The sequence below is a fragment of the Pseudomonas sp. 31-12 genome (assembly GCF_003151075.1).
Taxonomy (GTDB): domain Bacteria; phylum Pseudomonadota; class Gammaproteobacteria; order Pseudomonadales; family Pseudomonadaceae; genus Aquipseudomonas.
Map to the genome: position 1 here is coordinate 4,686,476 of NZ_CP029482.1, position 57,671 is coordinate 4,744,146.

The following is a 57,671-nucleotide window of genomic DNA, read 5'->3' on the forward strand; positions in this document are numbered from 1 at the left end:
CCCCCAACGCAAAGGCCCGGCCAAAGTCGTCGAGCATGATGAACACCCGCGTGGCGACACCACCCTTGAGCAATTGCAGAAACTCGGCACGCCGTTTCGCGAAGGCGGCAGCGTCACCGCCGGCAATGCGTCCGGGGTCAATGACGGGGCTTGCGCACTCTTGCTCGCCAGCCCGGAAGTTGCCAAACGCCACGGCCTGAAAGCGCGCGGCAGGGTCGTGGCGATGGCCACCGCCGGGGTCGAACCACGGATCATGGGCATCGGCCCGGTGCCGGCAACGCGCAAGGTGCTGGAACTGGCCAACCTGAGCCTCGCCGACATGGACGTGATCGAACTCAACGAAGCCTTTGCCGCACAAGGTCTGGCCGTGCTGCGTGAGCTGGGCCTGGGCGACAGCGATCCGCGGGTCAACCCGAACGGCGGCGCGATTGCCCTCGGCCATCCGCTGGGCATGAGTGGCGCACGACTGGTGACCACCGCCCTGCATGAACTGGAAGAACGTCACGGCCGCTACGCCTTGTGCACCATGTGCATCGGCGTCGGCCAGGGCATCGCGCTGATCATCGAGCGCCTGTCCGTCTAAAGAACCGCGATTCCCAAGGAGCTGAGAGGTATCCTTGGGGCATGCACTCAAAGCCCTTGTGTAGAAGGGCCGAAACACAAAAATAATTCGAGTGAAGTCATGAACATGCCAATTGCCAAAGCCGTGCTTGATCCTGTGCTGGACCCGATCGAAACCGCCAGCATCGACGAACTGCGTCAACACCAGCTGGATCGCCTGCGCTGGAGCCTGAACCACGCCTACAACAATGTGCCGCTGTATCGCCAACGCTTCGATGCGCTGGGCGTACACCCGGACGACATCAAGTGCCTGGAAGACCTGGCGAAGTTTCCGTTCACCACCAAGACTGACCTGCGCGACAACTATCCGTACGGCATGTTCGCCGTGCCGATGCATGACATCGTGCGCCTGCACGCCTCCAGCGGCACCACCGGCAAACCGACGGTCGTGGGATACACGCAGAACGACATCGACACCTGGGCCAACGTCGTCGCGCGCTCAATCCGCGCGGCGGGCGGCCGGCGTGGCGACAAGGTGCATATTTCCTACGGCTACGGCCTGTTCACCGGTGGCCTCGGCGCGCATTACGGCGCCGAACGCCTAGGCTGCACGGTGATTCCGATGTCGGGCGGGCAGACCGAGAAACAGGTGCAGCTGATCAAGGATTTCCAGCCGGACATCATCATGGTCACGCCGTCGTACATGCTCAACATCGCCGATGAAATCGAGCGCCAGGGCATCGACCCGCACAAACTGGCCCTGCGCCTGGGCATCTTCGGCGCCGAGCCGTGGACTGCCGAACTGCGCAGCGCCATCGAGAACCGTTTGGGCATTACTGCGCTGGATATTTATGGGCTCTCGGAAATCATGGGGCCGGGCGTGGCGATGGAATGCGCGGAAACCAAGGACGGGCCGACGATCTGGGAGGACCACTTCTATCCGGAAATCATTGACCCGGTCACCGGTGAAGTGCTGCCAGATGGGCAGATGGGCGAGTTGGTGTTTACCTCGCTGAGCAAGGAAGCGCTGCCGATGATCCGTTATCGCACCCGCGACTTGACGCGTTTACTGCCGGGGACTGCGCGGCCGATGCGGCGGATCGACAAGATCACCGGGCGCAGTGATGACATGTTGATCATTCGCGGGGTTAACGTGTTTCCGACGCAGATAGAGGAGCAGGTGCTGAAGATCAAACAGCTGTCGGAGTGTTATGAGATTCATCTGTACCGCAACGGGAATCTGGACAGTGTGGATGTGCATGTCGAGCTCAAGGCTGAGCATCGGCATTTGGGGGATGACCAGCAGAAGGCGGTTTGTGCCGAGTTGAGTCGGCATATCAAGACGTATATCGGGATCAGTTCGCGGATTGTTTTGCAGCCGATGCATTCGATCAAGCGGTCTGAGGGCAAGGCTTGTCATGTGATGGACAAGCGCCCTAAAGGATGACTGCTGCACCCTTTGAGCCCCGCTTTTGCGGGGCTTTTTTTTGACTGCCGCGCCCCCCTTCCTTGTGGGAGCGAGCCTGCTCGCGAAGGGCCGTGTCAGTCGCTATCAATGGCGGATGCAACTCCGCTTTCGTCGAAACAACGCCCGGAACGCTCCGCGCTCCGCTGTCGATGCAAGGCTTGATTCCGTGTTGGAACAATCAAGCCTGGCAGGTCGTTCAGAGATTGCGCGATAGCGCCCTGCGCACACTGTCCCTATTCAGTTCAGGGGTTTCAGTCTCGGCAGGGGTTTGCGCGGGTGCAGGACTTTCGAGCTGAAAAGAGAGTTCAACCTGGACGGGGCTTTCAACTTGAACAGGGCTGGGCGCCTTAACATGACTGGCGACCAGAGTGTCCAGCTTCTCGATGTAGGCGTTCAGGTCGCTGACCAGCAGCTTCTTGCGCTGGCCCCCTTGATACAACGCGTAACAAAGATAACCCCCCGCCGCCAGGAGGCCGAGCCCGGCGGTGGCAATACCGGCGACACACAATCCCGACACGACCAGCACGGTCTTCCAGTTGAAGGGCGTCAGCTCCAGCTCGGTATTGAGCACGCTGGCGTCACGCAGGATCCAGCGCTTGGACGCCGCGTGGTTCAGCAGGATGGTGTGCAGGGGCGAACCGTCCTTTTTCAAGGCACTGATGAGCGAGATTTGCTGGCCCGTGCGCAACGGAATGTCCACGCCGCGCAGCTTCACATCGTGCTCGACGCCGTCCGGGGTCTTGACCCAGAACTCATGATTGATGATCGACACCGAACTGACCCGCACCGGCGTGAGATCCCCATCCTTGCCGTTCACATGAACGCCGCCCGTGGTGGTCACGCGGGTCTCGCTGAGTTTTTCACTGCCCACCACTTCACCGTTCAAGACAGTGAACACAACGGTTTTATCGGCATGGTTGAACGTGAGCATTTCGATTCCTTTTTAGGCCCACGTCGATCGACGTTCAGGAGAAAGATCCGTGTGCCGCGGATGCTACTAAGTAGCCATTACGCTGTCCAGAATTCGCACCGCGTGTGACGCGGAGCGTGGGAACGATCAACGGCAACGGCAACGGCAACGGCAACGGCAACGGCAACGGCAAGATCAACATCTTCGCGAGCAGCCCCCCCCACAAAAAGCAGATCGACGCACAACTTTGCTCCTCACCACTCATCAGGCCGAGCGTTAGCTCGCCTTCCGCTTTTGATCTTGATCCACCGCCCCCTCGAGAGGCCGAGCGCAGGTTCTGCGCAGTGGGCAACCCGGCATGGATGCCGGGTTAGCCGCCCCCGGCCATGGATGGCCGATGGCGGCGGGCCCACGGAGCAGGACCGGAGCGAGGGCATGCCGAGCCACAGCGAGGCACCGAACGTCAGGGGCAAAAGCGCTTGGTTACTTGGCGCTTTTCCAAGTGACCCGCCGTAAGGGCGGAACCACAAGCCGCCGTTACCGAGCAAACGGATATACACCCAAACCCACCACTCATCCCAAAGCGATACAAAAACACATACGACACGTTATTTTATGTTTGATAATAATTTCTGTATCGCTTATAAAGTTCTCCATGCCTTCGAACAGATTCATGGCGGGAGACGAAAAATGTACGCACAGCTAGTAGAAACAGGCGTAAAGCGCATAAAAGATCTGTCGGAAATGTCCGAACAGGAACGCGCCTTCCAGGAAAAAATCGATTCAGAAATCAAGATCGAAGCAAAGAACTGGATGCCTGATGCCTATCGCCAGACGCTCATCCGGCAGATCTCCCAGCACGCCCACTCCGAAATTGTCGGCATGCTGCCCGAAGGCAACTGGGTCACCCGCGCGCCCTCGCTCAAACGCAAACTGCAATTGATGGCGAAAATCCAGGACGAAGCCGGCCACGGCCTGTACCTCTACAGCGCCATGGAAACCCTCGGCGCCGACCGCGATGAAGAAATCGCCAAGCTGCACAGCGGCAAAGCCAAATACTCAAGCATCTTCAATTACCCGACGCTGAACTGGGCCGACATGGGCGCAGTGGGCTGGCTGGTGGACGGCGCCGCAATCGTCAATCAGGTGGTGTTGCAGCGCACCTCTTATGGCCCCTACTCCCGGGCCATGGTGCGGATCTGCAAGGAAGAAAGTTTCCACCAGCGCCAGGGCTACGAAATCCTCCTGACCATGATGCGCCACGGCAATCAGGCGCAAAAAGACATGGTCCAGGACGCGATCAACCGCCTGTGGTGGCCGTCGTTGATGATGTTCGGCCCAAGCGACGAACACTCCCCCAACAGCGCCCAATCCATGGCCTGGAAAATCAAGCGTCAAAGCAACGACGAACTGCGCCAGCGCTTCATCGACCAGACCATCCCGCAGCTGGAACTGTTGGGCTGCACCTGCCCCGATCCGGACCTGAAGTGGAACGCCGAACGCGGCCACTACGACTTCGGCGACATCCAGTGGAGCGAGTTCTACGAAGTGCTCAAGGGAAACGGCCCGTGCAACCAGGAACGCGTCGCCACCCGCCGCAAAGCCATTGAAGACGGCGCCTGGGTCCGCGAAGCCGCGGTTGCCCACGCGCGTAAAAAACAGAACAAGAACGCCGCCTGATCGGCCACCTGATGTGGAGTCACTGAAATGTCTGAATGGACCCTTTTTGAAGTTTTCGTGCGCAGCAAGCACGGCCTCAACCACAAGCATGTCGGCAGTGTGCATGCCGCCGACACCACCATGGCCATCGAAAACGCACGCGAGCTCTACACCCGTCGCAGTGAAGGCGTGAGCCTGTGGGTGGTGCCCTCGGCGCTGATTACCGCCTCGTCGCCGGATGAAAAAGACCCGCTGTTCGACCCGGCGGACGACAAGGTCTATCGCCACGCCAGCTTTTACGAGTTGCCGGCCGAAGTCGGGCACATGTGAGGTCGACCATGAACAACCAGACTGATCTGATCGAATACCTGCTGCGCCTCGGCGACAGCGCCCTGATCCAGGGCCAGCGCCTGTGCCAATGGTGCGGCAAAGCCCCGGCGCTGGAAGAAGAACTGGCGTTGATGAACGTCGGCCTCGACCTGGTGGGCCAGGCGCGCAACTGGCTGGAATACGCCGCCGAACTGCTGAACGACGGTCGCGACGCCGATCACCTGGCGTTCCGCCGTGATGAGCGCGCCTACCGCAATCTGCTGCTGGTGGAACAACCCAATGGCGATTACGCGGTGACGATCCTCAAGCAATTCCTCTACGACGCCTGGCACCTGCAAGTGCTCAGCGGCCTGAGCCAGTCCAGCGACGAACGCATCGCCGGGATCGCCGCCAAAGCGGTCAAGGAAGTGACCTATCACCTGCGCCGCTCCGGCGAATGGGTCGAGCGCCTGGGTGACGGCACCGAGGAAAGCCATCAGCGCATGCTCGCGGCCATCCCCGAGGTCTGGCGTTTCACGGTCGAACTGACCAGTGCCGATGACAGCGAACAACGCCTGTGCACCGCTGGCATCGCCCCGGACGCCGCGCAAGTCGCTGCGGCGTGGCAAGCCAAGGTCAACGAAATCTTTGTCAGCGCGACCCTGCCCGTGCCTGCCGCGCCGAGCTTTTTCTACCTTAATGCACGCAAAGGCCTGCACACCGAACACCTCGGCATTCTGCTGGCCGAGATGCAATTCCTGCCACGAGCCTATCCCGATGCAACCTGGTGAGCTGATCGCCAGCGACCAGGGCGCGCGGCCGGCTCAGCCGACCGACCTGGCTGCCGCGTGGGCAACTCTGGCGCAGGTCATGGACCCGGAAGTGCCGGTGGTCAGCGTGGTCGACCTCGGCATCGTGCGCGATCTCGATTGGCAGTCCGGGCACTTGCACGTGGTGGTCACGCCGACCTACTCCGGCTGCCCCGCTACGGAAGTGATCGAGAGCGACATTCGCGAGGCGCTGGAACTCGCCGGGTTCAAGGCACCGCAACTGGAGCGCAAATTGACCCCGGCCTGGACCACCGACTGGATCACCGACAGCGGTCGCGAACGCCTGCGCGCCTACGGCATTGCGCCGCCCGAGGGCAGCACCAGCAAACGCAGCCTGCTCGGCGAAAGCCCGGTGATTGCCTGCCCGCAATGCGGCAGCGCGCACACCGAAGTGCTCAGCGAGTTCGGTTCCACTGCGTGCAAGGCGTTGTACCGCTGCGTCGATTGTCGGGAACCGTTCGACTATTTCAAGTGCATCTGAGCGGCAATCGGCCGTCCCAGCAGGAGAACAATAATGAGCAAATTTCACAGCCTGATCATCAAGGATGTGCGCGCCGAGACCCGTGACGCGGTTTCCATCGCCTTCGAGATTCCGCAACACCTGCAAGACAGTTTTCACTTCACCCAGGGCCAGCACCTGGTGATGCGCACCCAGATGGATGGCGAAGAAGTGCGCCGCTCCTATTCGATCTGCACCGGGGTCAACGACGGTGAACTGCGCGTCGCCATCAAGCGCGTGGCCGGTGGCCGTTTCTCGGCATTTGCCAACGAACAGTTGCAGGCCGGGCACAGCCTTGAAGTGATGCCGCCTGCCGGGCACTTCCATGTCGAACTCGACCCGACTCGCCATGGCAACTATCTGGCAGTCGCGGCGGGCAGCGGCATCACGCCGATCCTTTCGATCATCAAGACCACTCTGCAAACCGAGCCCCACAGCCGCGTCACCCTGCTGTATGGCAACCGCTCAAGCTCCGGTGCATTGTTTCGCGAACAACTCGAAGACCTGAAGAACCGCTACTTGCAGCGCTTGAACCTGATCTTCGTCTTCAGCCGCGAACAGCAGGATGTCGACCTGTACAACGGTCGGATCAATGCCGAGAAATGCGAGCAACTATTCTCCCGCTGGCTCGACGTCAAAGCCCTCGACGCCGCCTTCATCTGCGGTCCACAGGAGATGACCGAGACTGTGCGCGACAGCCTGAAAGCCAAAGGCATGGCGCCTGAGCGTATCCATTTCGAACTGTTCGCAGCCGTCGGTAGCCAGCAGAAGCGCGAGGCCCGCGAGGCGGCCCGGCAAGTGGATGCCGCCGTCAGCCAGATCACCGTCATCAGCGACGGCCGCGCCCTGGCCTTCGACCTGCCACGCAACAGCCAAAGCATCCTCGACGCCGGCAACGCTCAGGGGGCCGAACTGCCCTACTCGTGCAAGGCCGGGGTGTGCTCGACCTGCAAATGCAAAGTCATCGAAGGCGAAGTGGAAATGGACAGCAACCACGCCCTGGAAGATTACGAAGTGGCGGCCGGTTATGTGCTGTCGTGCCAGGCCTTCCCGGTGAGCGACAAAGTGGTACTCGACTTCGATCAGCTCTGATTCAACGCTATCCCTGTGGGAGCGGACTTGCTCGCGAAGAGGCCGCGTCAGTCGACATTTGTGCCGAATGACACACCGTATGCGCGAGCAAGCCCGCTCCCACAGGGGATTGAGGAATGCCCGAGACCTGCTTCACCCCACAACAAAAACAACAACACGAGAGAGCGCGCCATGACACCCAAAGACGTAGAACTCATCCGCCGGCACCCCGACTTCATCCAGTTGGTACGCCGCAAACAGAACCTGTACTGGTCGCTGTCGCTGATCATGCTGGTGATCTATTTCGGCTTCGTTTTGCTGGTGGCGTTCTCCCCCTCCACCCTCGGCCAATCCCTGAGCGGTGGCGTGACCACCGTGGGCATGCTGGTCGGCGTGGTGATCGTGCTAATGGCCTTTGCGCTGACCGGTTTCTACGTCTATCGCGCCAACAACGTGATCGACCCGTTGAATGAAAAGCTGAAACAGGAGTGCGCCCGATGAACCGTCTTCTCGCGTTATTCCTGCTGCCGCTGGCAGTGGTCACCGACATGGCAATGGCCGCCGATGGCGCGTCTCGACCACTGAACTGGAACGCCATCGGCATGTTCCTGGTGTTCGTGCTGTTCACCCTCGGCGTCACCCGCTGGGCCGCCCTGCGCACTCGCTCCGCCAGCGATTTCTACACTGCGGGCGGCGGCATGACCGGTTTCCAGAACGGTCTGGCGATTGCCGGCGACATGATCTCCGCGGCGTCCTTCCTCGGGATCTCCGCCATGATGTTCCTCAATGGTTACGACGGTTTGCTGTATGCGCTGGGCGTGTTGGCCGGCTGGCCGATCATTCTGTTTTTGATCGCCGAGCGCCTGCGCAATCTCGGCAAATACACCTTCGCCGACGTGGTCTCCTATCGCTTGGAACAAACCCCAGTGCGCCTGACTTCGGCCTTCGGCACCCTCACCGTGGCGCTGATGTACCTGGTGGCGCAGATGGTCGGCGCCGGCAAGTTGATCGAATTGCTGTTCGGCATCGACTACCTCTACGCCGTCATGCTGGTCGGCGTGTTGATGGTGTTCTACGTGACTTTCGGCGGCATGCTCGCGACCACTTGGGTGCAAATCATCAAGGCTGTGATGCTGTTGTTCGGCACCACATTCATGGCGTTCATGGTGCTCAAGCATTTTGGTTTCAGTACCGAAGCGATGTTCGCCGGCGCCACCGCCGTGCATGCCAAAGGCAACGCCATCATGGCGCCCGGCGGTTTGCTGTCGAACCCGATCGATGCGATCTCGCTGGGGCTGGGCATGATGTTCGGCACCGCCGGCCTGCCGCATATCCTGATGCGCTTCTTCACCGTCAGCGACGCCAAGGAAGCGCGTAAAAGCGTGTTCTACGCCACTGGCTTTATCGGCTACTTCTACCTGCTGCTGATCATCGTCGGCTTCGGCGCGATCGTCATGGTCGGCACCGATCCGGCGTTCCGCGATGCCAGCGGCGCGATCATCGGCGGCGGCAACATGATCGCCGTGCACCTGGCCCAGGCCGTGGGCGGCAACCTGTTCCTCGGCTTCATCTCGGCGGTCGCGTTCGCCACCATTCTCGCCGTGGTGGCCGGGCTGGCATTGTCCGGCGCCTCGGCGGTGTCCCATGACTTGTATGCCTGCGTGATGCGCAAGGGCCAGGCTACCGAACAGCAGGAAATCCGCGTGTCGCGAATCGCAACACTGTGCATCGGCGTCCTGGCGATCATCCTCGGTTTGCTGTTCGAGTCGCAGAATATCGCGTTCCTCTCCGGCCTGGTGCTGGCCATTGCCGCCTCGGTGAATTTCCCGGTGCTGTTCCTTTCGATGTACTGGAAAGGCCTGACCACCCGTGGCGCGGTCACCGGCAGCCTGACGGGATTGATCTCGGCGATTGTCCTGCTGGTGCTGAGCCCGGCGGTGTGGGTCAACGTGCTGCATTACGACAAGGCCCTGTTCCCCTACTCCAACCCGGCGCTGTTCTCCATGAGTCTGGCCTTTTTAAGCGCCTGGGTGTTTTCGGTCACCGACTCATCACCCCGTGCAGCCCTTGAGCGTGGCCGTTACCTGGCGCAGTTCATCCGCTCGATGACCGGCATCGGTGCCTCCGGCGCCAGCAAGCACTAACAACGACCGACTGATGGCAGGGAATAAAAATAATGAAACCCGCACGTACCACCCCCTACGAATCACTGATTTCGTTAGCCGCTGCATTGAGTCTGCCCATGGTCGCACCCAGCGCCATGGCCGACTTTGTCAGCGACAGCAAGGCCCGTATTGAGATGCGCAACCACTACATCAATCGCGATTTCCGTCAGGACAACGCCCCACAATCGAAGGCTGAAGAATGGGCGCAGGGCTTTACTGCGCGCATCGAGTCCGGGTTCACCGATGGCACGTTCGGCTTCGGCCTCGATGCGTTGGGGGAACTGGGATTGAAGCTCGACTCCAGCGCGAATCGTCGAGGCACCGGGCTGCTACCGTTTGGCCCGAACAGCCATGAACCGGCAGACGAGTTCAGCCAACTGGGACTGACTGGCAAGCTGCGCGTATCCAAAAGCGTGTTGAAGCTCGGCACCCTGCAACCGTTGCTGCCGGTGGCGACCTACAACGACACCCGCCTGCTGGGTTCGACCTTTGAGGGTGGCTTGCTCACCAGTCAGGAAATCAGTGGCCTGACGGTCAATACCGGGCGCCTGACCAAGGCCAACCTGCGTGACTCCTCCAGCAACGATGACATCGGCTACGGCGCCGCCCGCAGCGATCACTTCGACTTTGCCGGCGGCAGCTACGCCTTCAGCCCGCAACTGAACCTGAGCTACTACTACGGCAAGCTCGATCAGATTTATCGCCAGCAATTCGTCGGGCTGGTGCATACCCAGCCTCTGGGCAACGGGTTCAACCTGCGCAGCGACCTGCGTTATTTCGACAGCCGCGGCGACGGTGCCGAACGCGCCGGGCGCATCGACAACCGCAATTTCAACAGCATGTTCACCGTGTCCCATGGCGCACACAAAGTCAGTGCCACGTACCAGCAGTTATCCGGCGACAGCGCCTTCCCGTTCCTCAACGGTGGCGATCCGTATGTGGTCAACCTGGTGACCTACAACACCTACACCCGCGCCGACGAGGATTCCTGGCAGTTGCGTTACGACTATGACTTCGCGGCGCAAGGCATCCCCGGCCTGACCTTCATGACGCGCTACACCGACGGCCGCCATGTCAAGGCGGGCAGCGTCGATAACGGCCGCGAATGGGAGCGCGACACCGACATCAGTTACGTCATCCAGAGCGGCGTGTTCAAGGACGTCAGCCTGCGCTGGCGCAATGTGACCTTCCGTTCCGGCAGTGGCTTGAATACCGCCATCGATGAGAACCGGCTGATCGTCGGCTACACCGTGGCGCTTTGGTAATCCCGAATGGCGCGGTCGCGGCCGCGCCAACACTTTTCATCACCAGGAGCAATCGTGATGTCCTCTTCACCTACACTGCACGCCCCTACCCTGCAAAGTTTCATCGCCGGTCGCTGGATCGGCCAGCACGGTGCCCAGGTGCTGCGCAGTGCCATCGAAGGCCATGAAATTGCGCGCACCCACGAAGAGCGCCCGGATTTCGCCGAAGCTGTCGAACACGGTCGCCGTCAGGGCGTCAGTGGCTTGATGGCGCTGGACTTCCAGCAACGGGCTCAACGTCTCAAGGCCCTGGCTTTGTACCTGAGCGAACGCAAGGAGCAGCTCTACGCCATTTCGCACCACAGCGGCGCGACCCGCGCCGACAGCTGGATCGACATCGAAGGTGGCAACAGCACGCTGTTCACCTACGCCAGCCTCGGCTCGCGGGAATTGCCATCGGGCAACATCGTCCACGAAGGCCCGGCGATGCAGCTGAGCAAACTCGGCACCTTCGCCGGCACGCATATCCTGGTGCCCCGTGGCGGTCTCGCAGTGCACATCAACGCCTTCAACTTTCCGATCTGGGGCATGCTGGAAAAATTCGCCCCGAGCTTTCTCGCCGGCATGCCGTGCATCGTCAAACCGGCCAGTGCCACCAGCTACCTGACTGAAGCCGTGGTTCGGCTGATGGACGAATCCGGTTTGCTGCCGGCGGGTAGCCTGCAATTGATCATCGGCAGCACCGGTGATTTGCTGGATCGCCTGCAAGGCCAGGACGTCGTGACCTTCACCGGCTCGGCCGACACCGCGGCCAAGTTGCGGGTCAACCCGAACCTGATCCGCAACTCGGTGCCGTTCAATGCTGAAGCCGACTCGCTCAACTGCGCGATCCTCGCCCCAGACGTCACTCCGGACGACGAAGAATTCGAACTGTTCATCAAGGAAGTCGCCCGGGAAATGACCACCAAGGCCGGGCAGAAATGCACCGCCATTCGCCGCGCCATCGTTCCGGCCAGACACATCGATGCCGTCGCCACCCGCCTGCGCGACCGACTGAAGAAAGTCGTGGTCGGCGACCCGTCGGTAGAAGGCGTGCGCATGGGTGCGCTGGCCTCTCACGATCAGCAGAAAGACGTCGCCGAACGCCTGGAAAGCCTGTTGCAAAGCAGCGACATGCTGTTCGGCGCCCGCGACGGTTTCGAACCTCGCGGTGAAAACGTCAGCCAGGGTGCGTTCTTTGCGCCGACGTTGCTGCAATCTCGCGATCCACATGCTGAGGGCGGTGCTCACGACATCGAAGCGTTCGGCCCGGTCAGCACCCTGATGGCCTATGACGACCTGGACGAAGCCCTCGCTCTGGCGGCGCGCGGTAAAGGCAGTCTGGTGGCCAGTCTGATCACCAAGGACCCGCAGATCGCGGCCAAAGCAATCCCGGTCGCCGCTGCCTGGCACGGCCGTTTGCTGGTGCTCGACCGCGAGTCGGCCGCCGAATCCACCGGCCACGGTTCGCCTCTGCCACAACTCAAACACGGCGGCCCGGGGCGTGCCGGCGGCGGTGAAGAACTCGGCGGTTTGCGTGCGGTGAAACACTACCTGCAACGCGCGGCGGTGCAAGGCTCGCCGACCATGCTGGCGGCAGTCACCGGCGAATACGTGCGCGGCGCCAAGGTCATCGAAACCGAAGTCCATCCGTTCCGCCGGTTCTTCCAGGACCTGCAGATCGGCGAATCGCTGCTGACCCACCGTCGCACCGTTACCGAGGCCGACCTGGTGAACTTCGGCTGCCTGTCCGGCGATCATTTCTACATGCACTTCGACGACATCGCCGCCAAGGAATCGCAGTTTGGCAAACGCATCGCCCACGGCTACTTCGTGCTGTCAGCGGCGGCCGGTCTGTTTGTGTCCCCCGCGCCGGGGCCGGTGCTGGCCAACTATGGCCTGGACACGTTGCGCTTCATCAACCCGGTGGGGATCGGCGACACGATTCAGGCGCGGTTGACCTGCAAGCGCAAGATTGATCAGGGGAAAAAGAGCCCGCAGGGGATCCCGCAAGGTGTGGTGGCGTGGGATGTAGAAGTCACCAACCAACTGGGAGAGCTGGTTGCCAGTTATGACATTTTGACGCTGGTAGTGAAACGCGAAGACTGATCAGGATTTTTGGTTGATCACAAAGGGTGTGGTCAACCTGAATCCCATGTGGGAGCTAGCCTGCTAGCGATGGACGCTCAGACACCGCGTTCATTCAGACAGCACGCGTTATCGTTGACGTTCATCGCTAGCAGGCTAGCTCCCACAGGATTTCGGGGTTGGCAAAAAATCACGGTTCAATGCTTGCGCAGCCACTCGATAAACAGTGCAAACAACTCCGACTGTGAACCGATCTCCAACTTCAGATAAAGATTCTTGCGGTGCATGCGCACCGTCTCCGGCGAGATGCTCATCTGGCTGGCCGTGGATTTCACGGAATGCCCCCGCAGCACCATGTGCGCCACTTCCCGCTCGCGTTCGGTGAGCAAGTCGCAGCCAAAGTTTTCGAAGGCCGACTGCACGCGTTGCTTGAGATCGTCACGCACGCCCTCATTGACGGCGCTGTGCTGCAAGCCCCGGCGTCCAAATTCGCTGATGAATTCGCGCACCAGCGGCTCGACCGCCCGCAATAGATTCAGTTGCTCAACCCGCAGCCCTTCCCCGCCAAAGCCTTGAAACAGGCTCACCGACACCTGGGTGTCATGGCCGGTATCGACAATGTAAAAACTGTCTTCCGAACTCCCGGCCTTCAAGTAGTAAGTCTTGTAGTACTCACTGTCGAAGAAGTTGTCCGGGGCTATGTCCTCCAGGTGATAAAACCCTTCGGCCAGCCCCTGCTCCACCGCCAGGCAAAAAGGGTCGAGCAGGTAGCCCCCGGAAAAATAGCGGTCGATGATCGACTCCCGGTATTTTTCCGGAATGCCGCGCTGATACAACAGCTGCGGCGGGCGGTCCTTGTGTTCCAGGCTGATCATCACCGATTCGATGGCCACCAGATGCCCGAAGGCCGACGCCAGAAAGCGCAGCGCGTCGGGCTCATCGATATGGGCGAATGCTTGGCGCAGGTCGCCGTGCCATTTATGCAAGGCACCGAAAGGCAATGCGATCAACGTGTCGTCGTTTGGTTTGCTCATGCCCCGCAGTCTAGCGGGTGAGCCGACACCTGGTAACCGCGGAGTCGACGAACTCATTGGCCGAAATACTGGCCGTTCTGCTCAAGCTCACCCGCCACTTCAAGAATGCACACCCGCAGGATCTCGACGATTTCATCCACCTGTGCGCACGACAGGACCAGCGGCGGCGACATGACGTTGAGGTGCATGATCGGCCGCACCAGCAGCCCTCGGGCCTGCGCCCGGGAATGAATCATTTCGCCGATGTTGATCTCGTCGGCAAACAACGCCTTGGTGCGTTTGTCGGCGACGAACTCCACGCAGGCCATGAACTTCTGGCAGCGCACATCGCCCACCAGCGGCAAGTCGCTGAGTGTCGCCAGGCGCTGTTCCAGGTAGGCGCCGACCACGTCGACATGCTCCAGCAGGTTTTCCCGCTCGATGATTTCAATGTTCTTCAACGCCGCCGTGCAGCAGACCGGGTGGCCGCTGTAAGTGAAGCCATGAGTGAAGCAGCGACCCTTGCCAGGCTCGGCGATGACTTTCCAGATACGCTCGGAAAAAATGCAGGCGCCCAACGGCAGATAAGCCGACGTCAGACCCTTGGCCGTGGTGATGATGTCCGGCTGAACATCGAACAGATCATGCGAGGCGAAGAACTTGCCGAGACGCCCGAACGAGGTCACCACTTCATCGGCGACAAACAGAATGTCGTAGCGTTGGCAGACTTCCCACATGCGTTTCAGATAGCCCTTGGGCGGAATGATCACGCCGCCGGAGCCCATGATCGGCTCGGCAAAAAAACCCGCGACCTTGTCCGCGCCGATGGACAGAATCTTGTCTTCAAACTCCTTTATCAGAAATTCGAGAAACTGCGCTTCGTCCATGCCCTCCGGCGCCCGGTAGGGATTGGGGTTGGAGACGTGGTGAATCTTGTCGTTGGCGTAGTCGAATTCCGGCACACGGTCGGCGGTTTTGTTGCCGATCGACATCGTCAGGGTGGTGGAGCCGTGATACGCGTTGAAACGGGCGATGACGTGCTTCTTTTCCGGTTTGCCGCGGCAGTTCTGATAGTACTGAATCAACCGGTACGCGGTGTCCACGGCGGTAGAGCCGCCGGTGGTCAGGAATACGTGATCGAGATCGCCGGGAGCGAGGCTGGCGAGTTTCTCGCACAACTGGATGGCGACGTTGTTGGACATGTCGGAAAACGGGTTCGAGTACGCCAATTGACGGACCTGATCGGCAATCGCCAGTGCCATTTCTTCACGGCCCAGACCGATGTTCGTACACCACATGCCGCCGACCGCATCGAGAAAGCGGTTGCCCTGGGCGTCGTAAATATAGGCTCCGTCACCGGCCACAATGTTCAGCGCGCCCTGTTCGGCGTGTTCGTCGAACATGTGATAGCCGTGCATGTAGTGCGCTTTGTCGGCTTTGACCAGTTTCGCGTTATCAATGTCAGACACAATTTTCTTGATTGGAGTCGCCATACAAAAACCTCAAACCGAACAATTAATCGATCAAATTCCGCTCTTCACCGTGCTCCAGACGCGGGTCATGGCGCGCATCTCTTTTGCGTCCTGCGTCTTTTGCGGAAACAACCGCTGGCGCGTTTCGTCATCGGGATAAATCGCCGGGTTGTTGCGCACATCGGCGTGCACCAACGGCGTGGCCGCCGCGTTGCTGTTGGCGTAATGAATGAAGTCCGTCACGTCGGCCATGACTTGTGGCTGCATCAAGTAATCGAGGAACTTGTGCGCGTTGGCCACATGGGGGGCATCGGCGGGGATGTACAGGTTGTCGAACCAGATCAGCGAGCCTTCCTTGGGAATGAAATAGGCCAGCTTGATCTTCAACTTGGCCTCTTCGGCGCGGGCCATGGCAGTTGCGTAGTCGCCCGACCAGGTCATGGCCATGCACACATCGCCATTGGGCAGGCTGGTCAGGTAATTGACCGAGTCGAACTTGCGGATGTAAGGCCTGATGGACAACAGCAACGCTTGCGCCGCTTCCAGATCGGCCGGCGCGGCGCTTCTCGGGTCGCGTCCCAGGTACTTCAGCGCCAGCGGAATGACTTCAGTGGGCGCATCGACCAGGGTCACGCCGCAATCGGCGAAGCGCGAGACGATTTTCGGATCGAAGATCATCGCCAGCGAACCAATTGGCGCGTCGGGCATACGCTCCTTGATCTTGTCGACGTTATAAGTAATGCCGTTACTGCCCCAAGTGTAAGGCGCCGAGTACAGCGTGCCGGCATCAAAGCCCTGCAAGTCCTGCAAGACTTTCGGGTCAAGGTTGGTCCAGCCCGGCAACAACTTTTTATCGAGCGGCTGGAACACTTTGGCCTTGATCAGCGGCGGTGCAAGAGAAGCGTTCAACACCACCAGGTCATAGCCGGAGTGACCGGTGAGCAACTTGGCCTGCACCGTTTCATAGGCATCAAACGTGTCGTAAATCACGCGGATGCCGGTGGCTTTCTGAAAGTCGGCAATGGTTTTTTCGCCGATGTAATCCGCCCAGTTGTACAGCCGCAACGTGTTGTTATCGTCCACTTCGGCGCCGTGGACGGCTACCGACAGCGGCACAAGTAACGCACCAAGCATCACCAAGAAGGCCTTGCGCATAGCAAATTCACCTTATCAAGCGAGTTCCGATCTGGATGAGCGGATGAATCCACTATTGGTCGATTCAGCCAACCGCGCCATACCCCGAATGGGTGTGTGAGCCTTGCGATGACCCGACATGGCAAAAAGCAGCAGTTTCGTTGACCTGTTTTGTCATAGATCCAGCGCCGGTCCCGCGCTTAGAGTGCCCTGCATAGAGATCACCCAGGGCACGTACATGAACGACCTGATCAAACAAGAACGACACGAAGGCGTCCTGACGCTGACCTTTGAACGTCCCGACAAACTCAACGCGCTGAACAACAGCATGTACACGCAGTTGGGCGACCTGTTGCTGGCCGCGGATGAAGACGCCGACGTCGGCGTGATCATCCTCACGGGTGGCGCCGCCTGCTTTACCAGCGGCAACGACCTGGCGGATTTTCTCCAGCATCCGCCGACCGATCTGGACAGCCCGGCGTTTCGCCTGATGCGCGTGGTGATCAACCTGCAAAAACCGTTGATCGCCGCCGTGTGCGGAGCAGCCATCGGGATCGGCACCACCCTGCTGCTGCATTGCGATCAGGTGCTGGTCACGCGCAATACCCGGTTGCGCACACCGTTCGTGAACCTGGGCCTGTGCCCGGAGTTCGGCGCAAGCCTGCTGTTGCCGCGCCTGCTCGGCCATGCCCGGGCGGCACGCTTGCTGTTGTGGGGTGACAGCCTGGACGGTGAAGCCGCCGTCGCGTGCGGATTGGCCAACGAACTGTTCGACGACGGGGCACAGTGTCTGGCAGCCGCCGAGCACATGGCTCGTCGACTGCTGGCGCTGCCCCAGGAATCCCTGCGTCAGTCCCGGCAATTACTCAAACAGACCTCGATGCCGGAACTGCAAGCCACCATTCGCCAAGAGAACTTGCTGTTCATCAAGCGCCTGCAAACCCCGGAAGCGCAGGCGGCGTTGAACGCACTCCTTAATCGCACCATTGAAAAGAACCCATCGACAGGAACGCCTTCATGAACACCCCAGACGTATTCGTTGTCAGCGCCGCACGCACAGCCATCGGCTCCTTTGGCGGCTCGCTCAAAGATGTCCCGCTGGCCGATCTGGCGACCACGGCCGTCAAGGCCGCCCTGGAACGCTCCGGCGTTGACCCGGCGCAAATCGGCCATCTGGTGATGGGCAACGTGATCCCGACCGAAACCCGCGATGCGTACATCTCCCGGGTCGCCGCGATGAACGCAGGCATCCCGAAGGAAACCCCCGCCTACAACGTCAACCGCCTGTGCGGTTCCGGCCTGCAAGCCATTATCAGCGCGGCCCAGACCTTGATGCTGGGCGACGCCGAGATTGCGATCGGCGCCGGTGCCGAGTCCATGAGCCGCGGCCCGTACCTGATGCCGTCCGCCCGTTGGGGTGCACGCATGGGCAATGTCCAGGCCATCGACTACATGCTGGGTATCCTGCATGACCCGTTCCACGGCATCCACATGGGCATCACCGCCGAGAACATCGCCCAGCGCAATGGCATCACCCGCGACATGCAAGACGCCCTCGCCCTGGAAGATCAAAAGCGTGCCGCGTTCGCCATCGCTAATGGCTACTTCAGTGAGCAGATCGCGGCGGTGGAAATCCGTGGTCGCAAGGAAACGACGCTGTTCAGCATCGACGAACACCCGCGTTCCACCTCCCTGGAACAACTCGCGCAGATGAAGCCAGCGTTCAAGAGCGACGGTTCGGTCACGGCCGGTAACGCCTCGGGCCTGAACGACGGCGCCGCTGCATTGGTCATGGCAACAGGCAACGCGGTCCAGGCCAACAACCTGCGTCCACTTGCCCGCCTGGTCAGCTACGCCCATGCCGGTGTCGAGCCGGAACTGATGGGCCTGGGCCCGATTCCCGCCACGCGCCTGGCGCTCAAACGCGCAGGTCTGACGACCGCGGATATGGACGTGATCGAAGCCAACATCGCCTTCGCCGCCCAGGCCTGTGCAGTCAGTCAGGAACTGGATCTCGACCCGGCCAAGGTCAACCCGAATGGCTCGGGCATTTCCCTCGGTCACCCGGTGGGCGCTACCGGGGCGATGATTGCCACCAAAGCCATCCACGAACTGCAGCGCATCAACGGGCGATATGCGTTGGTGACCATGTGCATTGGTGGTGGTCAGGGGATTGCGGCGATTTTTGAGCGGGTTTAAACGTCAGTGCGACGGTGATTGAACGTCGCAGACTCCAGGTTGCAGGGCAACCCTGCAACCTCAGGCCGGATGGTATGCACTCTGATTTTTTATCAGGGCAAATGCGTCTGTTCGGTGCTGCTGTAGGTGTTGCTCGCATTGCTTAAAAAATTGGTGTCCTTGCGGTTACCGCCGACCATCTGACGACCGGATGCACAAATCATTTGCCACTAAATATTACCTACGTCATATTACATGCGTAATAAAGACTCGATTCCCATAGGTATTCATTCAAATGACCAGCATGCCCAGCCTCGAATCCGACGTTGCTGTCCCGGTGAGCACACCCAAGCCTCCCCTGCTCAAACGGTTGATCCTGCTGACGGCGGCCATTGCTGCTCTGGTGTTTGCCGGGTTGTACGCGACGCACTGGTGGACAGCCGGCCGTTTTATCGAAGAAACCGACGATGCCTATATCGGCGGTGACGTGACGGTGATCGGGCCGAAAGTCGCGGGGTACATCGAAGAAGTGCTGGTCACCGACAACCAGAAGGTCAAGGCCGGCGATGTGCTGATCCGCCTCGACTCGCGTGACTACCGCGCCAACCTGGCCAAGGCCGAAGGTGCGGTGGCTGCCGAAGAAGCCTTGCTCGCCAACCTCGACGCCACCGAACAACTGCAACACGCGGTGATCGGCCAGGCCCGCGCCGGCATCGATGCCGCCGGCGCCGAAACCGCGCGCTCGCGGGACGACAATGCGCGCTACAAAAAACTGGTCGGCAGCAATGCTGTTTCGGTGGAAAGCGCCCAACGTGCCGACGCTACGTTCAAAACGGCTCAGGCGCTCAGTTCGCGGGCCCAGGCCGAGCTGCTGGCGGCGCAACGTCAGCTGAACGTGATCGCCACGCAAAAACAGCAAGCCCGCGCCGCGCTGATGCAGGCCCACGCCGAACGTGATCTGGCGCAATTGAACGTCAGTTACACCGAACTGAAGGCGCCGGTGGACGGTGTGATCGGCAATCGCCGGGCACGAACCGGAGCCTACGCACAGGCCGGTTCGCAACTGCTGTCGGTGGTGCCTTCCAGTGGATTATGGGTCGATGCCAACTTCAAGGAAGATCAACTGGCGCGCATGATTCCGGGTCAACGGGTGGTCATTCATGCCGACGTGCTGTCCGGGCAGGAATTCCACGGGCATCTGGGCAGCCTCGCCCCGGCCAGTGGCTCGCAGTTCAGCGTGCTGCCACCGGAAAACGCCACCGGCAACTTCACTAAAATCGTTCAGCGTGTGCCGGTGAGAATCATCCTTGATCCCGCCGATGGCGTACTCGGTCACTTGCGTCCGGGCCTGTCGGTGACCGCCGAAGTGGACACCCGCAAAGACCCCGAATCCCCGGCCGTGGCCAGCGCGCCATGAGTCGCGCCCTCGCCGCCCCTGCGCAACCGTTCAATGCTGCCAGCATGGCGACGGCGACCAAAGTCTTCGCCTTCGCCACCATGTGCATCGGCATGTTCATTGCGCTGCTGGACATCCAGATCGTCTCCGCCTCGTTGCGTGACATCGGCGGTGGACTCTCGGCCGGCACCGATGAAACGGCATGGGTGCAAACCAGTTACCTGATCGCCGAGATCATCGTGATCCCGTTATCCGGCTGGTTGTCGCGGGTGTTCTCGACGCGCTGGCTGTTTTGCGCTTCCGCGGTGGGCTTCACCTTGGCCAGCCTGCTCTGCGGTGCGGCCTGGAACATCCAGAGCATGATCGCCTTCCGTGCCCTGCAAGGCTTTCTCGGTGGTTCGATGATCCCGCTGGTGTTCACCACCGCGTTCTTTTTCTTCACCGGCAAACAACGGGTGATCGCGGCGGCAACCATCGGCGCGGTGGCTTCGCTGGCTCCGACTCTGGGGCCGGTGATTGGTGGCTGGATCACCGACATTTCGTCCTGGCACTGGCTGTTCTACATCAACCTGGTGCCGGGGATTTTCGTCGCCGTGGCGGTGCCGATGCTGGTGAAAATCGACCAGCCGGAACTGTTGCTGCTCAAAGGCGCCGACTACTTGAGCATGGTGTTCATGGCGCTGTTTCTCGGCTGCCTGGAATACACCCTCGAAGAAGGCCCGCGCTGGAACTGGTTCAGCGACAGCACGATTCTGACCACGGCGTGGATCAGCGGCCTCGCCGGCCTGGCCTTCATCGGCCGAACCTTGCACGTGGCCAACCCGATCGTCGATTTGCGCGCCTTGAAGGATCGCAACTTCGCCCTCGGCTGTTTCTTTTCATTCGTCACCGGGATTGGCCTGTTCGCCACGATTTACCTGACGCCGCTGTTCCTCGGCCGGGTGCGCGGCTACAGCGCACTGGACATTGGTCTGGCGGTTTTCTCCACCGGGGTGTTCCAGATCATGGCGATTCCGCTGTACGCCTTTCTGGCCAATCGCATCGACTTGCGCTGGATCATGATGACCGGCCTTGGGCTGTTCGCGCTGTCGATGTGGGATTTCAGCCCGATCACCCATGACTGGGGGGCTAAAGAATTGATGCTGCCGCAAGCCTTGCGCGGGATTGCCCAGCAACTGGCGGTGCCGCCAGCGGTGACATTGACCCTCGGCGGACTGGCGCCGGCGCGGCTCAAACATGCTTCGGGATTGTTCAACCTGATGCGGAACCTGGGAGGCGCCATCGGCATCGCCGCGTGTGCGACCATTCTCAACGACCGCACCAACCTGCACTTCACTCGGTTGGCAGAACACCTGAACAGCACCAACGAAGCGCTGAACCAATGGCTGTCCCAGGTCGGCAACAACTTCGCGACCCTCGGCCAGAGCGGTGACGCCGGCGTCACCGCCAGCCTGCATCAACTGTGGCTGCTGACCTACCGCGAAGCCCAGACCCAGACCTACGGTGACGCGTTTCTGATGATCATGGTCTGCTTCATCATTGCCACGGCAATGGTGCCCTTGATGCGCAAGGTGCAACCACCGGCCGCGCCGTCAGCGGATGCTCACTGATCAGGCTTGAGGCATTTTGCGGAACCCCACCGCCAGACGATTCCAGGCGTTGATCGTGGTAATGGCCACGGTCAGGTCGACCAGTTCCTTCGGGCTGAATTCGGACGCTGCCAGTTCGTAGTCCTCATCCGGGGCGTGGGTCTGGCTCAGCAGGGTCAAGGATTCAGTCCACGCCAGCGCCGCACGTTCACGTGGGGTGAAGAACGGCGTTTCACGCCACGCCGACAGCGTGTACAGACGGCGCTGGTCTTCACCGCCCTTGCGGGCATCGGCGCTGTGCATATCCAGGCAGAAGGCGCAGCCGTTGATTTGCGAGGTGCGCAGCTTGACCAGTTCGATCAGGGTCTTTTCCAGCGGCAGCTTCGAAACAGCGCCTTCCAGCGCGATCATGGCTTTGAGGGCGTCTGGGGAAGCGGTGTAGAAATCGAGACGAGGTTTCATGGTGGACTCCAATAGCAAATGGGGGGGGGTGGAGCTACGTTATTCCTGACGACGCCGCCGACAAATAGCCAATATTTCAGAAGTCGAGGAGGCCATTGACAGGGCCGATCAAAAAGACAATTGCCAGCGCTCGTTGAGCGCCGCCAGAATGCGATCAATTCTTAGTTGCACCCAGATCAGGAAGCCCGCAACAACGGCAACCGCGCGGTCGGCGTGCCGCGCTTTCAGCTCAACGTCGGGGCGGATTGGGACGTGCCGGGGATCGAAGGCGCAGCGTTCAGTGCGCGGATGTTGCGCACGGGTGGGCAGTATTTGAATGCCGCCAACACCCAAAGCATTCCGGCGTGGAATCGTTTTGATGTGGGTTCGCGGTATGCCTTTACGCTCGATGACAAGGACATCGCCTTGCGCGCCAATCTGGAGAACGTGGCGAACAAGGCTTATTGGGCGTCGGCCAATGGTGGGTGTTTGACCCAAGGGACGCCGCGGACGTTGAAGGTGTCGGCGACTCTGGATTTCTGATCTGAATGCTTTGTTGACTCTGCAATCGCTATCGCGGGCAAGCCCGCTCCCACAGGGTTCGGTGATCACCTGTGGGAGCGGGCTTGCCCGCGAACCGCGCAGCGGCCATCCACCCGAAATCGCTAAGCCCGACTCCGCAACCAGCGCAAAAACCCTTTCTTCTCCACCACCTTCGGCACGTCCTGGGTCAACGACTGCGCCTTGTGCAAGCGGAAATCCAGCAACGCCTTCATCGCTTCGCTAATGTCATGCCGCGCATCCAGGCACGGTTTGAGGTAGTCCTTCTCGATGCGATACAAGCTGCAGGGAGTCTTGGCGGTGAACTCTGCCGGCAGCGCGGTATCGGACAAAATCCCGCCCTCACCGATCACCTCGCCCGGCCCCATGCGCCCGGATTCAAACTTGACCCCGCCGCGGCTCAACTGCACCGAGACCACGCCCGATTCGATGATGAACAGGTGATCGCTGACCTCCCCCGCCGGCAGGATCATGTCACCGGCGCGGAAGGTTTGCAGGGTCATGTTCTGGCTGAAGGTTTCTTTCTCTTCCTGACGCAGGGTCGAGAAAATGTTCGAGCTGTCCAGCAACGCCCGGGGCCGTGACAGGCCGACAGGTGCGTTGGATTCGACGTTCGACAACAGGCTGACGCCGGATGCCTGCAAGTGCCGGTACGCGAGGTCGAACAGCAGATTGCGGACCATGCGTTTCTGATCCATCGAGACCACGAAACCGCTGATTTCGTACTCCACACCACTGGCGCTGGAGCCTTTCAACGCCACACTTGGCGCCGGTTTGTTCAGCAGATAACGGCAACCCTGCATCGCCCGCTCCAGCGCGTCGAGCACCGTTTGCGGGCGCGCGTGCGGGCTCAGTTGCAGGCTGATCGAAACGCCGAACATATCGCTGGGGCGGCTGAAATTGATGATCTTGGCCTTGGCCGCCAGCGAGTTGGGGATCACCGCCATGCTGCCTTGGGAGGTTTGCAGGCGCGTGGCCCGCCAGTCAATGTCGGTGACCCGGCCTTCAGTGCCGTCGATGGAGATCCAGTCATCCAGTTGGTAGGGTTTGGTGGTGTTGAGGACGATCCCGGAAAACACGTCGCTGAGGGTGCTTTGCAAGGCCAGGCCGACGATGATCGCCAACGCACCCGAGGTGGCGAGCACGCCTTTGACCGGCAATTCGAGCACGTAGGCCAGAGCGGCAATGACCGCGATCAGGAAGATCACCGCACCCAGCAGATCCTGCAACAACCGCCCGGTGTGCCCGACCCGCTGCATCATCAGCGCACCGATCAGCACCGTCAATGTGCGCGCGGCGAACAGCCACCAGCCAATCTGCAACCCCGTGGCCGCCAGGTGCAGCGGCACGTTATCGACCCAGGGTGCCGGCTCCAGCGGGTTCATGCCTTCGTTGAACAGCAGGACGCTGAACAATGCAAAAATCACCAGCCGCACGACCAATTTCCAGTTGCTGCCATTGGCACTGATCAAGCGCCACAATCCGAGATCGATCAGGACCAGGACCAGCGCGCTGATCAAGGGGTGATTGGTAAGCAGTGACAGCATCAAGCGACTCCAGCGAAGGCCAATGGCGCGAAGATCTCACACATTGGGCACAGTGTAGGAGTGTTTGATGCTGGGTTCTGGCAGCACAACAATAAGTTCAATCGCTCATCTGGCCGAAAAGGCCGGACTGGAAGTCGGCAAAGGCCTGATGAATCTCTTGCTCGCTGTTCATCACGAACGGGCCGTGACCAACAATCGGTTCGTCGATCGGCTCACCGCTGAGCAGCAACACCACGGCATCGTCATTGGCTTCCAGGCTGAGGTGATGGCCATCGCGTTCGAACAATGCCAACTGCCCTTCGCGCACCAGCTCCAGACCGTTGACCTCAACCGTGCCGCGCAGCACCACCACCGCGGTGTTGCGACCTTCATGCAGATCGAGGGTCAACAACTTGCCGCCGTTGAGGTGCAGGTCCCATACATCGATGGGCGTAAACGTGCGCGCTGGACCGGTATGACCCTCAAACTCGCCAGCGATCAGGCGCAGGCTGCCGGCCTGGTCCTTGAGCGGGAGGCTCGGGATGTCGCCATCGAGAATCGTCTGGTAACCGGCATCGGCCATTTTGTCCCGGGCCGGCAGGCTGACCCACAGCTGCACCATTTCCAGGGTGCCGCCGCGCTTGGCGAAGCCTTCGGAATGGAATTCCTCATGAAGGATCCCCGAGGCCGCTGTCATCCATTGCACATCGCCGGGGCCAATCTTGCCGCCGCTGCCGGTGGAGTCGCGGTGCTCCACTTCGCCTTTGTAAACGATCGTCACGGTTTCGAAGCCGCGATGTGGATGCTGCCCCACACCACGACGCTCGGTGGTCGGGGTAAATTCGGCAGGGCCTGCGTGATCGAGCAGCAAGAACGGGCTGATGTGTTTACCCAGGTTGTCGTAGGAAAACAGCGTACGAACCGGAAAACCGTCGCCGACCCAGTGGGTCCGCGGGCTGGTGTAAATCCCGATGATATTTTTCATCCTGTCTCCAAATTCGTGGTTTGACGCGATGGACACAGCTTAAAACCGAACCCAATGATGCACTAGACCGCAAAAATCAACCTCAGCGTCCTATCTGGAGAACAATGGTGAAGGTTTCCTCATTGCTTGAGGAGACGACACACGGGGCTGGCGGAGTTTTTATTTCGGACATAATATTGATCAAAATTACAACCATAATATCCGCTTCCGCCTGAGGACCTCATCATGCAAAGCCCCAACCGCGACGCCACCCTCGCCCAATGGATCGCCCAGGAACAGGCCATACGCTCGCGTCTTGCCGGACCGGGCAGCCTGTCGATGGCCGAGGTCAGTGCGCTGTCGCCCGCCGAGTTTTTCGAGGGTATCGGCGACGGTGCACTGCCTTCACCGCCCATCGGCGCCTTGATGGATTTCATCCCCATCGAATGGTCGGCCGGGCTGTTCATTTTCCAGGGCACCCCGGATTCGCGGCATTACAACCCGCTGGGCAGGGTGCATGGCGGCTATGCCGCGACTTTGTTGGATTCGTGCATGGGCTGCGCGATTCATACGCAGCTGAAAAAGGGCCAGGGGTATACGACGCTGGATTTGCGCATCAGCTACGTCCGCGCATTGACCGGTGCCAGCGGGCCGGTGCGGGCCGAAGGCAAAATTGTGCATCTGGGCCGTTCCACCGCGCTGGCCGAGGGGCGGATTTACGATGTGGATGGGCGGTTGTATGCGACCGGGTCAACCACTTGCATGATTCTTGAGGCTCGGGGGTAAGTTCCGAGACCGAGTCGGGGCCTTCGCGGGCAAACCTCGCTCCTACAAACGCAACGCCGCCCCCTGTAGGAGCGAGGCTTGCCCGCGAAGACGGCAGACCAGACACCCTCAATCCCCCAGGCTGCCCCACGATTCATGACTTGCGGTAAACAGTGCTTTGCCCATCCAGCGGTTTTTCCCAGGGAGGCACGCGGGGATACTCCTGCCCATTCCCCCTGCAACCCCTGGAGTCATTGATGTCTATTCCCGCATTCGGTCTCGGAACCTTTCGCTTGCAAGGCCAGGTGGTCATCGATTCGGTGAGCACCGGCCTGGAGCTGGGCTACCGGGTGATCGACACCGCACAAATCTATGAAAACGAAGCCGAGGTCGGCGAAGCCATCGCCGCCAGCGGCATCGCCCGTGAAGAGCTGTTCATCACCAGCAAAATCTGGGTCGCCAATTTCGCCAAGGACCGGCTGATCGACAGCCTCCAAGAGAGCCTGCGCAAACTGCAGACCGACTACCTGGACCTGACGCTGATCCACTGGCCGTCCCCGGAAGATCAAGTGCCGGTCGAAGAATTCATGGGCGCCTTACTCGAAGCTAAACGCCAGGGCCTGACCCGGCAGATTGGTGTGTCCAACTTCACCATCGACCTGATGCAACAGGCGATTGCGGCGGTCGGTGCCGAGCACATCGCGACCAACCAGATCGAACTGCACCCGTACCTGCAAAACCGCAAAGTCGTTGAGTTTGCTCAGCGTCAGGGCATCCAGATCACGTCCTACATGACCCTGGCCTACGGCGAAGTGTTGAAAGACCCGGTCATCCAGCAAATCGCCGATCGACTGCGGGCAACCCCGGCCCAAGTCACGCTGGCCTGGGCCATGCAACTGGGCTACGCGGTCATCCCCTCTTCCACCAAACGCGCCAACCTGCAAAGCAATCTGCAAGCCTGCGCCCTGCAGTTGAGCGAAGCCGACATGGCGTTGATCGCCAGCCTGGAACGCGGCCATCGTTTGACCAGCCCCAAAGGCATCGCGCCGCACTGGGATTAAGCCTCAGCCGACTCAAGGCTCTGATCGAGACTTCGCATGGCGTCCTGCAATTGATCGACGGCTTCGTCGATCGATGTCGCACGACCTTCGGCGCAGGCTCGTTCCAACGCTTTGCAACTTTCGATCAACCGTTGGGCCCGGACCATGCGCGCACCACCCTTGATACGGTGCGCCAGGTCTCGCAGACCGGGGAGATTGTTGTCGGCGTGAGCTTGAAGCAGATGTTCACGGTCGTTGCGATTGGTTATTGCCAATTCACGCAGCAGTTGATTGATCAAGGTCCGGTCTTCACCGACGTATTGCTCCAGCTCGCTCAAATCGATCTCGGATGATGGGGGTTGTTCGCTCGTCATCTCTGAAAACCGGTCGGCCAACCAGCTACTCAGATCCGCCAACCGAATCGGTTTGAACAGACAATCGTCCATGCCCGCTTCCAGGCACCGGACCTTTTCCTCAGGCTGCGCATTGGCGGTAAAACCCAGGATCAGCGTCGGCAGCAGACCTTGCGCGCACTCTTCATCGCGTATCGCACCGGTCAATTCATAACCGCTGAGCCTCGGCATATTGCTGTCAGTTATGACCAGGTCAAACTCGTGTGCACGCCACAGTTCCAGCCCATGCTCGCCATCTTCGGCCTCCATCACGCGGTGCCCCAAGTAGCTCAGCTGACTTGAGAGCAACAGGCGATTGGCCGAGTGATCGTCGACCACCAGAACAGTCAGGGACCGCGTGGGGACCTGCACCAGCGCCCTGTTCGCCGATTCATCGGCGGGCAGCGGCTGCAACGCGATCAGCGACAGGCTGATCTCGACCTTCGAGCCCTGCCCGAGGACGCTGCGCAGCTCCAGGTGGCCACCCATCATTTCACACAACGTGCGGCTGATCACCAGCCCCAACCCGGCCCCCTTGCGGGCGGATTGCTGGCTGTTGCCGCCCTGAACGAACGGACTGAACAACAGCTTCTGATCAGCTGCGCTGATGCCAATGCCGGTGTCTTCAATGCGCACATTGACCACCAGATGCCCCGACAATCCGGGCACCACACTCAACGTCAAACTCACCTCCCCTTCACGGGTGAACTTGGTCGCGTTGCTCAACAGGTTGGACAGCACCTGCTTGAAGCGCGTGGGGTCGATCAACACGTCGCGATCGCTGCGCGCGTCCATCTCGACATGCCATTCCAGGTTTTTCTGCCGTGCCAACCCTTCGAAAACCCGGCAGACCGACTCCACCAGCGCCCGCAGATTGGCGCGTTCTGGTGTCAGGGATAAATGCCCGGACTCGATGCGGGCGATGTCGAGGATATCGCCGATCAACCCCAGTAACTGTTGCGCGGCCGCTGACGCGACTTCAAGGGCCGTACGGTCTGCCACGCCCTCTTCTGCCCGCTTCCAGGCCATTTCCAGAAACCCGATCAGGGCATTCATCGGTGTACGGATTTCATGGCTCATGGTTGCCAGAAACGTGGTTTTGGCCCGGTTAGCATCCTCCGCTGCGTCTTTGGCGTCCTGCAATTGCTGCAGCCACTGCTGGCGCTGGCGGATCTGTCGGCGCTGCCGGGCGATCCAGGCCAGGGCCAGCAACAACAGAACCGCGGCAGCGGCAAACGCCTGCAAAATGCCTTGGCGATGACGCAGCCAATAGCTGTCATCCACGACGACATCGTTGCTCCAGCGGGCGACCAGATCGTCCATCTCCTCGGGCGAAATGCTCAGCAACGCCTTGTTCAAAATCGAGTTCAACACCGATTCATCACGGCCGGTTGCCATAGCGATGCGCGCCGGCTCATCGCCCACGGTGCTGCTGATGCGCAAACGGCCCTGGTAATACCGGGCAATCAGGTAACGGGTCATGAACAATGAACTGAGCGCGGCTTCGGCCTGTTCCTGCGCCACCAGTTCCAGACCCTGGGCCGGGTTTTGTACGTCCACCATCTGCACATCGGGTGCCTGTTCCTGAATGAATGCACGCATCGGGTGACGGGGATAAATCGCCAGACGTTTACCGGCCAGATCGTCCAGCGTCTTCGGGCTACCGGAGGTAGTTGCACTGACCAGCATGTACGGATTGGTCAAATAGGACCGGGTAAAGTGCAGTCCGCGAACGCCTTCGGTCGTGGGGATGATGGCGGGCAAGACATCAATCTCGCCGGCCTTGAGGCGCTGGATCTGCTGGTCCAGGGTCTGGCCTCGCAACACATCGAAGTTCAAACCGCTGCGCTGGCTGATCAGCTTCAGCAATTGCGCCGTCAACCCACTGAATCGTCCCTCGGTATCGTAGAACGTCAACGGCGCAAAGTCCCCGACGACACCCACCTTCACCATTGGATGCTGATCCAGCCAGCGCTGTTCACTCTCGCTCAGACTCACGCGTTGCTGCCCCGCCACTTTGGCCCTGCCGGCGCTCCAGCGTTGCTCGATAACCGAGCGCTGATCCATGGGGATCGCCGCCAGCGCCTTGTCGATGAGGTCCTTCAGCGCCAGGTTGTCCCGAGCCAGCGCGAAGCCGAACGGGTTAGCGTCGAGGCCCGACGGCCCCATCAGCTGAACGTCATTGAGGTAGTTATTGTTGATCAGGTAATTGGCGCTGAAGATGTCTACGAGAGAGACGTCAACCTGCCCATACGCCACCGCCCCGAGCGCATCGAGCGTCGACGGATAACGCTGCAGGCTGGCCTCGGGATAGAACGATTCAACGGTCTGCGCCGGCAGGTAATCTTCGGCCATGGCAATCCGTTTACCCGCCAGATCCACGGGCATGTGCTCGTCCAGTCGGGTGACCAGCATCGGCTGATCATCAGCATAAGCACTGGACAGGATCAGCTCGGGGTCGGCCAGTTCAAAGTTGTTCGAAGTCCCCAGCACATCCAGCTCGCCGAATTTAAGCGCCTCCATGGCCGCTTCACGGGTGACATAACGCAGCACCTCGATCTGCACGTTGAGCATCTGCGCAATGAGCATGGCGTAATCAGCGGTGATACCTTCCAGCTCGTTGTGATTGCGCGTCACCTCGAACGGCGGGTAGTCCGGCCCGCTCACCCCAAGGCGCAAGACGCGTTTGTTGCGCAGCCATTGGCGGTCCTGTTCATCCAGACTGACCTCGTAGCCCTCCACTGTGGAACGCCCCAGCACCTGCAAGCGCTCAGGCTCGCCGGCGATGGCCGGCGCTGGCGGCACGAGGCACACCATGAGGATAAGCAGCCATACACGCACGGGCGGGCGCACTCAGATCAGGTGATTGCGTATGGCGAAATCCCGCAGGTGCACCGCCGCCATAACCCCCAGTTTTATGATCAAACGCGTTTTGTAGGTGCTGACGGTTTTGTGGCTCAGGTTCATGGCTTCGGCGATCGCCTTGTTGGAGAAGCCTCGGGCAAGGGATTGCAAGATGGTCAACTCGCGGTTGGACAGTGAGTCGATCAACTTTTTTTCGCTGTGTTGCAGCGGGTTCATCGGTCTGGAAAGCAACTGCGTGAAATAGGTATAACCCGCCATCAACGCATGCACCGCCTTGTGCAATTGATCCAGGCTGTTGGTTTTCGAGACGTACGCCAAGGCACCACCGCGCATGCAACGCTCCTGGAAAAACAGCGGATCGAGCGAGGTGAACACCAGCACCACACATTTCCAGTCGCTCGCCCTGATTCGCTCAAGCAAATCCAGCCCGTTGCCGCCGGGCATCACCAGGTCCAGGATCAGCAGATCGACCAGATGCTCACGCAGTATCGTCAACGCTTCCCCAACGCTTGCCGCCTCATGAATCTGCTTGAAACCTTCCCGTTGAAGCACAAGCTTGAGTGCGGCGCGGATCACCGGATGATCGTCGACAATCAGCACTGACTTCATGACAACTCCCTGTGCAAAGACTCAACGAATGTTCGCCGGAAAACGCCGGGGCAGACGCAACGGCTGCGCCAAGACTGTTGCATGGAGGAAAGGCAGATTCTACCTGTAAGAAATGACAGTTCCGACGAACGGTGCGCCGCCATCACCCGGCATACCGCTGATAAAACTCCGGCGATGGGTCAATGATCGTCATCAACTGCTGAATGCACGCCAGATCAGGCAGCACATCGTGACTCACCCGAATTTTCTGTTGCCCGCAGGCCGGAATCGGCGGCAACTGCGCCTGTTGCCCGTCGAAAATCAGCGCGTGGCAAACCTGCCGGTTATCGAGAAAGTACCCGAACAAATCCAGCTCGCCTGCCCCCAGCGCGGCGTTGACGACCACCAGGTCAAACGGCTCGCAACCGTACTCGACCAGGGTCAGCATTGACGCAAGGTCGTGCACCGGTGCCACCCGGTAATAATCGAGTTGGTTGAATAGCCGCTCGATGATCATCCGGTGAAAGTGCTGCTCGTCGGCGATCAGGATGCGCAAGGCTTTATTCGGCATCGTAGCCTCATGTGTGAATAGCTGATTTTTGAAGCGGCGAGGCTACGGGAGGCGCACAGATGTTTCTGTAGGACTTTTCTGAAATAGCCGCAGCCTCCGACAATCACTGCCAACCGAACCGCCGAATGTAAAAGCCCTTCACTGCCTGGGTCAGCACCATGTACGCCAGCAGAATCACCGGCAGGAACACGAAATACAGCGACGGCAGCGCCTGCAATTTGAAGTAGTGCGCCAATGGCCCCATCGGCAGGAAAATCCCCACGGCCATGATGATCCCGGTCATGACCATCAACGGCATCGCCGCGCGGCTTTGCAGGAACGGGATTTTCGGGGTGCGGATCATGTGCACGATCAACGTCTGGGTCAGCAACCCGACCACGAACCAGCCAGACTGGAACAGCGTTTGGTGGTCCGGGGTATTGGCGTCGAACACGTACCACATCAGGGCAAACGTGGTGATGTCGAAAATCGAACTGATCGGGCCGAAAAACAGCATGAAGCGCCCGACATCCGCCGGCTGCCAGCGCTGCGGTTGCTTGAGCATTTCGTCATCGACGTGATCGAACGGGATGGCGATCTGTGAAATGTCGTACAGCAGGTTCTGCACCAGCAGGTGCATCGGCAGCATCGGCAAGAACGGAATGAACGCGCTCGCCACCAGCACAGAGAACACGTTGCCGAAGTTCGAGCTGGCCGTCATCTTGATGTACTTGAGCATGTTGGCGAAGGTGCGGCGCCCTTCCAGCACGCCCTCCTCCAGCACCATCAGGCTCTTTTCCAGGAGGATGATGTCGGCCGCTTCCTTGGCGATGTCCACGGCGCTGTCCACCGAAATGCCGATGTCGGCAGTACGCAGCGCCGGCGCATCGTTGATGCCGTCGCCCATGAAACCGACCACGTGGCCGTTGCCCTTGAGCAGACGCACGATGCGGTCCTTGTGCGACGGCGTCAGTTTGGCAAAGACATTGGTGGTCTCGACCGCCACTGCCAATTGGGCGTCGCTCATGCGCTCGATGTCGTTGCCCATCAGCAGGCCTTGTTGCTCCAGGCCGACTTCGCGGCAGATCTTCGCCGTCACCAGTTCGTTGTCACCGGTGAGCACTTTCACCGCGACGCCGTGAGCGGCCAGCGCCTTCAGGGCCGGGGCGGTGCTTTCTTTCGGTGGATCGAGGAACGCCACATAGCCGATCAGCGTCAGCGCCTGTTCATCCGCCAGGTTGTACGTGTCGCGGCCTTCGATCATGGGACGCGCGGCGACCGCGACCACCCGCAAGCCTTCAGCGTTGAAGGCAGCAGTGACCTGGCGAATCCGCGCCAGCAGTTCCTCGCTCAGGGCTTCATCGACAACGCCGTGACGTACCCGCGTGCACACCGCCAGCACTTCCTCCACCGCGCCTTTGCAGATCAGCAGAGGCGGCTGATCGCGCTCGGCGACCACCACCGACATGCGCCGGCGAGTGAAGTCGAACGGAATTTCATCGACCTTGCGAAACGCCGTGCCGACCTTCAATTCACGGTGGATTTCCACGTGTTCGAGCACCGCCACGTCCAGCAGGTTTTTCAGGCCGGTCTGGTAGTAGCTGTTGAGGTAGGCCATTTCCAGCACGTCGTCGGAGTCGTTGCCCCAGACGTCGACGTTACGGGCGAGGAAGATTTTGTCTTGGGTCAGGGTGCCGGTCTTGTCGGTGCACAGCACGTCCATGGCACCGAAGTTCTGGATCGCGTCGAGGCGTTTGACGATGACTTTTTTACGCGACAGGAACACCGCGCCCTTGGCCAGGGTCGAGGTGACGATCATCGGCAGCATTTCCGGGGTCAGGCCCACGGCAATCGACAGCGCGAACAGCAGCGCTTCGGTCCAGTCGCCCTTGGTGAAACCGTTGATGAACAGCACCAGCGGGGCCATGACGAACATGAAGCGGATCAACAGCCAGCTGATTTTGTTGACCCCGGTCTGAAACGAGGTCGGCGCACGATCGGTGGCGCCGACCCGCTGGGCCAGGGCGCCGAAATAGGTATTGTTGCCGGTGGTGAGAATCACCGCCATCGCCGTACCGGACACCACGTTGGTGCCCATGAACAGGATGTTGTCGAGGTCCAGCGGATTGCCGCTGTCGCGGTCCTGCTGGCGCGGGAATTTTTCCACCGGCATCGATTCGCCGGTCATCGCCGCCTGGCTGACGAACAGGTCCTTGGCGCTGAGCACCCGGCAATCGGCGGGGATCATGTCACCGGCCGAGAGTACGATCAGATCGCCCGGCACCAATTGCTTGATCGCCAGCTCGGTACGCGGCGCTTCCCGGCGCAGCACCGTGGCGGTATTGCTGACCATGGCCTTGAGGGCGTCCGCGGCCTGGTTGGATTTGCTCTCCTGCCAGAAGCGCAACAAGGTCGAAAGCACCACCATCGAGAAAATCACGATGGCGGCTTTCATGTCCTCGGTCAGCAAGGAGATCACCGCGAGCAAGGTCAGCAGCAGGTTGAACGGGTTTTTGTAGCAGTGCCACAGGTGAGTCCACCACGGCAGTGGCTGTTCGTGCTCGACTTCGTTGAGGCCGAATTGCCCGCGCAGGGTGTCGGCTTCCTGTTCACTCAAGCCGTCGGTGTGGCTGCCGAGTTTTTTCAGCAAGGAGCCGGTGTCGCTGTTAGCGGCGGTGACCAGGGTTTGCGCCAGCGTTGGCGGCACTTCACGGCTGACCGTGGTGTCGGTGAAGCTTTCCAGCAGCGCCAGTCGGCGAAAGTGCCGGCCGATGTGACGGGTGCGCAGGAATCCGGCGAAGAATTCCTTGAGCAGGGTAAGGTTCATGGCGTTGCCCCCAGGGTCAGCCGGGAGACCTTCGAGCAGGCGTGTCGAGTCGCTGCGATGACGACAGGCACGTCGAACATCACACACGGTCAGGCGTCGAAGAGAGGGACATCGGGAGTCGGGCCGCAACTGGCTCGATCGGGAGGCCGCTACTCGCTCTCAGGCGAGACAACGGCACAAAGGACTGCGCGTTATCTTGCCGGGAAGGTGCCGGTTATCGAGACCGGCCGACTACTGTCACTCGAACAAGTACCCACTGAGGGTCTCCGCTATTGATGAAAACGCGCGAAGCTTACGCCCCGATTTCTGGAGAGTAAACGAAGGAACGGTGGGTGGCGGGGGAATTGCGGGGTTCTTCAGGAAGGGTTCAGCTTTGAAGATTTGTGCTGCTATTGAGGGCCCTATCGCGGGCAAGCCCGCTCCCACAGGGATCTCTAGTGAACACAGATTTTGTGCCAATAGATCAAACTGTGGGAGCGGGCTTGCCCGCGATGACGGCCTCACAGCCGCCACACATTTTAGCTGGCAGTGGCCAACAACAAATCCACCACCGACCGGCTATGCCCACGGTGCTTGCCATGGTCATACAAGGAACCTGCAATCTCATCCGCGCGAATCGGCAGGATCGACAACAGTGTGTCGCTCAAACCATGGCTCGCCTGGCAGAAACCCTGCATATAGATGCCGGCCTTGCAGCGCTCGTCGGTGATCAGCTTGTAGTTGCGATCCACTTCGAAATCACCCAGGTATTGCTCCAGCGGCGCCAGCAGTTTGCGGTGCATCTGGCGCTCGTAGCCGGTGGCCAATACCACGGCATCGTACAGACGAACCGTCACTTCACCGGTGGCATTGTTGCGCACTGCCAGTTCGATACCGCGCTCGGTGGCGGTGGCTTTTTCAATAGTGGTCAGGGTGCGGAACGTGTGACGCGCGATGCCCGAGACTTTCTGGCGATAGAAGATGCCGTAGATGCGTTCGATCAGGTCGATGTCCACCACCGAATAGTTGGTGTTGTGGTACTCGTTGACCAGGCGCTCGCGCTCGCTGCTTGCCTGCTGGAACACCAGGTCGGTGAACTCCGGCGAGAACACTTCGTTGACGAACGGGCTGTCATCCGCCGGCTTCAGCGCCGAGCCACGCAGGATCATGTCCACCTGCACCGATGGGAAACTGTCGTTCAAATCGATGAAGGCTTCCGCCGCGCTTTGCCCGCCGCCGATGATCGCGATGCTCATCGGTTGATTGTTCACGCACGGCTGCTTGGCCATCTGCGCCAGGTACTGCGAGTGGTGGAACACGCGGCCATCATCTTTCAGCGCCTTGAACGCTTCGGGAATGCGCGGCGTACCGCCGGTACTGACCACCACCGACCGGGTGGTGCGTACATGTTGATGACCCGTGGCGTCGCGAGAGATGACCCGCAGCGCCTCGACCTGCTGGTTGTGCAGCACCGGCTCGATGGTCAGCACTTCTTCGCCGTAGCGGCTCTGGGCTTCAAACTGGCCGGCGACCCAGCGCAGGTAGTCGTTATACTCCATGCGGCACGGGTAGAAGGTGCCGAGGTTGATGAAGTCCACCAGGCGGCCGTGATGCTTGAGGTAGTTGACGAACGAATACGGGCTGGTCGGATTGCGCAGGGTCACCAGGTCCTTGAGGAAGGAAATCTGCAGCTCGCTCTGGGTCGACAGGGTATTGCCGTGCCAGCTGTAGTTGGGCTGCTTGTCGAGAAACAGAACATCCAGCTCGCCCTGGCTCGGCCCGCGCTCTTGCAGAGCGATGGCCAGCGCCAGGTTCGAAGGGCCGAAACCGACGCCGATCAGGTCGTGAACGATGGGCGATGCAATTGCCTGTGTCATTTCCAGTGTCCTCTGGATGAACCCCTCAACAAGGGGAATAAGCCTAAGTGACCTGATGCAGGACAGCAGGTCGTCTGTTGAGTAGGAACGAGGACAATGAAAAAAAATTTAGAGAGAAGGGATCAATGGGCGTCCCACTGGCGCATCCGTATGCGGCAGTGCTTCATGGCATTGACGATGTGCTTCTCCACCAGCGCGCGCGAGATGCCCAGGTGCTCGGCAATTTCCGGGTGCGACAGGCCGTCGATCTTGCGCAGCAGAAAACTTTCGCGACACAGCCGCGGCAATTCCGCCAAGGCACGCTGGAGCATTTCCAGGCGCTGGCCGTGGTCGAGGCAATTGTGCGGGGATGGCGTGAAGTAGCGCTCTTCGTTGTCGAGCACGTCCAGCGACTCGACCTGGCGCAAGGCATTGCGCCGATGATCGTCGATCACCAGGTTCAGCGCGGTGCGATAAAGGAAGGCCCGGGGCTGCTCGATCGGCGTATCACTGGAACGCTCCAGTACTCGCAGATAAGCGTCATGCACCACATCTTCGGCCACCTGACGGTTGCCTAGCTTGGCGTTCAGGAAACACACCAGCTCGCGATAGTAGTTTTCCAACATGACTCCCGGCCGCACAGGGTGCGGTTTCTGTCCTTGAGCCACCTCGGCGACCGCCGACATAGGCAGTGGCAAGATGGTGGCAGTTCAAGCCGCGTAATTTATAGTAATTCTCATATAGATTTAAAGTGTTGGTTTGCCTTACCGGATAAATAGTCTTGTGCTACACCTGTAACCCTATGTGTCCGCGCCTAAATTCCCCGCCACTTTCCTCGTTTACAGGACAGCTCCCCGTGTCTGTCGGCTCCCCGACAGCGTTCGGCTGTCGCCGGTTTATCTGCGCAGGTTGAACGACGGGCCGATATCCATTGGCCGGAACCCTGCATGAAACGTCCCCGACAGACCCGACGCGCCCTGCTTGTAGCACTTTGTCTGATCCCCGTTATCGCCATCGCCGCCTGGCAAGTGATCCCGCCTGGCCGGGATAAATTCGCCACCGTGCAAGTCAGCCGTGGCGACATTGAAAGCAGCGTCACCGCGTTGGGCACCCTGCAACCGCGGCGTTATGTCGACGTTGGCGCCCAGGCGTCCGGGCAGATCCAGAAGATTCACGTGGAAGTGGGCGACGTGGTCAAGGAAGGCCAGCTGCTGGTGGAGATCGACCCGTCGACCCAGCAGGCCAAGCTCGACGCCGGACGCTACTCCATCGAGAACCTCAAGGCGCAGCTCCAGGAACAACGGGCCCAGCACGAACTGGCCCGACAGAAATTCCAGCGCCAGCAGAACCTCAAGGCCGGCGGCGCGACCCGCGAAGAAGACGTGCAAACCGCCCAGGCCGAACTGCACGCCACCCAGGCGCGCATCGACATGTTCCAGGCGCAGATCCGCCAGGCCCAGGCCAGCCTGCGCAGCGATCAGGCCGAACTTGGCTACACGCGGATTTACGCGCCGATGGCCGGCACCGTGGTCGCCCTCGACGCTCGGGTCGGCCAGACCCTCAACGCCCAGCAGCAAACACCCTTGATCCTGCGCATCGCCAAGTTGTCGCCGATGACCGTATGGGCCGAAGTCTCGGAAGCCGACATCGGCCACGTCAAACCCGGCATGAGCGCCTGGTTTACCACCCTCAGCGGTGGCAACCGACGCTGGAGCAGCACCGTGCGGCAGATTCTGCCGGTGCCACCCAAGCCATTGGACCAGACCAGCCAGGGTGGCGGCAGCCCGGCCAGTTCGAGCAAAAGCGGCAGCGCGCGCGTGGTGCTGTATACGGTGTTGCTGGATGTCGATAACGCCGACAACGCGTTGATGGCGGAGATGACCACCCAGGTGTTCTTCGTTTCCGATCAGGCGAAAAATACCCTGACCGCACCGGTCGCGGCGCTGCAGGCCGGCACCGAAGCGAATAGGCAAATCGCCCAGGTCGTCGCCGAAAACGGCAGCATCCAGCAGCGCGACGTGCGCACCGGCATCAGCGATCGTCTGCGGGTGCAGATCCTCGACGGTTTGCAGGAAGGCGATCACCTGCTGATCGGCCCGGCTGACGGGAGGGGCGGCTGAATGCACACGCCCCTGATCGACCTGCAGGACATCCGCAAAGCCTATGGCGGCGGTGATTCACCGGAAGTTCACGTGTTGCGCGGCATCGACCTGTCGATCCATGCCGGTGAATTCGTGGCGATTGTCGGCGCCTCCGGTTCCGGCAAATCGACGCTGATGAACATCCTCGGTTGCCTCGACCGCCCGACATCGGGCGAATACCGTTTCGCCGGGCAAAACGTCGCCGCCCTCGACAGCGACGAACTGGCCTGGTTGCGCCGCGAAGCCTTTGGTTTTGTGTTCCAGGGTTATCACTTGATCCCGTCCGGCTCGGCCCAGGAAAACGTCGAGATGCCGGCCATCTATGCCGGCACCCCGGCCGCCGAACGCCACGCCCGTGCCGCCGCCCTGCTCGACCGTCTCGGCCTCGCTTCGCGCACCGGCAACCGTCCGCATCAACTGTCTGGCGGCCAGCAACAACGGGTGTCCATCGCCCGCGCCTTGATGAATGGCGGCCATATCATCCTCGCCGACGAACCCACCGGCGCCCTCGACAGCCACAGCGGCGCCGAGGTCATGACCCTGCTCGACGAACTGGCGAGCCAGGGCCACGTGGTGATCCTCATCACCCACGACCGCGAAGTCGCGGCCCGGGCCAAACGCATCATCGAAATTCGCGACGGGCTGATCATCAGCGACAGTGCCCACGACAATCCTGAAGAACAGACCTCGACCAATCCCGGCGCGCTGCAAGCGGTGGATCTGCGCAAGCGCCTGACCGAAGGCGCGCAAGCCAACGGCGCGTGGAAAGGCGAGCTGATCGATGCGGTGCAAGCGGCGTGGCGGGTGATGTGGATCAATCGCTTTCGCACGGCACTGACGTTGCTTGGCATCATCATCGGCGTCGCGTCGGTGGTGGTGATGCTGGCCGTCGGTGAAGGCAGCAAGCGCCAGGTGATGGCGCAAATGGGCGCCTTTGGCTCGAACATCATTTACCTCGGTGGCTCATCACCGAACCCGCGTACGCCGCTGGGTATTGTCACCCTGGATGACGTCGCAGCGGTGGGCAGCCTGCCGCAGGTGACGCGGATCATGCCGGTCAACGGCCAGGAAGCCGGAGTGCGTTTCGGCAACCTCGACCACTTGAGCTACGTCGGCGGCAACGACACCAACTTTCCGGCCATCTTCAACTGGCCGGTGGTGCAAGGCAGCTATTTCACCGAGGACGATGAACGCAACGCGGCGGCGGTTGCAGTGATCGGCCACAAAGTGCGGACCAAGTTGCTGAAGGACGTGGCCAACCCGATCGGCCAGTACATTCTGATCGAGAACGTGCCGTTTCAGGTGGTCGGCGTGCTCGCGGAAAAAGGCGCCAGCTCCGGCGATTCCGACAGCGACGACCGCATCGCCATCCCGTATTCCGCCGCGAGCGTGCGGCTGTTCGGCACCCACAATCCCGAGTACGTGGCCATCGCCGCCGCCGATGCGCGCAAGGTCAAGGAGACCGAAATAGCCATCGAGCAATTGATGCTGCGCCTGCACAACGGCAAGAAGGATTTCGAACTGACCAACAACGCCGCGATGATTCAAGCCGAAGCGCGCACACAAAACACCCTGTCGTTGATGCTGGGTTCGATTGCCGCGATTTCGCTGCTGGTGGGCGGCATCGGCGTGATGAACATCATGCTCATGACCGTGCGCGAGCGCACGCGGGAGATCGGCATCCGCATGGCCACCGGCGCCCGTCAGCGCGACATCCTCCGGCAGTTCCTGACCGAAGCGGTGATGCTTTCGGTGGTCGGCGGGCTCGCCGGTATCGCTCTGGCGCTGATCGTCGGCGGTGTGCTGATCCTCAGCGAAGTCGCTGTCGCGTTCTCTTTGATAGCGGTGCTCGGCGCCTTCGGCTGCGCCCTGGTCACCGGTGTTGTCTTCGGCTTCATGCCGGCCCGCAAAGCTGCCCGACTCGACCCGGTCACGGCCCTTACCAGTGAATGATCTCTCCATGAAGCCGCAACTGAGTTTACTGACCCTCTGCCTGTTGCTCGGCGCCTGCGGCACACCCGCCCAGCGCCCGGACAGCGGCATCCAGCCGCCCTCTTCCTGGCAATCGGCGCACACGCAAAGCGCCACCCGCAGCAACCTGCAATGGTGGACGCAGTTCGGCAGCCCGCAGCTGGATCAACTGATCGAACAGGCGCGGGTCGGCAGTTACGACCTGGCCGCGGCCATCGCGCGGGTGCGCCAAGCGCAAGCCGAAACGGTGGTTGCCGGGGGTTCGCAGCTACCGGAGGTCAAGGGCGCCCTGAACGCCAATCGGCAAAAACTGCTGCGCGGCAACGGTTACAGCCAGCTCGACGCCGACAGCGACAACAAGGCCGTCGATTACTTCAATGCCAGCCTTAGCGCCACTTACGAAATCGATTTCTGGGGTGGTCAACGGGCTTCCCGTGACAGCGCGCAATTCGCGTTGCAGGCCAGCGAATTCGATCAGGCGACCGTGGAATTGACGCTGCTCAGCGGCGTCGCCAACACCTACGCGCAAGCCTTGTCGCTGCGTGAGCAAAGCCGCATCGCGGAGCTGAACCTGGCGAACGCGCAGAACGTGTTGAAACTGGTGCAGACGCGCTTCGATTCAGGCTCGGCAACGGCGCTGGAACTGGCGCAACAGAAAAGCCTGGTGGCGGCGCAACAACGGCAATTGCCGCTGGTGCAGCAGCAGGCGCAGGACGCGCTGATCGGTCTGGCCGCCCTGCTCGGCCGGCCGGTTCAGGAGCTGGCTCTGGGGCAGGAAGGCTTCGATCAATTGTCATGGCCGACCATCGCGGCCGGCGCGCCCAGCGAACTGCTCACCCGGCGTCCGGACATCGCCCGCGCCGAAGCGCAACTGGCCGCCGCGCAAGCCGACATCACCGTGGCCCGCGCGGCGATGCTGCCGAAGGTGACGTTAAGCGCGGAACTGGGGTCGGGCGCGGATCGTGCGGCGGATATGCTGCGCAATCCTTTCTACAACCTCACCGCCGGATTGCTTGCGCCGGTGTTCAACAATGGCCGCCTGAGCGCCGAGCGCGACAAAGCCACGGCCCGCCAGGAAGAACTGCTGGAGACCTATCGCGGGGCGATCATCAACGGTTTCGCCGACGTGGAAAAAGCCCTCAACAGCATCCGCGGGCTGGATGCACAGCGCCAGTGGCAAAGCGAGGAGCTGAACCAGGCACAGACTGCATTCAATATTGCGCAAAGCCGATATCAGGCTGGCGCCGAGGATTTGCTGACGGTGCTGGAGACCCAGCGCACGCTGTATGCGGCGCAGGATTTGAACGTGCAGCTGCGGTTGTCGCGGTTGCAGGCGAGTATTGCGCTGTACAAGGCGTTGGGCGGCGGGTGGCAGACGCTGTAACTGCGGCGCAAGTGGATACGCCATCGCGAGCAGGCTCGCTCCCACAGGGTTCTATGTTTGCCACATATTGTAGGCACGACACATAACCTGTGGGAGCGAGCCTGCTCGCGATTGAACGATAACGCGGTATCACCTGCTTAAGTGGTGATCGGCTTGGCCTTCAAATGCCGCGCATACCAAGGTCGCTGCGGCACTTTGCGGAACAGGTCCGCCAGTTTTTTTTCGTCCTCGCCAAAGGTGATGCGCAGCGCCAGTTTCATGGTTTCCGGGTCCATCTCAACCGACTTGCCCGCCTGCAACCCCGGCGTCGTGCTGCAGCCATGGGTGCTGGGCCCCAGCCACGGATCATCCACCTCGACCCAACGCCCCGGCGCAAACCACGCCACCCCGTTGACCTCCAGCCGACTGACCTCCCCCGGATGAAAACGCTCATGGGCACGGAACCAGTCTTCCAGGCGATCATCGATCCAGCCGTGGAAATGCCAGAACACCGGGTTTACATGGGAAGAAAACGGGTCGCCAAGGAAATCGTTTTCCGGCGCATACCAGCGCGCGGAGAAATCTGCCGGATCCCGCGCAAACGGCACCGGCTGGCCATTGGACGGATCACGGGGCACCGAGGCCCAGCGCATGTGCAGCCAGTCATGCAGCCCCAACTCGACCTCTGAACCGAACTGCCCCAGGGTGAGTTTCGACAGATAACGCGGATCACGGTAGCGCGACTCCCAGACCTGGAAGTTGCTGTGATACGTCTCGGCCGTCTTGATGTCGCTGACCCATTGCGAGTACTCGGCATCGTCATCGGCCAGCCAGGTCGGCGGCAGCGCGGTGCCGTCGTGGTTGTCGCAGTAATGGGCGAAGCCGATGCGATCCCGGGCCAGTTCCGGCTGTGGCAACGGAAAGTGCTGCCACGACGGCAAGTCCTGCATCGACCGCGCCGTGCCCAGCATGTGCCGGTGCATGAAGAAAAAGTCCACGCCCGAACCGTTGCGATCCTTGCGCGCGCCCCGGGCATCGCGCTCCTTGTCTCGCGGGCCCGGCTGCCAGCCAATGCCACGCAGAGCGTTGCGCTTGTCTTCGGACAGGGTGTGCCACTTGTCCCGCGAGGCATGCCAGAGCTGGTGAAACAGCCGATGCTCGGCGGACACCAGCCACGCCAGCAGCGGCGCATTGAGACCGGCGCGCTCGCGGGCCTCAGGGAACACCCGTTTGACGGCGATGAAGCGATTGTCCTGCGCGATCATCATCAGCGGCCGATCGAGGTTCAACACCCGCCCGCTGAGCGTGCCGCTGCCGGCATTGCCGAAACCGGCCCAGACTTCGTCCAGCGCCATGCTGAATTCGTAGTCCGGCGTGCCGTTGGCGGCGTTGGCACTGACCAGCCGCCAGCTCAACTCGGCCGGTTTGGCGTCCGCCAGATCGCCCAGCACCCGGTAGCGCGGCTCATCGCTGGAGCGCAAACGCTGGGCGGTGTCGAGGAACCCGATCAAGCCCCGCCCTTTGTGGCCAACGTCGAGAAACACTTCCAGCCCGTCCCGAGGCAGGCCTTCGATACCGGCGTCACGCCCTTCGAAACGAATCTGCCAGACGCCGCGCAAGGTATTCGCCAAATGCTGGCCGGCGACATCCGCCACATCGAATGAAGCTTCGCCGGGGGTGATCGTCGGATCCGGTTTCGTCCATTCGCGATGCCCATAAAAAGCCGCAGGCACGGCGGCGCCGGTCAGCGCCAGGCCTGCCATGAACCATCGTCGAGAAATCGTCATTGCCCTACCTGTGTCAGCCATGAAGCAGGCTTTATCCAAGCTAGAACGTTTGTTGCCTCCACAAATTTAAAAGCATCGCCAGCAGGCTAGCTCCCACAGGTGATCTGTGTCGTTCACAAATCCCCTGTGGGAGCCAGCCTGCTGGCGATGGAGCCATCAGCCCCACTAAATTTCCAACCGGGCCACTCGTTCTTCCCAGATAGCAAAGGCCCCTGCGCCCGCACCGGGGCGGCGAACCTGACTGAGATGGCAATGACAAAACCACGTTCGAAAAAGGCTCTCTTCATCGGCCTGCCGCTGGCCCTGGCAATCAGTGCCGGGGCCGGCTTTGCGGCCTGGGATTACTGGTTCAAGGACAATCCAGGATACCCGGTCAAAGTCATGAAACAGGCCGATGAGCTGCAAGAGCGCATCCTCTCCTTCGACAGCCACGTCACCGTCCCGCTGGACTTCGGCACCGCCGGCAATGAAGCGGACAAGGACGGCACCGGCCAATTTGACCTGGTCAAGACCGGCCGCGGTCGCCTGTCCGGCGCGGCCCTGACGATTTTCGGCTGGCCGGAAATCTGGAACGGCGCCAATGCCCCCCATCGCCCCACCGCCGGTTTCGTCGACGAAGCCCGCTTCGAGCAGGAAACCCGCTACAAAATCATCAGCACGATGGTTCGCGACTTCCCCAACCAGGTTGCCATCGCCTACACCCCGGACGATTTCCGCCGCCTGCACGGCGAAGGCAAGTTCGCGATCTTCATGAGCATGCTCAACGCCTACCCGCTGGGCAACGACCTGAACGCCCTGGACACCTGGGCCGCTCGCGGCATGCGCATGTTCGGTTTCAGTTACGTGGGCAACAACGCCTGGGCCGATTCGTCCCGACCGCTGCCGTTCTTCAATGATTCGCGAGACGCCCTCGGTGGCCTGTCGGAGATCGGCAAACAAGCGGTGCATCGCCTCAACGATCTGGGCGTGATCATCGACGTGTCGCAGATGTCGACCAAGGCCCTGGAGCAGGTCGCCCAGTTGAGCCGCACTCCGATGGTCGCCTCGCACTCGGCACCGCGCGCCCTGGTGGACATCCCGCGCAACCTCAGCGACCAGGAAATGCAGCTGATCAAAAACAGCGGCGGTGTGGTGCAGATTGTCGGTTTCCCGACCTACATCCGCCCGTTGAGCCAGGCCACTCAGGACAAACTCAACGCCCTGCGCGCGCGTTTCGACCTGCAACCGTTGCAAGGCCTGGAGATGGCGCTGATGCCGGGCGATCCGATCATCACCGTCTGGTCCGAACAGCGATTCGGTGAGTACGCCAGCCAGCTCTACGCCATCGTCGACGAAGAACCGAAAGCCACCCTCAAGGACTACGGCGACGCAATTGATTACGCGGTGAAAAAAATCGGCATCGACCACGTCGGCATCAGTTCCGACTTCAACGACGGCGGCGGTCTGGACGGCTGGAAGGATGTCAGCGAAGCACGCAACGTGACGGCCGAGCTGATCAGTCGCGGCTACAGCGAGGCCGATATCGCCAAGCTCTGGGGCGGGAATTTCCTGCGGGTCTGGGACCAGGTGCAGAAGTCGTCCAGACCGGTGGCGAAAAACTGATGCCCTCTTTTGCCAAAGCGAACCGAGCTCATGACTAACCGCCGTTCATTCCTCAAGCAGGCCGGTATTCTCGCCGCAGGCCTGCCCCTGGCTTCTGCCGTGAATCTACGGGCACTGGCTGCCAGTCCAACGCCGCTGCCCAAGGACAAATGGGCGCAATTGCGTACGTTGTTCGACCAGGATCCGGATTACCTGCACTTCGCCAACTTCCTGGTGACGTCCCACCCTCGACCGGTGCGTGAGGCGATTGAGCGCCACCGCGCCAACCTCGACCGCAACCCGGGCCTGGCAATGGACTGGGACCTGGGCGAAACCGAAAAACGCGAGCAAGCGGTGCGCGTCTGGGCCGGTCGTTACCTCAAGGCCAAGCCTGAACAGATCGCGCTGACCGGCAGCACCACCGAAGGCCTGTCGCTGATCTACGGCGGCATCCATGTGCGCCCGGACCAGGAAATCCTCACCAGCGAGCACGAACACTACGCCACCAACTACGCCTTGGGTTACCGCCAGCAAAAGGACGGGGTCAAGGTGCGCAAGCTCAAGCTGTTCGAGAACAGTCACAAGGTGTCGGCGGATGAGGTGCTGGGTTCGATCGCCAAAGGCATCCGCCCCGAAACCCGCGTGCTGGGCATGACCTGGGTGCAGTCCGGCAGCGGTGTGAAGCTGCCGATCGGCGAGATCGGCAAACTGGTGGAGGAGCAGAATCGCAACCGCGAGGAAAAGGATCGCATTCTGTATGTGGTCGATGGCGTGCACGGTTTTGGCGTTGAAGACCTCGACTTCCCCGACATGCACTGCGACTTTTTCATCGCCGGCACCCACAAATGGATGTTTGGCCCGCGCGGCACCGGGATCATCTGCGCCCGTTCCGCCGAGCTCAAGGATGTGACGCCGACGATTCCGACCTTCTCCGAAGCGACCACGTTCTCGACCATCATGACCCCCGGCGGTTATCACAGCTTCGAACACCGCTGGGCCCTGGACGAAGCGTTCAAGTTGCACCTGGAACTGGGCAAGGCCGAGGTGCAGGCGCGTATCCACGCCCTCAACACTTATGCGAAAAACCGCTTGCTGGAACACCCGCAGGTCGAACTGGTCACGCCGAAGAGCCCGGACTTGTCGGCCGGTTTCACCTTCTTCCGGATCAAGGACCGCGACTGCGAAAAAGTCGCCGTGCAGTTGATGGAGAACCGCGTGGTCTGCGACTCGGTGGACCGCGACGTCGGCCCGGTGATCCGCATCGCACCCGGCCTGCTCAACACCGAAAACCAAATCGACCGCTTCATGGCCGTGCTGAGCAAAGCCGTCTGATGCGGCCCCTTGTGGCAAGGGAGCTTGCTCCCGCTGGACTGCGCAGCAGTCCCTTTCTTTGGGGCCGCTTCGCTGCCCAGCGGGAGCAAGCTCCCTCGCCACAGAGACGCCAGTTTTCTTTTAAATCGAGACGACAAATGAACCGAGATCTATTAACTGTGCCTCTAAAGGCCCTCGCCTTGTCCGCCCTCCTCGCCGGTCTGCTGCCAACCGCCGCCCAGGCGGCCACCGCCCCGCCACCCGGCAAAGTGTTCAAGGACTGCCGCGACTGCCCGGAAATGGTCGTGCTGCCCGCCGGCACCTTCACCATGGGTACGCCGGATGATGAAATCGGTCGCGAGCCCGACGAAAGCCCGATGCACGAGGTGACCTTCGCCAAACCGTTCGCCATGAGCCGCTTCCAGGTCACCGCCGGTGAATGGGACAGCTACGTGCGCGAGAGCGGCGTGACCATCGCCAACGGCGATACCCGGCCAGGTCGCGAGTGCGTAGCCAGCAAGCCACGGTATCCGCAAGGCCCGCGTCAGCCAGCGGTGTGCATGAACTTCGATGATGTGAAGAACTACGTCGCCTGGCTCTCGAAAAAGACCGGTCAGAAGTACCACATGGTCAGCGAAGCCCAACGCGAATACGCCGCACGCGGCGGCACCAAGGGTCCGTTTCCCTTCCCGTTCGATGAAGGCAAGGAGTACAGCATCAGCAAACTCGCCAACACCTACGGGCCGGCGGATGGTTACAGCTACAGCTCGCCGGTCGGCAGCTACGCGCCGAACGCGTTCGGCATGTACGACATGCACGGCAATGTCTACGAATGGGTCGAAGACTGCGAGCATCCGAACTACGTCGGCGCGCCCACCGATGGCAGCGCCTGGGTAGAACCCAACTGCGAAGCCGTGCGCATTCGCGGCAACGACTGGGGCGAAGCGCCGGTGTTCTCCCGCTCCGGCAACCGCAACAGCCAGTACCCACAAGAGCGTGGCGACTGGATAGGGTTCCGTATCGTGCGTGACCTGTAAGCCATAACCCCAATCCTGTGGGAGCTAGCCTGCTCGCGATAGCGGACTGACAGTCGACATATCTATCGACTGTGATGCAGTCATCGCTAGCAGGCTAGCTCCCACAGGGTCATGTGTTTGAGTCGCGATCACCGCCAGTCGGCAACCTTGTAAATTAACCCCTCGATCAGACGTTCTACTGGGTATCTGCCTTTATACCCAAGGAACTGTCTTCCATGACCCAGCCTCCCCGTGGCGCCATCGGCGAGTTGTTCGCCCTGTTGAAACCGTTTCGACTCATCGTCGCCGCGTCCATTTTCCTGGGCATGGTCGGCGGCTTGAGCGTCACGGTACTGCTGGCGACCATCAACAACGCCCTGCATTCGGACACCGGCCTGACCCAGGGCGTTGTTGCCTTGTTCGCCGGCCTGTGCCTGCTGGCGCTGCTGAGTTCGATCTGCTCGGACATCGGCACCAACTACGTCGGCCAGCACATCATCGCCAAACTGCGTAAACAGCTTGGTGAAAAAGTCCTCTCGGCACCGATCGAACAGATCGAACGCTATCGCAGCCACCGCTTGATTCCGGTGCTGACCCACGACGTCGACACCATCAGCGACTTCGCCTTCGCCTTCGCGCCGCTGGCGATTTCCGTGACCGTGACCCTGGGTTGCATGGGTTACCTGGCCATTCTTTCATGGCCGATGTTCCTGATCATGGTCGCCGCGATTCTGATCGGCACAGCGATCCAGGCCTACGCCCAGAGCAAAGGTGTGCAGGGCTTCATGGCCGCCCGTGACGCTGAAGACGAACTGCAGAAGCACTACAACGCCATTGCCGAAGGCGCCAAGGAACTGCGGATTCACCGTCCACGTCGCCAGCGCATGTTTGTCTCGGGCATCAAGGCCACGGCCGAATTCATCTGCAACACACAAGTGCGTTCGATCAACACCTTCGTCATCGCCAAGACCTTCGGCTCGATGCTGTTCTTCGTGGTCATTGGTCTGGCCCTGGCGCTGCAAACCTTCTGGCCAAGCGCCGACAAGACTGTGATGAGCGGCTTTGTGCTGGTGCTGCTGTACATGAAAGGCCCGCTGGAACATTTGATCAGCACGCTGCCGATTGTCAGTCGCGCGCAGATTGCCTTCCGCCGGATCGCCGAGTTGTCCGAGCAGTTTTCCACCCCTGAACCGCACTTGCTGCTCAGCGATCAGGGCAACGTCAAGCAAGCCGTGCATGAACTGAAACTGGCCGATGTGCGTTTTGCCTTCCCGGCTGCCGAAGGTGCCGCGCCGTTCCAGCTCGGCCCGGTCAACCTGACGATCAAGCAAGGCGACATCACCTTTATTGTCGGCGAGAACGGTTGCGGCAAGACCACGCTGATCAAGTTGCTGCTGGGCCTGTACACGCCGCAGCAGGGTGAGATCCGGGTCAACGGCGAGGCGATTGATGCGAAGAACCGTGATGACTACCGCCAATTGTTCACCACGATCTTCGCTGACTATTACCTCTTTGATGACGTGATCCAGGGCGACACGCACATCCCCGAAGACGCCAACAAATACCTGCAACGCCTGGAAATCGCGCACAAGGTCAGCGTCAAGGACGGCAATTTCACCACCACCGATCTTTCCACCGGCCAGCGCAAACGCCTGGCACTGGTCAATGCCTGGCTCGAGGAGCGCCCGGTGCTGGTGTTCGATGAATGGGCGGCCGACCAGGACCCGACCTTCCGCCGGATTTTCTATACCGAGCTGCTGCCGGACCTCAAGCGCCTGGGCAAAACCATCATCGTGATCTCCCACGATGACCGCTATTTCGACGTGGCCGACCAGTTGGTGCGCATGGAAAGCGGCCGGGTCGTTACCGAGCTGGCACCGGCCTAAATACCTTTTACTTGGGGGAGCGGGCTTGCTCGCGAAGACGGCGTGTCAGTCGCTGGCGATGTTGCCTGACACACCGCTTTCGCGAGCGAGCCCGCTCCCACAGGTTTTACTTTTTGCCCTGTGAAAATTTATTTGACGGGTTTCTTTCCGGTTTTTGGTTTGTGCCGCGTCTAATAATCATTCTTATTAACAAAAACTCTGCACAATACTTTTCAGGAGCACAGGTAAGTAATGCGACCTCAATCACGCCGCACACCTATCGCGCTGGCCGTACAGCGCCCGACATTGCATCGCACCCTGTTCACCAGCGTACTGCTGACCGCCACCTTGCTGGGGAGCTCGATGGCCAATGCTGCACCTGTAAAAGTGAATATCGCCGTGCAGCCGCTTTCCAACGCGCTGACCGAGCTGGGCATGCAGACCAACCTGCAGATCCTCTACAGCCCGGATCAGGTGGCGGGCATCAAGTCCCGTGCGGTGTCCGGTTCGCTGGAGCCGTCCGAGGCCCTGAGCGCCCTGCTCAAAGGCACCGGCATTTCGTTCCAGATCAACGGCAACAGCGTCACCCTGGTCTCCGGCGGCGGTTCGGGCCTGCAACTGGGCGCGACCACGATTTCCGGCCAGGCCCTGGGCCTGACCACTGAAGACACCAATTCCTACACCACCGGCGCCACCACCACCGCGACCAAGTTGCCGCTGACCCTGCGCGAAACACCGCAATCGGTGACCGTGGTGACCCGTCAGCAAATGGACGATCGCGGCGTACAGAGCGTCGGCGATGCACTGCGCAACACCCCCGGCATCACGTCGCAGAAATACGACAGTGACCGTACCGAATTTTCCGCCCGGGGCCAGGCCATCACCAACTTTCAGTACGATGGCGTCAACACCATCTACGACGGTGTGTACGGTGAAAACCCGAACAACAGCGACGACTCGGCCAGCCTCGACCACATCGAAGTCATCAAGGGCGCTACCGGCCTGATGACCGGCACGGGCGATCCGTCCGCCACGGTCAACCTGATCCGCAAGAAGCCGACCAAGGACTTCAAGGCCTCGGTCAGCACCACCGCCGGCCGCTGGGACAAGTACCGTGCTGAAGGCGACATTTCCGGTTCGCTGACCGATTCCGGCAACGTCCGCGGCCGCTTCGTGACCACGTATCAGGACGCCAACTCGTACCTGGATCACTACAGCCAGAAGAAAGACCTGTTCTACGGCGTCCTCGAAGCCGACCTGACCGACGACACCCTGCTGACCTTCGGCATCGACAAGTCCAGCGCGACTCCACGCGGTTCGTCGTGGACCGGTAACCCGACCTACTTCGCCGATGGCGGCCGTACCGAGTTCCCGCGTCACTTCAACCCGGCTGCCGACTGGAGCCGTCGAGACTTCGACAGCACCACCTACTTCGCATCGCTGGAACAAGCGCTGGCCAATGACTGGAAACTCAAAGTCAGCCTGGACCAGAAAACCACCGATCACGACACCCAACTGGCCTCGGCCAGCGGCGGCAACCCGGACCGCGCCACCGGTGAAGGCATGTTCCTTTACTGGGGTCGCTGGGAAGGCCATCGCGTGCAGAACACCGCTGACGTGAACGTCTCCGGCCCGTTCAGCCTGGGCGGTCGCGAGCACGAACTGGTCGCCGGTGTCATGGCGTCCCACTCGCGCCAGACCGGCGCGACTTACGACACCAGCGCGTTCTCCCAAGTGCCAGGCAGCATCTATGACTGGAACGGCGAACTGCCGAAACAGGAATTCCCGAAGAACGGCAAATACGAGCGCACCCAGAGCCAGAACGGCGTTTACCTGGCCACGCGCCTGCGTCCGACCGACGACCTGTCGTTCATCCTCGGCACCCGCCTGAGCACCTTCAAGTACAACGAAGACTACAGCTACAACCCGGGCGCCAGCCTGACCGACACCCACGCCAGCTACAAGGAACACGGCGTCGTCACGCCCTACGCCGGTGTGGTGTACGACCTGAACGACACGTACTCCGCGTACGCCAGCTACACCAATATCTACCAGCCGCAAATCTACAAGGACGCCAACGGTTCGACGCTGCAGCCGGTTGAAGGCAACGCTTACGAGACCGGCATGAAAGCGGCCTACTTCGAAGGCAAGCTGAACGCCAGCCTGGCCTTCTTCCGCATCGAGCAGGACAACGTCGCTGAATCGATCGGCACCAACCCGGTCACCAACGAAGGCATCTACAAAGCCATCGACGGCGCGACCACCAAGGGCGTGGAACTGGAACTGGCCGGTGAACTGGCCGAGGGCTGGAACCTGTCCGCCGGCTACACCTACGCCCGGACCCGTGACCAGGACGAGCAACGGATCTTCGGCTACCCGCTGTCCACCACCCGTCCTGAACACGTCGTTCGAACCTTCACCACCTACCGTCTGCCGGGCGTGATGAACAAGTTCACCGTCGGTGGCGGCGTGAGCTGGCAGAGCGCGTTCTACGGCAAGATCTACAGCGCCAGCGCGGGCGACTACACCCAGATCAAGCAAGGTGGCTACACCCTCGTGGACCTGATGACCCGTTACCAGTTCGACGACCACCTGAGCTTCACCGTCAATGCCAACAACGTCTTCGACAAGAATTACCTGACGGGTTTGGGCAACTTCGATACCACGTTCTACGGCGAGCCGCGTAACGTGCAGGTCACCGCGAAGTATGATTTCTGAGTCGTGAGCTGAAATGAAAAATGCCCGTGTCGTGAGATGCGGGCATTTTTTTTGGGCCAGGGATTTGTGGTGAATGTGTGTCCGCCATCGCGGGCAAGCCCGCTCCCACAGTTTTTTGCGGCGTTCACAAATCCCTGTGGGAGCGGGCTTGCCCGCGATGGCAATTGCCGGAACAACAAACTGCCCTGAGCCGGACACAAAAAAACCGCCACCCCTGATCCAGGCATGGCGGTTTTTTTCACTTCAACTCAAACCCGCGAACGCACCCACCCCGCCACTTCTGCATGAATCCCTTCCACTTCGCTCAACAACCCCGCCATGCGCATGAAGTCATGGGTCATCCCCGGCTGCTCCAGCAACGTCACCTCATTGCCCGCCGCTCGCAACAGCTCGGCATACGCCAGCCCTTCGTCACGCAGCGGATCATGCCCGGCCAGGTACACCAGCGCCGGCGCCACGCCCGACAGATCTGCCGCCAGCAATGGCGAGCAACGCCAATCCGCCAGGTCCTCTGACGTACGCCCGTAATGCGCGTAGAACCAGTCCAGCGTCGGCGTCTCCAGCAAATACCCTTCGGCGAAATCACGATGGGAGGCACGCTTGGTGGTCGCGTCGGTCACGGGGTACAACAGCACTTGCGCCTTGGGTTTGAGCGCCAGTTCCTGAGGCTCACGCACCGCCATGATCGACAGCACCGTGGCCAGTGTCGCGCCCACGCTGTCGCCGACCAGCGCGACCCGATTCGCATCCAGCCCCCGTACCGCGCCTTCGCGCACCAGCCAGTTGCCGGCATCGCAGGCGTCTTGCACCGGAGTCGGGAAACGCCACTCCGGGGCCAGTCGATAATCCACGGTCAGTAACGCAAACCCGCCCTGCGAGGCCAGTCGCCGGCACAGTGCATCATGGGAATCGAGGCTGCCGACCACATAGCCGCCGCCATGGAAATACAACACCACCGGCTGCAAGCCGTCGACAGTTTGCCCTGCGCGATAAAGCCGCGCCGACAGGCTGTGGCCATCCCGTGCGGCGATGGTGAAGTTTTCACAGGCCACGCTGTCCAGCGGCACGTCGAGAAACCCGGAGGAGGCTTCAAAATCGATCCGCGCCTGTTGGGGCGACTGTTCATGCATCGCACGACTTTTGCCGGTCATCCGGCCGAACTCGGCGAGTTCGAGAAATGCTTCAAGTTCTGGCAACACGGCCATGGGACGAATCCTTCTACACAAATAGGTCAATACAGAATCTTGAAACCAGCGAAAAACCCTGTGGCGAGGGAGCTTGCTCCCGTTGGACTGCGCAGCAGTCCCCTTCTTATTAGGGATAAGGGGGGCCGCTTCGCAGCCCAGCGGGAGCAAGCTCCCTCGCCACAGGTCAGTGTCAGTCTTCACTGACACCCGCAAATTCAAGCCATAGCCAAACGGCGCTCCAGCAAGTCTTCAAGCTCATCAAGCAACTCATCACCGCGCAGCAGCTCGTAATGCCCCCCGGCCAACAAACGATCAACGCCATGCCTGCCGACCTGAGCCTCGAACACCCGGCGTTCATCCTCGCGCTCGGCCACCCACCAGCGATAGGCCGAAGCCTGGATTGCCGGCAGTTGCCGATGCGCCAGCGCCAGTTGCTTGAGGCGTGAGCCGGTGGCGAAGATCTGCGTGAGTTCCCCCGCGCCCAATGCGGCTTGTTCATTGGAACCGTGCAACGCCGCTTCGATGACGGCGGTGGAACCCTCGCGCTCGTCCAGTCCAGCGGCTTTCAGCGCGATCAATGCCTGAGCCTCATCCGCTGGCAAACCGAGCACAAACTTCAGGAAATCACCGAGGTCCTCGCGCCAGTCCCCCGCTTCCGCGGTGCCGGCCACATAGCTGTCGACCAACCCGGCAAACGCCACGGTTTCACCCTGGGTTTCCAGTTCATGGGCGACCAATTGCGTCAACGCACCGCCCAACGACCAACCCAGCAAGTAATACGGTCCCTTGACCTGCTGACTGCGAATCCGTGCCGCATAGGCTTGGGCCATGGCCAGCAGCGATTCGTCCTGCCAGTGCGGGTCAAGCAACATGCGGCATTGCACGCCATACACCGTGCGCCGGCCTTCCAGTCGGCGAGCCAGCGGTTCGTAGTCGAATACTGTGCCGAAACCGGCGTGCAGGCAGAACAGCGCCGGCACGTTCGGGATCCGCGCATTCAGTGCCAGCAAGGGGTCCGGCGCCGCTGCAACCGGCTCGGCCGCCTGATAGCCACTGAGTTCGGCAATGCACGGCTTCTGCATCAGATCCCGCAGCTTCAATTCAAAGCCCAGTTGCGGCTGGCTGCGCACCCGCGAGATGACTTTCAGCACCTGCAACGAGTCGCCGCCCAGCTCGAAGAAGTTGTCGTCGATGCCCACTTGCGGCACGCCGAGCACCTCTTGCCAGATCGCCGTCAGCGCCGTTTCCAGATCGTTGCGCGGCGCACGATAACCGCCCAGCGTCCACTCAGGCGTAGGCAGTGCGCGACGGTCGAGCTTGCCGTTGGCCGACAGTGGGAAACGCTCCAGCACCAGGATCCGTGCCGGCACCATGTAGTCCGGCAGTTGCGCTTGCAGTTCAGACTTCAAACGCCGATCCAGCCCGACCGCCCCGGCCGCCACCACGTAACCGACCAATTGCTTGCCGGTCGGCGTGTCGTGCACCACCACGGCAGCATCCTGCACGCCGGCGCACTCACGCAGACGCGCTTCGATTTCGCCCAGTTCGATGCGGAAACCACGGATCTTCACTTGCTGGTCGAGACGCCCCAGGTAGTCGATCAACCCGCACTCGCGCTGGCGCACCAGGTCGCCGGTGCGGTACATGCGGCCGCCGGCCTCGAACGGATCCGGGATGAACCGCTCGGCGCTCATGCCGGGACGCTGGTGATAACCGCGCGCCAGGCATTCGCCGCCCAAATACAGTTCGCCACTGACACCGACCGGCAACGGATTGAGGTCGGCATCCAACACATACAAGCCACGCCCGGCAACACCGCGCCCAATCGGCGCATACGCCGCGTCGCAGGTTTCACTGACCTCGGCACGCCACAGCAGCGGTGTGACCACGGTCTCGGTCGGGCCATATCCGTTGACCAGACGCTGCGGACGCAAGGCGCGTTTGACCTGCTCGAAGCTGGCCTCCGGCACCGCATCACCGCCAAAGCAATACACCTCGACCGCTGGCGGATTGCCCAGACGCTCGGCCACTTCGGCCATTTGTTGCAGGTACGCTGGCGGGAAGCAGGCCACGGTGACGGCGTGACGATGCAGCACTTCGAGGGTTTGTTCCGGGGTCCACAAACTGTCATCGCGGATCACCAGACTGCCACCGGCCAACATCACACTCAGCCAGCGCTCCTGCGCACCGTCGAAAGCGAACGACATGAAGTGCAACTCGCGGCTGCTTGGTGCCAGTTCGTAAAGCTCGATGATGCCGCGGCAATGCCGGGCAATCGGCCCCCGCGCCACTGCTACGCCTTTCGGTTGGCCGGTGGAACCAGAGGTGTAAATCAGGTACGCCAGGTGCCCCGGCAACGGATGGGAAACCGGGCACGCCACGTTGTCGGCAACGCTCAATTGATCCAGCAACAGGCGTGGCGGGCTGTCGGCCAAGGTCAGTCGATCACCCAGATTGCTATCGCAGAGCAACAGGCTGGCCGCCGAATCGCTCAACATGTAGGCCAGTCGCTCGGCCGGGTACGCCAGGTCCAATGGCAGGTAAGCCGCCCCCGCCTTGAGCACCGCAAGGAACGCCACGATGGTGCGTTCGGAGCGCGGCAACGCCACCGCCACCAGGCTTTCCGGGCCGATACCGCGACCGATCAACTGCTGCGCCAGCCCATTGGCCTGCGCCTCAAGCTCGGCATAACTGACTTGCCGATCCTCACAGATCAAAGCGATTTTCTGCGGCTGCGTTTGCACATGCCGATTGAAGGCGTGCAGCAAATCGGTGTCGTCTTCAGAAGCGTGCGGCAGGCTGATAAGCGCCTCAGGCAAACCAATGTTGCCGAGCAGACACGCAGCATCCTCCGGCAACGCACGCAACAATCCTTCCAGCTGCGCACGGATCCGCTCAACTTCCACCTCACTGAAACGATCACGCAGGAACAGGTATTCGACTTCCAGGCCTTCTTCGTTGGCGCTGACCATCAAGTCCATCGGGAAGTTGGTAACGCCGCCACTGCCGACTTCGGCGAAGCGCAGTTCACCTTCCTCGCCCCCTTTCAAGGCACGGTCCACCGGATGGTTTTCGAACACGATGATGCTGTCGAACAAGCCCTGGCCACCCTGCCCGGCCCAGCGCTGGATGTCCGACAACGGCGTGTGTTCGTAGTCGCGGACCATCAGGTTGTAATCCTGCAAGTCGCGCAGCCATTCGCCCAACGGCTGCTGCGGATCGAGGGTCTGGATCACCGGCAAAGTGTTGATGAACAGGCCGAGCATGTCCTGAGCACCCGCCAAACCGGTCGGACGCCCCGCCACCGTCGCGCCGAACGCAACGCTGCGCTGGCCGCTGTGACGTTGCAGCAACAACAGCCACGCGCCTTGCACCAGCGTGTTGAGGGTTACGCGCTGACGCTTGGCGAAGGTGTGCAATTTGCGCGTCGCTTCGGCGTCGAGGTTGCTGTACATCACGCCGTGGCCGGAACCTGTCGCACCGGAAGCCTTGGCCAGAATGGTCGGTTCTTCGAGCAGCGCCAGGCGCTCACGCCAGAAGCCTTCGGCTTGCGCACCGTCCTGGCGTTGCAGCCAGGCGATGTAGTCGGCGTAGCGACCGGTCAGGGTCGGCAGGCTGTCGTTGTGATACAGGCGCAGCATGTCGCCCAGCAGACGCGAAGCGCTCCAGCCGTCGAGCAACAGGTGATGGTAAATCCAGATCATCTGGTAGCGGTCATCACCCAGGCGTACCAGAATGAAACGCATCAACGGCGGGCAACTCAGATCAAAGCCCTTGGCCTGTTCCGCAGCCGCCAGTTCGCTCAACGCGTGTTCGGTGTCGGTGCGATCACGCCAGTCGAGTTCTTCGATCGGCAGCTCGACGTCGGCGAACACCGCTTGCATCGGATCGGCCAAGCCATCGCGCCAGCGGAATGCAGCGCGCAGCACTTCATGACGCTCTACCAAGGTCTGCCAAGCGGCGCGGAAACGCGGCACCTGCAAACCGTCCACCGCCACGCTCAACTGGTTGACGTAGGGGTTGAGCTCCGGTGAATCAAGGCAGTGGAACAACATGCCTTGCTGCATCGGCGACAGCGGATACAAGTCTTGCAGCCCCTCGCGGGCAGCGATGTCGATGTGCGGCACCAGCGAGAACGCCTCGACTTTTGCCGCTTCGATCAATGTTGCTTCACGGCTGCCGGCCACGGCGGCGAGTGCCCGAATGGTCTGCTGTTCAAACAGTTGCTTCGGACTGAACACCAGCCCGCGCTGCCCGGCACGACTCACCGCTTGCAGGGAAATGATCGAGTCACCGCCCAGTTCGAAGAAGTTCTCGGTGACACCCACCGATTCCAGACCCAGCAGTTCCTGCCAGATCTTCACCAGCAAGGCTTCGGCCGGTGTTGCAGCGGCCACGTGATCGTGGTTCTGCCGAGTGGCTTGCGGTGCTGGCAGGCCTTGGCGATCGAGCTTGCCATTCGGCGTCAGCGGCAACGCGGCCAGGCACATCAAGTGCGCCGGCAGCATGTGTGCCGGCAAACGGCTGCGCAAGTGAGTCGTCAGCGCTTCACGCAAATCCTGCTCATCGGCGAGCGGATCGCGCGGCACCACGTAACCGACCAACTGGCGGCTCACCGGGCCTTCGCGGTCGATCACGAACGCTTCACGCACGCCTTCGTGCTCCAGCAGGCAGGCTTCGATTTCACCGAGTTCGATACGGAAGCCGCGAATCTTCACTTGCTGGTCGATACGGCCGAGGTATTCGACGACG

41 protein-coding genes and 1 pseudogene (2 of these 42 running past the window's edge) are annotated in these 57,671 nt (G+C 61.0%); 26 read left to right on the forward strand and 16 right to left on the reverse strand.

Annotated features, from left to right (window positions below; genetic code table 11):
• Positions 1-583 carry the 3' portion of a 3-oxoadipyl-CoA thiolase gene (pcaF, locus tag DJ564_RS22205; protein WP_109633341.1) on the forward strand. Its footprint begins 629 nt before the window's first position, so only the last 583 of its 1,212 coding nucleotides appear in the window; its start codon lies beyond the left edge, outside the window; its stop codon occupies positions 581-583.
• A 99-nt stretch (positions 584-682) separates the two neighbouring features.
• Positions 683-2,008, forward strand: a complete 1,326-nt coding sequence (paaK, locus tag DJ564_RS22210; RefSeq protein WP_109633343.1) for a phenylacetate--CoA ligase PaaK — start codon at positions 683-685, stop codon at positions 2,006-2,008.
• 217 nt (positions 2,009-2,225) lie between these two features.
• Here the strand turns inward: paaK and DJ564_RS22215 are convergent, their stop codons facing one another.
• Complete coding sequence (locus DJ564_RS22215; RefSeq protein WP_109633345.1) at positions 2,226-2,960, reverse strand: hypothetical protein; 735 nt, start codon at positions 2,958-2,960, stop codon at positions 2,226-2,228.
• A 669-nt stretch (positions 2,961-3,629) separates the two neighbouring features.
• Here DJ564_RS22215 and paaA point away from each other — a divergent pair.
• The 9 genes from paaA (at position 3,630) to paaZ (ending at position 12,864) form a co-directional block, all read left to right on the forward strand.
• A complete protein-coding gene (gene paaA, locus DJ564_RS22225; RefSeq protein ID WP_109633349.1) occupies positions 3,630-4,619 on the forward strand; it encodes a 1,2-phenylacetyl-CoA epoxidase subunit PaaA in 990 nt (329 codons plus the stop codon).
• 27 nt (positions 4,620-4,646) lie between these two features.
• Positions 4,647-4,928, forward strand: a complete 282-nt coding sequence (paaB, locus tag DJ564_RS22230) for a 1,2-phenylacetyl-CoA epoxidase subunit PaaB (protein WP_003208899.1) — start codon at positions 4,647-4,649, stop codon at positions 4,926-4,928.
• Positions 4,929-4,936: 8 nt separating this feature from the next.
• On the forward strand, positions 4,937-5,698 hold the full coding sequence (paaC, locus tag DJ564_RS22235; RefSeq protein ID WP_109633351.1) for a 1,2-phenylacetyl-CoA epoxidase subunit PaaC: 762 nt from the start codon (positions 4,937-4,939) through the stop codon (positions 5,696-5,698).
• The gene (paaD, locus tag DJ564_RS22240; RefSeq protein ID WP_109633353.1) at positions 5,685-6,218 is read left to right on the forward strand and encodes a 1,2-phenylacetyl-CoA epoxidase subunit PaaD; all 534 of its coding nucleotides are present in this window, start codon (positions 5,685-5,687) and stop codon (positions 6,216-6,218) included. Before paaC ends, paaD begins: the two co-directional genes overlap by 14 nt.
• Before the next feature lie 33 nt (positions 6,219-6,251).
• Positions 6,252-7,328 (forward strand): 1,2-phenylacetyl-CoA epoxidase subunit PaaE, encoded by a 1,077-nt coding sequence (gene paaE, locus DJ564_RS22245; protein WP_109633356.1) that lies wholly within the window; start codon positions 6,252-6,254, stop codon positions 7,326-7,328.
• A 171-nt stretch (positions 7,329-7,499) separates the two neighbouring features.
• A complete protein-coding gene (locus DJ564_RS22255) occupies positions 7,500-7,808 on the forward strand; it encodes a DUF485 domain-containing protein (RefSeq protein ID WP_109633358.1) in 309 nt (102 codons plus the stop codon).
• The gene (locus DJ564_RS22260; RefSeq protein ID WP_109633360.1) at positions 7,805-9,451 is read left to right on the forward strand and encodes a cation acetate symporter; all 1,647 of its coding nucleotides are present in this window, start codon (positions 7,805-7,807) and stop codon (positions 9,449-9,451) included. Before DJ564_RS22255 ends, DJ564_RS22260 begins: the two co-directional genes overlap by 4 nt.
• Positions 9,452-9,483: 32 nt before the next feature.
• Entirely contained in the window at positions 9,484-10,737 is a 1,254-nt protein-coding gene (locus tag DJ564_RS22265) for an OprD family porin (protein ID WP_109633362.1), read from the forward strand.
• Positions 10,738-10,794: 57 nt separating this feature from the next.
• On the forward strand, positions 10,795-12,864 hold the full coding sequence (gene paaZ, locus DJ564_RS22270) for a phenylacetic acid degradation bifunctional protein PaaZ (RefSeq protein ID WP_109633364.1): 2,070 nt from the start codon (positions 10,795-10,797) through the stop codon (positions 12,862-12,864).
• A 176-nt stretch (positions 12,865-13,040) separates the two neighbouring features.
• On the opposite strand, the gene DJ564_RS22275 is transcribed toward paaZ, so the two are convergent.
• From DJ564_RS22275 to DJ564_RS22285, 3 genes are read right to left on the reverse strand one after another with little or no spacing between them, the layout of a single operon-like run.
• Positions 13,041-13,877: a LuxR C-terminal-related transcriptional regulator gene (locus DJ564_RS22275; protein WP_256597447.1), complete on the reverse strand. Its 837-nt coding sequence runs from the start codon at positions 13,875-13,877 to the stop codon at positions 13,041-13,043.
• 53 nt (positions 13,878-13,930) lie between these two features.
• Complete coding sequence (locus DJ564_RS22280) at positions 13,931-15,349, reverse strand: aminotransferase (protein ID WP_109633368.1); 1,419 nt, start codon at positions 15,347-15,349, stop codon at positions 13,931-13,933.
• A gap of 30 nt (positions 15,350-15,379) precedes the next feature.
• Positions 15,380-16,483 carry a polyamine ABC transporter substrate-binding protein gene (locus DJ564_RS22285; protein WP_109633370.1) on the reverse strand — a complete coding sequence of 368 codons (1,104 nt, stop codon included), beginning with the start codon at positions 16,481-16,483 and terminating at the stop codon, positions 15,380-15,382.
• A gap of 217 nt (positions 16,484-16,700) precedes the next feature.
• On the opposite strand from DJ564_RS22285, the gene DJ564_RS22290 reads away from it, so the two are divergent.
• The 4 genes from DJ564_RS22290 (at position 16,701) to DJ564_RS22305 (ending at position 21,646) form a co-directional block, all read left to right on the forward strand.
• Positions 16,701-17,483, forward strand: coding sequence for an enoyl-CoA hydratase (locus DJ564_RS22290; RefSeq protein ID WP_109633372.1), 783 nt, complete (start codon positions 16,701-16,703; stop codon positions 17,481-17,483).
• Positions 17,480-18,661 (forward strand): acetyl-CoA C-acyltransferase family protein, encoded by a 1,182-nt coding sequence (locus tag DJ564_RS22295; RefSeq protein ID WP_109633374.1) that lies wholly within the window; start codon positions 17,480-17,482, stop codon positions 18,659-18,661. Before DJ564_RS22290 ends, DJ564_RS22295 begins: the two co-directional genes overlap by 4 nt.
• Before the next feature lie 274 nt (positions 18,662-18,935).
• Positions 18,936-20,057, forward strand: coding sequence for an HlyD family secretion protein (locus DJ564_RS22300; RefSeq protein WP_109633376.1), 1,122 nt, complete (start codon positions 18,936-18,938; stop codon positions 20,055-20,057).
• Positions 20,054-21,646: a DHA2 family efflux MFS transporter permease subunit gene (locus DJ564_RS22305; RefSeq protein WP_109633377.1), complete on the forward strand. Its 1,593-nt coding sequence runs from the start codon at positions 20,054-20,056 to the stop codon at positions 21,644-21,646. Before DJ564_RS22300 ends, DJ564_RS22305 begins: the two co-directional genes overlap by 4 nt.
• Here DJ564_RS22305 and DJ564_RS22310 read toward each other — a convergent pair whose 3' ends face one another.
• Complete coding sequence (locus tag DJ564_RS22310; RefSeq protein WP_109633379.1) at positions 21,647-22,087, reverse strand: carboxymuconolactone decarboxylase family protein; 441 nt, start codon at positions 22,085-22,087, stop codon at positions 21,647-21,649. It lies immediately after the preceding gene.
• A 189-nt stretch (positions 22,088-22,276) separates the two neighbouring features.
• Between DJ564_RS22310 and DJ564_RS22315 the strand changes: the two are divergent.
• A pseudogene (locus DJ564_RS22315) lies at positions 22,277-22,609 on the forward strand (TonB-dependent receptor domain-containing protein); the annotation flags it as partial.
• A 122-nt stretch (positions 22,610-22,731) separates the two neighbouring features.
• On the opposite strand, the gene DJ564_RS22320 reads toward DJ564_RS22315, so the two are convergent.
• Together DJ564_RS22320 and DJ564_RS22325 are read right to left on the reverse strand one after the other, a co-directional pair.
• A complete protein-coding gene (locus DJ564_RS22320) occupies positions 22,732-24,174 on the reverse strand; it encodes a mechanosensitive ion channel domain-containing protein (protein WP_109633381.1) in 1,443 nt (480 codons plus the stop codon).
• 97 nt (positions 24,175-24,271) lie between these two features.
• Positions 24,272-25,138: a pirin family protein gene (locus tag DJ564_RS22325; RefSeq protein WP_109633383.1), complete on the reverse strand. Its 867-nt coding sequence runs from the start codon at positions 25,136-25,138 to the stop codon at positions 24,272-24,274.
• Positions 25,139-25,363: 225 nt separating this feature from the next.
• Here DJ564_RS22325 and DJ564_RS22330 point away from each other — a divergent pair, with 225 nt between their 5' ends.
• Together DJ564_RS22330 and dkgB are read left to right on the forward strand one after the other, a co-directional pair.
• Complete coding sequence (locus DJ564_RS22330) at positions 25,364-25,903, forward strand: PaaI family thioesterase (RefSeq protein ID WP_109633385.1); 540 nt, start codon at positions 25,364-25,366, stop codon at positions 25,901-25,903.
• A gap of 236 nt (positions 25,904-26,139) precedes the next feature.
• The gene (gene dkgB, locus DJ564_RS22335) at positions 26,140-26,943 is read left to right on the forward strand and encodes a 2,5-didehydrogluconate reductase DkgB (RefSeq protein ID WP_109633387.1); all 804 of its coding nucleotides are present in this window, start codon (positions 26,140-26,142) and stop codon (positions 26,941-26,943) included.
• Here the strand turns inward: dkgB and DJ564_RS22340 are convergent.
• From DJ564_RS22340 to DJ564_RS22370, 6 genes are all read right to left on the reverse strand, one after another.
• Entirely contained in the window at positions 26,940-30,131 is a 3,192-nt protein-coding gene (locus tag DJ564_RS22340) for a transporter substrate-binding domain-containing protein (protein WP_256597527.1), read from the reverse strand. The genes dkgB and DJ564_RS22340 overlap by 4 nt on opposite strands.
• A gap of 36 nt (positions 30,132-30,167) precedes the next feature.
• Positions 30,168-30,788, reverse strand: a complete 621-nt coding sequence (locus DJ564_RS22345; protein ID WP_109633390.1) for a response regulator transcription factor — start codon at positions 30,786-30,788, stop codon at positions 30,168-30,170.
• 142 nt (positions 30,789-30,930) lie between these two features.
• Positions 30,931-31,338, reverse strand: a complete 408-nt coding sequence (locus tag DJ564_RS22350; protein WP_109633392.1) for a chemotaxis protein CheY — start codon at positions 31,336-31,338, stop codon at positions 30,931-30,933.
• A gap of 103 nt (positions 31,339-31,441) precedes the next feature.
• Entirely contained in the window at positions 31,442-34,144 is a 2,703-nt protein-coding gene (mgtA, locus tag DJ564_RS22355; protein ID WP_109633394.1) for a magnesium-translocating P-type ATPase, read from the reverse strand.
• A gap of 518 nt (positions 34,145-34,662) precedes the next feature.
• Complete coding sequence (locus DJ564_RS22365; RefSeq protein ID WP_109633399.1) at positions 34,663-36,000, reverse strand: lysine N(6)-hydroxylase/L-ornithine N(5)-oxygenase family protein; 1,338 nt, start codon at positions 35,998-36,000, stop codon at positions 34,663-34,665.
• 122 nt (positions 36,001-36,122) lie between these two features.
• Positions 36,123-36,605 (reverse strand): sigma-70 family RNA polymerase sigma factor, encoded by a 483-nt coding sequence (locus DJ564_RS22370; protein ID WP_109633400.1) that lies wholly within the window; start codon positions 36,603-36,605, stop codon positions 36,123-36,125.
• A 321-nt stretch (positions 36,606-36,926) separates the two neighbouring features.
• On the opposite strand from DJ564_RS22370, the gene DJ564_RS22375 reads away from it, so the two are divergent.
• From DJ564_RS22375 to DJ564_RS22385, 3 genes are read left to right on the forward strand one after another with little or no spacing between them, the layout of a single operon-like run.
• A complete protein-coding gene (locus tag DJ564_RS22375) occupies positions 36,927-38,099 on the forward strand; it encodes an efflux RND transporter periplasmic adaptor subunit (protein ID WP_109633403.1) in 1,173 nt (390 codons plus the stop codon).
• Entirely contained in the window at positions 38,100-40,073 is a 1,974-nt protein-coding gene (locus DJ564_RS22380) for a MacB family efflux pump subunit (protein ID WP_109633405.1), read from the forward strand.
• 7 nt (positions 40,074-40,080) lie between these two features.
• Positions 40,081-41,475 (forward strand): efflux transporter outer membrane subunit, encoded by a 1,395-nt coding sequence (locus DJ564_RS22385; protein ID WP_109633407.1) that lies wholly within the window; start codon positions 40,081-40,083, stop codon positions 41,473-41,475.
• 137 nt (positions 41,476-41,612) lie between these two features.
• Here DJ564_RS22385 and DJ564_RS22390 read toward each other — a convergent pair whose 3' ends face one another.
• Positions 41,613-43,241, reverse strand: coding sequence for a PvdJ/PvdD/PvdP-like protein (locus DJ564_RS22390; RefSeq protein WP_109633409.1), 1,629 nt, complete (start codon positions 43,239-43,241; stop codon positions 41,613-41,615).
• A gap of 252 nt (positions 43,242-43,493) precedes the next feature.
• Between DJ564_RS22390 and pvdM the strand changes: the two genes are divergently transcribed.
• The 5 genes from pvdM to DJ564_RS22425 all read left to right on the forward strand — a co-directional run bounded on the left by pvdM (position 43,494) and on the right by DJ564_RS22425 (position 51,732).
• Entirely contained in the window at positions 43,494-44,843 is a 1,350-nt protein-coding gene (gene pvdM / locus DJ564_RS22395) for a pyoverdine-tailoring dipeptidase-like protein PvdM (protein WP_109633410.1), read from the forward strand.
• A gap of 30 nt (positions 44,844-44,873) precedes the next feature.
• Positions 44,874-46,154, forward strand: a complete 1,281-nt coding sequence (locus DJ564_RS22400) for an aminotransferase class V-fold PLP-dependent enzyme (RefSeq protein WP_109633412.1) — start codon at positions 44,874-44,876, stop codon at positions 46,152-46,154.
• 137 nt (positions 46,155-46,291) lie between these two features.
• Positions 46,292-47,170 carry a formylglycine-generating enzyme family protein gene (locus DJ564_RS22410; protein WP_109633414.1) on the forward strand — a complete coding sequence of 293 codons (879 nt, stop codon included), beginning with the start codon at positions 46,292-46,294 and terminating at the stop codon, positions 47,168-47,170.
• Between the two features lie 215 nt (positions 47,171-47,385).
• Positions 47,386-49,035: a cyclic peptide export ABC transporter gene (locus DJ564_RS22415; protein WP_109633416.1), complete on the forward strand. Its 1,650-nt coding sequence runs from the start codon at positions 47,386-47,388 to the stop codon at positions 49,033-49,035.
• 231 nt (positions 49,036-49,266) lie between these two features.
• Positions 49,267-51,732 carry a TonB-dependent siderophore receptor gene (locus DJ564_RS22425; RefSeq protein ID WP_109633418.1) on the forward strand — a complete coding sequence of 822 codons (2,466 nt, stop codon included), beginning with the start codon at positions 49,267-49,269 and terminating at the stop codon, positions 51,730-51,732.
• Positions 51,733-51,980: 248 nt separating this feature from the next.
• Here DJ564_RS22425 and DJ564_RS22430 read toward each other — a convergent pair whose 3' ends face one another.
• Both DJ564_RS22430 and DJ564_RS22435 read right to left on the reverse strand, forming a co-directional pair.
• The gene (locus DJ564_RS22430) at positions 51,981-52,937 is read right to left on the reverse strand and encodes an alpha/beta hydrolase (protein WP_109633420.1); all 957 of its coding nucleotides are present in this window, start codon (positions 52,935-52,937) and stop codon (positions 51,981-51,983) included.
• Between the two features lie 197 nt (positions 52,938-53,134).
• On the reverse strand, positions 53,135-57,671 hold the 3' end of the coding sequence (locus DJ564_RS22435) for a non-ribosomal peptide synthase/polyketide synthase (RefSeq protein ID WP_109633422.1). Its footprint extends 7,229 nt past the window's final position; the window shows 4,537 of its 11,766 coding nt (coding positions 7,230-11,766); the start codon falls outside the window, past its right edge; its stop codon occupies positions 53,135-53,137.

What these genes read in the sequence shown, in the direction of transcription:
- dkgB (WP_109633387.1), top strand. Translation starts at nt 26,140, where the DNA reads ATGTCTATTCCCGCATTCGGTCTCGGAACCTTTCGCTTGCAAGGCCAG.
- DJ564_RS22265 (WP_109633362.1), top strand. Translation starts at nt 9,484, where the DNA reads ATGAAACCCGCACGTACCACCCCCTACGAATCACTGATTTCGTTAGCC.
- paaZ (WP_109633364.1), top strand. Translation starts at nt 10,795, where the DNA reads ATGTCCTCTTCACCTACACTGCACGCCCCTACCCTGCAAAGTTTCATC.
- DJ564_RS22340 (WP_256597527.1), bottom strand. Translation starts at nt 30,131, where the DNA reads ATGGTGTGCCTCGTGCCGCCAGCGCCGGCCATCGCCGGCGAGCCTGAG.
- pvdM (WP_109633410.1), top strand. Translation starts at nt 43,494, where the DNA reads ATGACAAAACCACGTTCGAAAAAGGCTCTCTTCATCGGCCTGCCGCTG.
- DJ564_RS22410 (WP_109633414.1), top strand. Translation starts at nt 46,292, where the DNA reads ATGAACCGAGATCTATTAACTGTGCCTCTAAAGGCCCTCGCCTTGTCC.
- DJ564_RS22415 (WP_109633416.1), top strand. Translation starts at nt 47,386, where the DNA reads ATGACCCAGCCTCCCCGTGGCGCCATCGGCGAGTTGTTCGCCCTGTTG.
- DJ564_RS22325 (WP_109633383.1), bottom strand. Translation starts at nt 25,138, where the DNA reads ATGAAAAATATCATCGGGATTTACACCAGCCCGCGGACCCACTGGGTC.
- paaE (WP_109633356.1), top strand. Translation starts at nt 6,252, where the DNA reads ATGAGCAAATTTCACAGCCTGATCATCAAGGATGTGCGCGCCGAGACC.
- DJ564_RS22275 (WP_256597447.1), bottom strand. Translation starts at nt 13,877, where the DNA reads ATGAGCAAACCAAACGACGACACGTTGATCGCATTGCCTTTCGGTGCC.
- DJ564_RS22305 (WP_109633377.1), top strand. Translation starts at nt 20,054, where the DNA reads ATGAGTCGCGCCCTCGCCGCCCCTGCGCAACCGTTCAATGCTGCCAGC.
- DJ564_RS22310 (WP_109633379.1), bottom strand. Translation starts at nt 22,087, where the DNA reads ATGAAACCTCGTCTCGATTTCTACACCGCTTCCCCAGACGCCCTCAAA.
- DJ564_RS22290 (WP_109633372.1), top strand. Translation starts at nt 16,701, where the DNA reads ATGAACGACCTGATCAAACAAGAACGACACGAAGGCGTCCTGACGCTG.
- DJ564_RS22430 (WP_109633420.1), bottom strand. Translation starts at nt 52,937, where the DNA reads ATGGCCGTGTTGCCAGAACTTGAAGCATTTCTCGAACTCGCCGAGTTC.
- DJ564_RS22260 (WP_109633360.1), top strand. Translation starts at nt 7,805, where the DNA reads ATGAACCGTCTTCTCGCGTTATTCCTGCTGCCGCTGGCAGTGGTCACC.
- DJ564_RS22400 (WP_109633412.1), top strand. Translation starts at nt 44,874, where the DNA reads ATGACTAACCGCCGTTCATTCCTCAAGCAGGCCGGTATTCTCGCCGCA.
- DJ564_RS22390 (WP_109633409.1), bottom strand. Translation starts at nt 43,241, where the DNA reads ATGACGATTTCTCGACGATGGTTCATGGCAGGCCTGGCGCTGACCGGC.
- DJ564_RS22425 (WP_109633418.1), top strand. Translation starts at nt 49,267, where the DNA reads ATGCGACCTCAATCACGCCGCACACCTATCGCGCTGGCCGTACAGCGC.
- DJ564_RS22385 (WP_109633407.1), top strand. Translation starts at nt 40,081, where the DNA reads ATGAAGCCGCAACTGAGTTTACTGACCCTCTGCCTGTTGCTCGGCGCC.
- paaC (WP_109633351.1), top strand. Translation starts at nt 4,937, where the DNA reads ATGAACAACCAGACTGATCTGATCGAATACCTGCTGCGCCTCGGCGAC.
- DJ564_RS22295 (WP_109633374.1), top strand. Translation starts at nt 17,480, where the DNA reads ATGAACACCCCAGACGTATTCGTTGTCAGCGCCGCACGCACAGCCATC.
- DJ564_RS22280 (WP_109633368.1), bottom strand. Translation starts at nt 15,349, where the DNA reads ATGGCGACTCCAATCAAGAAAATTGTGTCTGACATTGATAACGCGAAA.
- DJ564_RS22375 (WP_109633403.1), top strand. Translation starts at nt 36,927, where the DNA reads ATGAAACGTCCCCGACAGACCCGACGCGCCCTGCTTGTAGCACTTTGT.
- DJ564_RS22285 (WP_109633370.1), bottom strand. Translation starts at nt 16,483, where the DNA reads ATGCGCAAGGCCTTCTTGGTGATGCTTGGTGCGTTACTTGTGCCGCTG.
- mgtA (WP_109633394.1), bottom strand. Translation starts at nt 34,144, where the DNA reads ATGAACCTTACCCTGCTCAAGGAATTCTTCGCCGGATTCCTGCGCACC.
- paaK (WP_109633343.1), top strand. Translation starts at nt 683, where the DNA reads ATGAACATGCCAATTGCCAAAGCCGTGCTTGATCCTGTGCTGGACCCG.
- DJ564_RS22300 (WP_109633376.1), top strand. Translation starts at nt 18,936, where the DNA reads ATGACCAGCATGCCCAGCCTCGAATCCGACGTTGCTGTCCCGGTGAGC.
- DJ564_RS22255 (WP_109633358.1), top strand. Translation starts at nt 7,500, where the DNA reads ATGACACCCAAAGACGTAGAACTCATCCGCCGGCACCCCGACTTCATC.
- DJ564_RS22345 (WP_109633390.1), bottom strand. Translation starts at nt 30,788, where the DNA reads ATGAAGTCAGTGCTGATTGTCGACGATCATCCGGTGATCCGCGCCGCA.
- paaB (WP_003208899.1), top strand. Translation starts at nt 4,647, where the DNA reads ATGTCTGAATGGACCCTTTTTGAAGTTTTCGTGCGCAGCAAGCACGGC.
- DJ564_RS22215 (WP_109633345.1), bottom strand. Translation starts at nt 2,960, where the DNA reads ATGCTCACGTTCAACCATGCCGATAAAACCGTTGTGTTCACTGTCTTG.
- paaD (WP_109633353.1), top strand. Translation starts at nt 5,685, where the DNA reads ATGCAACCTGGTGAGCTGATCGCCAGCGACCAGGGCGCGCGGCCGGCT.
- DJ564_RS22330 (WP_109633385.1), top strand. Translation starts at nt 25,364, where the DNA reads ATGCAAAGCCCCAACCGCGACGCCACCCTCGCCCAATGGATCGCCCAG.
- DJ564_RS22350 (WP_109633392.1), bottom strand. Translation starts at nt 31,338, where the DNA reads ATGCCGAATAAAGCCTTGCGCATCCTGATCGCCGACGAGCAGCACTTT.
- DJ564_RS22370 (WP_109633400.1), bottom strand. Translation starts at nt 36,605, where the DNA reads ATGTTGGAAAACTACTATCGCGAGCTGGTGTGTTTCCTGAACGCCAAG.
- DJ564_RS22365 (WP_109633399.1), bottom strand. Translation starts at nt 36,000, where the DNA reads ATGACACAGGCAATTGCATCGCCCATCGTTCACGACCTGATCGGCGTC.
- DJ564_RS22380 (WP_109633405.1), top strand. Translation starts at nt 38,100, where the DNA reads ATGCACACGCCCCTGATCGACCTGCAGGACATCCGCAAAGCCTATGGC.
- DJ564_RS22320 (WP_109633381.1), bottom strand. Translation starts at nt 24,174, where the DNA reads ATGCTGTCACTGCTTACCAATCACCCCTTGATCAGCGCGCTGGTCCTG.
- paaA (WP_109633349.1), top strand. Translation starts at nt 3,630, where the DNA reads ATGTACGCACAGCTAGTAGAAACAGGCGTAAAGCGCATAAAAGATCTG.